Genomic DNA, 55,619 nt, shown 5'->3' on the forward strand with positions numbered 1-55,619 from the left:
CCGTGGCAATCTGGCCCGAAGCCGAAGAGACGGACTCCACGCCCGAGCGCACCTGGCCGACGACGGAGCGCAGGCGCTCGGCCATGGCGTTCAGGGACTTGAGCAGACGGCCCAGTTCGTCATGACGGTCATTGCGTACCGTTGCCGTCAAGTCGCCGGCAGCGATGGAGTCAGCCAGAGTTACCGCCTCATTCAACGGAGCGATGATCGAGCGCAGGATCAGAGCCGCCATCGCCAGCCCCAGCAAAACGATCAGGCCGCAGACCAGACCGATAGCCACATAGGCCTGAGACTGGCTTGCTTCGCCATCGGCAACCGCACGTTGGCTGCGTTGCTCCTGCAACTGCACAAACTTGCGCTGCGCATCCACGTAGACCTTGGCGTTGGGACGCAGCTGTTTTTCAACCAGATCGAAGGCCGCCGCAAAATCATTGTCCTTGCGCGCGGCCTGCACGGCTGCATTGCTCTCCAGCGTCGCGCGCCTGCGCTCGGCGACCTCGTCCAGCACCTTGCGCGATTCATCGTCAGTGACCAGTTCGTTGAGCTTTTTCTGCAGCTCGGTGATATGCGCAATCCCGTCACTCATCAGCTTGCGCTGCTGCTCCACCAGGTTTTCCTCGGAGGAAATGGCCGCGACGATGGAGCGATCCACACTTTGCTCGGTCAGATGACGCCACTCACTGGCAATGTTGGCTGCCATTCGGGTACGCGTGGCCTCCTTGGAGATGCTCACGTACACGCGGTCCAGATAGATCAGGCTGCCTGCAGACACCAGCAGCAAGCCCGCCAGCAAGCCAATCACCAAAGCCCACAGCTTTTGTGACACAGAGAACTGATTCAATTTCATTTTTTATCCATCTCAATAGATCAAGCAACACCGTGGCAGCCTTAACGAATTCAGAAACTCACAAGCGCTGTAGCCAATCCTTAATCGGCATACTTGCAGGAGATTTGAGCTTTGTTACAAGCTTCGACCGCAATAGCGCTCGTGCTATGACACAAATCATGATTGCGTACAGCCGCCTACAATCAAGCCGTGCCCAAAACCTATCTGAACGCCGATCTGCACTGCCACTCCGTCGTCTCCGACGGCACTTTGACGCCCGAGCAACTGGCTCTGCGTGCCGCCGAGCGAGGGGTGGAGCTCTGGGCGCTGACCGATCACGACGAGGTCGGCGGCCAGCACCGGGCAGCAGCCGCAGCCAGGTCAGCAGGGCTGGACTACCTGACAGGCACTGAAATTTCCGTCAGCTTCTCGGGCAGCGGCGTACATATCGTGGGCCTGGGCTTTGACGCCGATAACGCAGCTCTGACCCAAGGCCTGTACGACACTCGCAACGGTCGCGGCCCACGCGCCCGCGAAATGGCCAGGCAGCTGGAACTGGCCGGCATTCCCGGCGCCTATGAAGGAGCACTGCGCCATGCAGGCAACCCCGAGCTGATCTCGCGCACCCACTTCGCGCGCTTTCTCGTGGAGAGCGGAGTCTGCAGCGACACCTATGAGGTCTTCAAACGCTATCTGACCGAAGGCAAGCCCGGTTATGTCGCCCATGTCTGGGCGAATCTGGAGGACGCCGTGCGCTGGATCGTGGATGCCGGCGGCGTGGCCGTGATTGCCCACCCGGCACGTTACGACTTGAGCCATAACGAGGAATATGCGCTGTTTTCCAAGTTCAAGGAACTCGGCGGCCAGGGCGTGGAGGTCGTGACCGGCAGCCACCGTCCGCACGAATATGCGATCTATGCCGATCTGGCCCTGGAATTCGGCCTGGCCGCATCGCGCGGCAGCGACTTTCACAGCCCCGATGAATCGCAGATAGACCTGGGGCAACTGCCCTATCTGCCCAGCCAGCTCACTCCCGTCTGGGAGCTGCTGCAGGACCGCATACAGCGTGCATAAATCACAGAGAGAGATTGCATGACCACCGTTTTTGAAGTCTATCCAGAGAACCCGCAGCCTCGCATCATCAAGCAGGCTGCGGACATGCTGCGCAAGGGCGCCATTCTTGCCGTACCCACTGACTCCAGCTATGCCCTGGTCTGCCACCTGGACGACAAGAACGCCGTGGACCGCATGCGCCGCATCCGGCAGATCAACGACAAGCACCACCTCACGCTGCTGTGCCGCGACCTGTCCGAGTTGGCCAACTATGCCCGCGTGGACAACCGCCAGTACCGCTTGCTCAAGCTGGCAACGCCAGGCCCCTACACCTTTATTCTTGAAGCCAGCAAGGAAGTGCCCAAGCGCCTGAGCCACCCTTCGCGCAAGACCATCGGCCTGCGCGTGCCGGATCGCAAAGGTCTGCAACTGCTGCTGGAAGAACTGGGCGAGCCCTTGCTGGCCACCACCTTGATCGCGCCCGGCGAGACCGAGCCGCTCAATGATGCCGAGTCGATTCTGGAGCGCTTCCCCCATGAGCTGGACGCCGTGGTCGACTCAGGCGCCTGTCCGCAGCAACCCACCACGGTGCTGGACCTCACGCCCATGGCCTTGAACAATCCCCCCGTCGTGGTGCGCCAGGGCATGGGCGGCCTGAAAGACATAGGCCTTCAGCCCGAATAGGCGCGGCCTCATGCAGGAAAAGCAGCTGCCGCAAGACTTTGTTCAGCGCCACTGGCCCTGGCTCATCGTCTCTTTGTGCGCGTACTCGGTGATGGTGGCGGTGCTGTTCTGGCAGGCGTCTCAGGCATGGCTGATCTATGCCCTGGCCACCCTCTGGACGGCATGGACGATTCGGGCTTATGCCGGAGGCAAGTCATTCCATGTCTCGCCAGGGCTGTCGGCACAGGCCGATGACTCCATACTGCGCCGCAGAGTCCTGCTGGGAATGGCTATCTGCCTCCATTTCGGCTTTACCGTCGTAGCCATTTACGGCTATCTGCACGAAATTCACTGAATCAAAGTTCTTCATAGGCCAGCTCGCGGGCACGAGCCGGACGCGCCTGCGCGGCCACAGCTCCGCGCGGAGCCGGCATGGCAGAAGGAGCCAGAGCAGGTGACTCATCGTCATCGAGTTTGAAGGCCCCCACCGCCTGCTGCAGATCCTGCGTGCGCGCATTGAGCGCAGCAGCGGCTTGCGTGGCCTGCATGACCAGGGCGGCGTTTTCCTGATTGGTGCTGTCCATGTGAGCCACGGCCGTATTCACATGGGCGATGCCCTCGCTTTGCTGCTGCAGCGCACCGGAGATTTCGCTCAGCAGACCTGTGACCTGACCTACGGACTGCATGATTTCCTTCATGGTGCTGCCGGCCTGGCCCACCAGGCCAGAGCCGCTTTCCACCTGAGTCACGCTGGCCGTGATCAGCTCCTTGATCTGTTTGGCCGCTTCGGCACTGCGCTGCGCCAGCGAGCGCACCTCGCTGGCCACCACGGCAAAGCCACGCCCCTGCTCTCCGGCGCGAGCCGCTTCCACGGCCGCATTGAGTGCCAGGATATTGGTCTGGAAGGCGATACCTTCAATGACCTGAATGATGTCCACAATCTTGCGAGAGCTGCCGCTGATGGCATCCATGGTGTGAACGACCTGGTCCACCACATCACCGCCACGTCCGGCCGTGGCCGATGCAGTGACTGCCAGAGAGCTGGCCGAATGAGCGCGCTCTGCGTTCTGACGCACGGTGACGGTGAGCTGCTCCATGCTGGCTGCGGTTTCTGTCAGCGCGCTGACCTGCTGCTCGGTACGGCTGGAGAGGTTGATATTGCCCGCATCGATTTCATAGGCCGAAACAGCCAGCGAATCAGTGGACTGCTTGATACGGCCCACCAGCTCGGTCAGCGTGTCTTCCATGGTGCTCAGCGCAGTCAGAAGACGACCGAACTCGCCTTCGGCATTCGAAGAGAACTCCTTGCTCAAATCACCTGCCGCCACGGTCTCGGCAATCAGAATGGCTTCCTGCAAGGGCGCCACGATGCGGCGGCGCAGGCTGATCCAGGACCAAGTGCAGGAAATGCAGACCCAGGCGCCCAGTGCCAGCAGCCACCAGCGCGAACGCTCGACTTCCGCCATCAAGTTCTGCGACTGCTGCGCCGTGAGCGATCCCGCCTTCAACACCTCCAGCACATCAGACATCGCTGACCAGGCAATTCCCATCAAAGCCAGGACAAAAACACTGATGCTGACAAATGCAATCACCAGTCGCTTGCTTACCGTCATATTGATCCCCTTGCCCTGTCCTGCCGAACGCCGTGTTATGTAGTGATTTCGTCAACCCGCACAAAACCTGTTCCGCTGTGCAGGCAGCAACCACGGATTTGCGCGAGTTGCATTTTGCAACATCTGGTTTACCACACAACTATGTGCAACCCGTATTTCTGCAACGGCAAACGGCTTGTCCCGGTACAAGACAGCAGCTTGGCGCGGCGTCTGAGACAATCAGTGCGTGGAACTCACCGAACTCATACAAACCGTACTAATTTACGCACTGCCCGTGCTGTTCGCCATCACCATTCATGAGGCGGCGCACGGCTATGCTGCGCGTCACTTTGGCGACAACACCGCAGCCATGATGGGTCGCATCACGCTCAACCCCATCAAGCATATCGACCCCATCGGCACCATCTTGATGCCGCTGCTGCTGTATTTCGCTACCTCGGGCGCGTTTCTTTTCGGCTATGCCAAGCCCGTGCCCGTGCGCTTTGACCATCTGCGCCACCCCAAGCGCGACATGATCTGGGTAGCGCTGGCCGGCCCTGCCTCCAATTTCGTGCAGGCCGTGTTCTGGGGCCTGCTGCTGATCGTCTTGGTAGGCACAGGTCTGCACGAGCGCTTTTTCCTAGAGATGTGCCGCGCCGGCATTCTGGTCAACCTGGTGATGTGGGCTTTCAATCTCTTTCCGCTGCCGCCTCTGGACGGCGGCCGCATTCTGGTCGGTCTGCTGCCCTGGAAACAGGCGCAACTGGTGGCGCGTGTCGAGCCCTATGGCTTTTTCATCGTCATGGCACTGGTGATTGCCGGCGTGGTCGGCAGTTACTGGCTGCGCCCGTTGATGAGCCTGGGCTACTCGGCCATCGATCTGATCCTCTACCCCTTCATGGCCTTGCTGCGCTGAGCCCAGCGCCTGGTCTGCTACTGATATCTGTTGTTGATCCCTATGAGCACCACCCGTTTTCTGACCGGCATCACCCCCAGCGGTACCCCACACCTGGGCAACTACGCAGGCATGATGCGCCCCGCCATCGAAGCCAGTCGCGACAAGAATGTGGAGAACTTCTACTTTCTGGCCGACTACCACGCGCTCATCAAGTGCCAGGACCCCGAGCGCGTTCAGCGCTCGACCATCGAAATCGCCGCCAGTTGGCTGGCCGCTGGTCTCGACCCCGAGCATGTGACCTTCTACCGCCAGTCGGACATCCCCGAGATTCCGGAGCTGACGTGGTTCCTGACCTGCGTGACCGGCAAGGGCCTGCTCAACCGCGCCCACGCCTACAAGGCAGCGGTGGACAAGAACAATGCATCCGGCAGCGAACCTGACGACGGCGTGACCGCCGGTCTCTTCATGTATCCCGTGCTCATGGGTGCCGACATTCTGATCTTCAACGCCAACAAGGTTCCCGTGGGCCGCGATCAGGTGCAACACCTGGAGATGGCACGCGACATGGCGTCGAGCTTCAACCACATCTACGGCGGCGAGTACTTCACGCTGCCTGAGGCCGTGGTGGAAGAGTCCGTCGCCACCCTGCCCGGCCTCGACGGCCGCAAGATGAGCAAGAGCTACAACAATACGATTCCGCTGTTTGCGCCACGTGAACAACTCAGGAAGCTCATCAACAGCATCACCACCGACTCGCGCGCCCCCGGCGAGGCCAAGGAAGTCGAAGGCTCGGCCCTGTTCCAGATCTATCAAGGCTTTGCCAGCGAAGAGGAAAGTGCCGCCCTGCGCCAGCAATATGCCGAAGGCATTGCCTGGGGCGATGCCAAGCAGATCCTGTTCGAGCGCATCGACCGTGAAATCGCCCCCATGCGCGAGCGTTATGAATACCTGATTGCCCACCCGGCAGAGCTGGAAGAGATTCTTCAGGCCGGTGCCATCAAGGCACGCAAGCTGGCGACTCCTTTGCTGCAGCAACTGCGCGGCGCCGTGGGCATCCGCAACCTGGCGCAAGCCAGCAAGGCCAAGACCAAGGCTGCCAAGACTGCACTGCCCCAGTTCAAGCAGTATCGCGAATCCGATGGCCAGTTCTACTTCAAGCTGGTGGCCGCCGACGGTCAGCTGCTGCTGCAAAGCCTGGGCTTTGCCGCCCCCAAGGAAGCGGGGCAGAACATCGCCCGGTTGCAGCGCGAAGGCGCGACGGCTCTGGCCGCCATCAAGCCGTGCCTGCAGACACTGGACGGTGTCAGCGATGACCTGGTGATCCAGGCTCTGGAACAACTGCGTGAGGCGGCCGAGCAATAGCTCCTCGCTGCCCGATGGACGCTGCCTCCGCATTCAAAGGACAGCGTGGATGTAATCCTTCGCACTAAAGGAACTACCGATGCGTATTGCTGCTCTGGATGACGATCCGCTACAACTGGAACTGTTGCAACAAGTCGCGACGGAAGCCGGGCATAGCTGTCACTCTTACCTCAAGGGGGCCGCCCTGCAGCAAGCCCTGCGCCGCGAAAGCTTCGATTTGCTGCTGATTGACTGGGAGCTGCCCGATAGCAGCGGGCCGGATATCGTGCGCTGGGTGCGCGAGCAGATCAGCAAGGAAGTGCCGGTCATCTTCGTGACCCACCGCAGCGAAGAGGCCGACATTGTCGAAGGCCTGGCCAGCGGCGCCGATGACTTCATGATCAAGCCCATCCGCGCGGGCGAGCTGCGTGCTCGCATCGCTGCCCTGCTGCGCCGTGCCTATCCGCTGACGGCACAAAGCGTGCTGGACTTCGGCCCCTACCGCTTTCTCACCACCACCAATGGCATAGAGATGGACGGCCAGCCCGTGGAGGTTACGCACCGTGAATACACTCTGGCATTGACGCTGTTCCAGAACCAAGGCCGTTTGCTCTCGCGCGATCATCTGCGCGAAGTCGTCTGGGGCCACAACGCCGAGGTGCAGTCGCGCTCGCTGGACACCCATGTCTCGCGCCTGCGCAATCTGCTGAACCTGCGCGCTGGTCAGCCCTATGCCATTTCAGCCGTTTATGGCTATGGTTACCGCCTGGATGCCCCCGAAGCTGCGCAGCCCGCAGCCCCAGCTGCCTGAGTTCGGCAGCCCCCATAACCTAGCTTTAAAAATGCCTGATTTACGTCAAAACCTCTTTTCCGTCCACTCCCCGATGCCCATTCTGGGCGCAGGCATGCTGTGGGTGGCGTTTGGAGGGATGACGGCAACAGGTCTGGCCCATGCCCAGATCACTCCTCGCGGCAACGATGCCATTGCCCACCGCGTGGTGACTGGAGATACGCTGGAGATGCTGGCAGAACGCTATCTGGGCGACCACAAGCGCTGGACAGCGCTGCAAAGTCACAACAAGGTGGAAAACCCCCTGCGCCTGCGCCCCGGTTCGGTGCTGGAAATTCCCACACGCCTGTTGCGCGCCGCGATGGCTTCGGTGGTGTTTGTGCAAGGCGATGTGCAAAGCACACGCTCTGCGAGCCATCTCGCAGACTCCGTCAACGCGCCGCCTCAGCCCGTGCAAAAAGGCCAGCTGCTGCAGGAAGGCGATTCGCTCCAGGTTCCGGCCAACGCCTTTGTCTCCGTGCGCCTCGCAGATGGCTCACTGGTGCGCGTGCAGTCCGAATCCGATGTCGAGCTGCGCCAGATGCGCCGCAAAGGCCGAGCCGGCAGTCTGCAGTCCGTCATCGATCTGCGCGAGGGCGCAATTGAAGCAAAAGTGTCCAGGCAAGCCAATGGCGAGCGCCGCTTCGAGGTGCGCACCCCGGCGGCCTCGACCAGCGTGCGCGGCACCCAGTTTCTGGTGATGAGTGATGACGAGGGCCGCACGGCTGCTGCCGTCGACGAAGGCTCGGTCGCCGTGCAGACGGGCCAGCCCTCAGCCTTGCTCAGGCCAGGTCAAGGTCTGTCCGTCTCCGCAAACGGCCAGATCGGCAAGCCCACAGCCATGCTGGGGGCTCCCGATATTGCGGCCTGGCCCGCTCTTGTCGAAGACGCCAACTGGGTCAGCCTGCCCCTGCCAGCCATGGCTGGTGCCGTGCGCTACCAAGTGCTGCTCGCTCAGGACAAGGAGCTGACCCAGATCGTGCGCGGCGGCATGTTCACAAGGTCGCCTGCACGCCTGACAGGTGTCGAAGACGGCAGCTACATTGCGGCCATTCGCGCCATTGACGCCAACGGCATTCCTGGCAAACGCAGCGTGCAAGTGTTGCGCGTCAAAGCTCATCCTGTGCCGCCGCTCTATGAGTCTCCAGCACCTGAAGCCACCATCGGACAGGGCCAGCACGGCCTGCAATGCACCCAGGTGGCGGAAGCCTCGGCCTACCGCATCCAGGTAGCCACAGCCGACGGCAGCTTTGCCCAGCCGCTCATCGACGCCAACGACCTCAAGGACTGTGCCCTGTCTGCCAGTACGCTGGCCAAGCTGCCTGTCGGCGAATATATGTGGCGCGTAGGCAGCATCCGTAAGCTCGGCAACGGCCAGCCGGATGCGGGTCCTTTCGCCGCCCCGCAAAAGATGAAACTGGCCCTGGCACCCAAATCGCCCGAACTGCAGATCGGCGGCGCGCCCGGCGAAGGCAGCAGCCATATTCACTGGGCAGGTGAAGAGGGTCAACGCTACCGTATCGTGGTGGCCAGCGACGCCGGTTTCACTGCGCCCCTGATCGACACCTGGATAACCCAGCCTCAGTGGAGCACGCAGGATCTGCCTCCTGGCACCTACTATCTGCAGATGCAGGTCGAGGATGCCAACGGCCTGCGCAGCAATCTCTCTGTCGCGCGCCAATTCCAGACCGGCAACTGGGTGACCTCATCCGAGGGGCAGGCGCTGACTTCCGGCGACGGTTCACGCTTGATGCGCCAGTAAAAACCATAGCTGCCAGCGCTTGAATTCCATGAAGCTTCATAGGATTCATATCTTGATCGCTTATATGACAAGCGCTGGAAGCTATTGTTTTATGAGCTTCTCACCGAGTCACCCACATGGTTGAAGCGCCCAACCTGCGTAAAAACCGCTTGCAGGACCTGCGCCTGAGCTGGCTGTTGCTTAGCGCTTTCCTGCTCGGCATGACCTGGTGGCTCAGCGGCCCGGGGCAGCTGGCACGTTTCAACGGCATTATTCAGGACACCTCGGCCTGGCTTCATCAGCGTCCAGCCTCGCCCGAGGTTGTCATCGTGGCCATCGACGATGACAGTATCGACAGCATAGGCCGCTGGCCCTGGCGCCGCGCGCTGCACGCCGCCGTGCTGGAGCGCATCACTCAAGGGCAGCCCCGCGCCATCGGCATGGATGTGGTCTTCAGCGAGGAAGACTGGGACTACCCCGGCGACGATCTGCTGCTGCAACGAGCACTGCAAAAAAGCGGCAACGTAGTGCTGCCCGTCACGCGCGCCGCGCAAAGCGCTGCCACCACCCCTTTACAGAGCCTTGCCAGCGAGGCTGCTGCTCTGGGGCACACCCAGATGCCTGTGGATGCCGACGGTGTGGTGCGACGCTTTTATGCGCAGGAAGGCAAGGCCGGCCAGCTCTGGTGGCATATGGCGCTGAGCCTGCACTGCGTGGGCCAGACCACCCAACCCTGCCAACCATCTGCCCCACCTCCAGCAGACTCGGTTGCAGCCAACTCCTGGCAAAAGCTGCAGCCCCAGTTCATCGCTTTTGCCCGGGCTTCGCGGGACCGCCAGAACAGCCTGGGCTCGCCGTTCACCACCTACTCCTATATCGACATCCTGCGCGGCAATATCCCAGCGGTCGCTTTTCGCGGCAAATACGTGCTGATTGGAGCCACTGCCGCAGGTCTTGGCGAAAAATTCACAGCCCCCATCGGCTTTGATGCGCGCCTGATCTCGAATGTGGAGATGCTGGGCCATGTGCTCAACGGCATCCTTGAGGGCACACATCTGGAGCCAGCCACTGCCACGCTCAACCGCAGCCTCAATGTGCTGCCCGTACTGCTGGGCCTGCTGGCTCTGGCCTGGCTCGGCCCTTCTGGCGGGCTGATTTCCAGCATCCTGCTGGCCTTGCTCAGTCTGTCGATAGCCGGTTTGGCGCCACGTTGGGGTCATGTGCAGACAGCCCCCGCTGCGGCACTGCTGAGCCTGTCGCTTGCCTACCCGCTCTGGAGCTGGCTGCGCCTGCGCGCCGCCACACGCTTTCTGGCGCTGGAGCTGCGCGATCTGCAGGGCCAGGGCCTGCCCGCGCCCTCGCTCAAGAGCGATGCCCTCGATCAGCGGATCGACGCTGTGGAGCAAGCCTCGCGCCAGCTGCGCGCATTGCATCACTTCGTCAGCGAAAGCCTGCGCCAACTGCCCTCGGCCACTTTTGTCTGCGACCGCGAAGGGCTGCTGCTGCTTGCCAACACGGCCGCGCACCGCTATATCGAAAGCCTGGAGCACAAACTCCAGCAAGGTGACGATCTGGTCGCCCTGCTCCACGGCCTGAACAGCGCCAGCAGCGACGGTGGCCGCACTGCCTGCAGCACGCCACTGCTCACGCACAGTGCATTGCAGCAAGCCACTCTGTCACGCCAGAGTGAAGGGCGCGACACCCAGGGCCGCCATCTGATGCTGCTGAGCCAGAGCTTCGAGGCACCGCCCACCTCAGGCTGGCTCATCACCCTGGTCGATATCAGCGACCTGCGCAGTGCACAGGCCCAGCGCGACCAGGCCATGCAGTTCATCTCCCACGATATCCGAGCCCCGATAGGCTCCATCATCACCTTGCTGGAGATGCAGCGCACAGGCAAGCGCATCGAGTCGCAAGATGCACTGTTTGACCGCATTGAGGGCTATGCCCAGTCGTCTCTTCAGCTGGCAGACGATTTTGTGCATCTGGCCAGAGCCCAGCAGCAGCAATACCGCAGCGAAGTCGTGGATCTTGGTCTGCTGGCGGATCAGGCCGTCTCGGATTGCTGGACCCTTGCCCAGCAGCAGAACATGCGACTGGTGTTCGAGCTGCCGGATGCCGAAGCCTGCGTGCATGGCGACCCCGGCCTGCTGCACCGCGCCGTCATCAACCTGCTGAGCAATGCCATCAAATACGGCAAGCCACCGACTGGGGATGGCGGCGCCCAAGTGGAAGTCGCCGTTGTCGAGCAAGACAGCCAATGGGGCATCGCCGTGCGCGATCATGGCTCCGGCATGGACGAGGCATCGCTGGCCAGACTCAGCCAGCCGTTCGAGCGCCTGCAGCAACACCAGCGCATGGATGGCGTGGGCCTGGGCCTGGCCTTCACGCGCACCGTGGCACAGCGTCATGGCGGCAGCCTGCAGATAAGCAGCCAGCTGGGCCAAGGCAGCAGCTTCACCCTGCTGATACCCAAAGCCTGACCCCAGAAACGAAAAAGCCTCAGAACTTTTCAGTTCTGAGGCTTGACGTTTTGTGGTGCGGCTGGCAGGAATCGAACCCACGACCCCTTGGTTCGTAGCCAAGTACTCTATCCAGCTGAGCTACAGCCGCAACAGGGTTGTATTCTAGCAGTGCAAAAACGGCTCTCGGACCAAATCGACAACTTTTTCGCGTTCATGCAAAGAAAAAGCCTGCCATCGATGAAGACGGCAGGCTTTCATGCAGCTTGGTAGGGCGTGGCGGACTTGAACCGACGACCAAAGGATTATGAGTCCTCTGCTCTAACCAACTGAGCTAACGCCCCAACACTGACAACAGCCGTGGCTGCCACCAGAAAAACTTCGCCATTGTAGGGCCTAACGCTTGTGACTCAGAGCATTGCTCACCAGTTTGGATGTGATATCGACAATCTGAATCATCTTGTCGTAGTGCATGCGCGTGGGGCCGATCACCCCCAAGGTGCCAACCACCTTGCCGTCGAGCTCATAGGGAGCACTCACTACAGACAAATCTTCAAACGGCACGGTCTGGCTCTCGCCGCCGATGTAAATGCGTACGCCATCAGCCTGATTGGAGAAATCCAGCAACCTAAGGATTTGCGTTTTCTGCTCGAACAGGTCGAAAGCGCGGCGCAGATTGCCCATATCGCTGGAAAAATCGCTCACGGACAGCAGATTGCGCTCGCCGGCGATCACCACATCCTCGCGATCATGGTTGCTCATGACCTCAGTGCCTACATTCACCGCTGCCTGCATGAGGCTGGCAACCTGGCCCCGCAATTGCTCCACCTCGGTCTGCAGCCGCGTGCGCACCTCCTCCATTGTCAAACCGGCGTAATGGTGATTGAGGAAATTCGAGGCTTCTATCAGTTGCGAGGACTCGTAATCCACATCCGTGAAGATCACGCGGTTTTGCACATCGCCTTCGGGCGAGACGATGATGACCAGAAAGCGCCGCTCCGACAGGCGCACGAACTCGATATGCTTGAAGACGGAGCTGCGACGCGGCACCATGACCACACCCACGAACTGGGAGAGGTTGGACAGCAGATTGGCCGCATTGGCAATCACCTTCTGCGGCTGTTCAGGCATCAGGCCGGGCGTTACAAGATCGCAGCGGTCCACAGTCAGCATGGTGTCGACAAACAGGCGGTATCCCCTGGCTGTCGGCACGCGGCCTGCCGATGTGTGAGGGCTGATGATCAGGCCCATCTCTTCCAGGTCGGCCATCACGTTGCGTATGGTGGCAGGCGACAATTCAAGCCCGGATGCACGTGAAAGAGTGCGCGAGCCGACTGGTTGACCGTCAGCGATGTAACGCTCGATCAGCGCTTTGAGCAATAACTTGGCACGTTCGTCGAGCATGATTTCATTTTACTTACGTAAGTTCACTTCCAGCCAGCGCCCTCGCTTTTCGGCACGATAGATGTGATCTCTTAAGCAAGCAACTGACACATCAAGCATCTCAGCAAGGTCTTTTTGCTTGTACCAGCCAGAGCGCCATGCAGACACAGCTGCTGCAACATCCTCATCGCTCAAAGCCCGCTTCCTCCCCCAAGTCTTTCCAGCAGCACGCGCAGCCCGCTGACCTGCAAGACAACGTTCCCGAATCAACTCGCGCTCAAACTCAGCGAACGCACTCAGCAGATGCAGAAACATCCGGCCATGGGGCGTCGTGGTCTCAATAGCCTCAGTGAGTGAACGAAAGTCAATCTTGCGCGCCTGGAGGTCTTCAAAAACCTTGATGAAGTGCGAAACACTGCGCGCTAATCGATCCAGCTTGTAGACGACCAGGACGTCGCCCTTCTTGAGTTTTCTCAGCAGCTGCTCAAGTGCTGGACGAGTTTTAACAGCCGATTTTTTCTCTTGAACGATGTTCTTTTTCTCAATGCCAGATTTCAGCAATGCAGCCATCTGAGTCGCTGTCGTCTGGTCTTGTGTTGAGACGCGCGCATAACCGTAAACAGTCACTAATCCCACCCCTCTTGTACATCCAAAGAATGAGCACTCTTCGGTGCTCTATGTGCTCGCCGCACGGCGTCAGCTGCCCGTGATACGTCGCGCCCAGCACCATTCCCCGGAGTTTTCGCCTCTTCGGCCACGCTAAATCAGGAGCGGCCTTCGGCCTTGTCCTTTCTCCGGGGGTATTCATAAAGCTCCGCTTTACAAAGCTTCCCCACTCCGAAACGCCATCCTGATACCGCTAAAGGCACGGCGAAGAACTCAGGGGAACGGTGCAAGCAAGGGACAGTTAAACGGGCAGCAGACAGTTGACGACCCGGCTCCGAATCTAGGGGCCCGGTACACCAGAAAGGCGGCAAATCATGGCAATCGCAGCAAATTTCAGGAAGTATGCAGAGGCAATGGCGCTGCAACTGGTGCTGCCTTTCGGCAGGCCGATCTGGAACACATCGCGCCCCACTACGCGCCTCGGCCGCGAGATCCGCAGCTTCATCACCAAGGCCATGAAGGCGCGCGGCCTGGTTGAATATCCGGCAGTCCCCGCAATCCCCCAGTGGTGGAAAGATGCTCAGACTCGCGCGCGAGCCTTCATGAAGTTTGCGAAAGATGGCCAACTCAAGCTTGCACTGAGCAAGCCCATCCCCACAGTAAGCCGCAACGAGTACGAGAGCGCAAATAGCTACCGCAAGATGGTGCTGCGATCGCAAGCAGAACGCGGCGCAATCGTGATCGCATAACGCTAGTTATCCATCAGGATAGAGCGCACCTGCGAATTGCGCTTCGCCAGGGCCTCAAGGTAGCTGCTTGTCTGTTGCTGCTGTTCATGGCGCACCTGGGCCACTTCCTGGGGCATTGGCGCGTTGCTATAGCGGGTGTTGCGGCCATCGCTGCGGGCACCAGTCGCGGAATCAATGACAAGTGGCCTGTCCTGGCCGCCGGTGTTGAGGTATGGCGCGTCGCAGGTGACGGGCCGAACTACGCCTTCAAACTTCACCGTGACCATGCATGTAGCCAAGCGCTTGACGCTGTAGCCCGCATCCTGCAAATCATCACTGGTGACCTCAAACATGCGGCGGGTGCCGTCGCTGACGATGAAGAGCATGACGCTCTTGCCCTTCTTCGACAGATCACCTGCGACGTGCAACTGCTTGCCGAACAGCGGGTCTTTCACCTGAGGTGCTGCCTCGGCCGCGGTGGCCGGTTGAGGCTCCAGGAGCTTAGGCTCGGCCGGCGTGGGAGTGGGTGAAGCAACAACTGGCGTCACAGCAGCTCCAGGTGCTGGCCCGAGGACGCGCGGCTTGACGGGTGGCGAAGGCACGACCCTGCGGCCCCATACATCGCGCTCACCATCAGGCCAGAAGGCCCACACCACACAGAGCAGCGAGAGAGCCATCCAAGCCCATTTGAAGCGGTTGAATTTGACGATCATGGGGTTGACGTCAGTCACCCCGGATTCAGCAGATCCGCTACTTTGCGTGTTGCTGCGGTACAGCCCGAAATACTGCTTCTTGTATTCGCGCTCATCTGTCTGGATAAGCGCTCCACGATAGCCCGCATGCACCTTGCGGATGTACTTATCGCTCTTGCCCAGAATATCGGCCTTGCGGCACTTAATCAGTGTGGCAAGCAGGCTAGCGATGGGCTGATTAATGTCTCGGAAACTTTGCGTCAGTAGCAAGACGTCGGCATTGAAATGTCGGTGAATTTTGAACCACTGAACCACGCTGTCAGGTGTGCCGAGCTTCGGGAATGCCACATGGCATTCATCCACGACATATAACGGCCCTTGGCCTTTTGGACTACGCCAAGTGCTGTAGTAATCCCAAACAGTTCCGAACGTAAAAACGTTTTCAGGCTGAGGCTCAGGCTCACGATCTGTCCAGAGCTGAAACGCATCCTCTTCTGCAATATTTGCCGCGTTCCAATTGCCAAGGCGTGGCGCTGGCTTGGTGCGGACTTCGATCAAGTCGCGATACGCCGGATCGATAGCGGCAAAGGCTTCGACATTGAGAGGCAGGTTCGTGATGACCATGCGGCCGGCTTTAAGCGCAAGCAGCACATGAAAGGCCACTGCCTCATAGCTCTTGCCGGAGCCGTTAATGCCCTCTAGTCCGTTGATCATGAGCCGAGCCTTGTGAACGGGATGAGCTGGAGCGTGAGCCGTATGCCAATAGCCACGACGACGATGGCCATGGCCGTACCAATGCCCGATAGCTGCATCACATTGACAATCTCGGGCGGCAGGTTGATGTTGTCAGCGATGCCTTTGAGGGGCGAAACATCGACCAGATCGAGCGCAGCTTTGATGATCTCGAAGAGCTTCTCAATCAGCCAGGACACGGCATCCGTGAACATGTCCCAGGCGGCCTTAAAGATGGCCTTGATGAGATCTGCAGCCCACTTGTACCAAGCATCAACAACATCCTTGGCCCACTTGAAATACTCAGTCAGAGACTCCGTGAGCCACGAGAAAAATGCATCAATACGACGCTTGAGCCAGTCGAGCATGCTCAGCCTCCGAAGATCAGGCGACGCGCGGTAACGAGCGCGGTCAGGATGGTGATGGACATAAGAGCCGCCCAGAGCCAGAGCGGCGGAGATATGTCATGCGTGCCCATATCGCCCAGGGGCCAGAAGTTGAAATCGACAATCCAGACTGGTGCAGATCCGCCGTCTCCGATCTTTGGCATCAAGGCCATTGCGAGAGAGCCAAGACCGGAGTTCTTGATGCCTGCACTGCTTTGCTTCCAGACCTCTACAGGCCCCTGCGGATACTTGGGTTCATAGAGATTGCCGAACTCACCAGCTCCAGTACCAGGAAGACCCGCCTTACCAGGGCCACCGCCTGTGTCGCTGCCGCAATCTTTGATGGTGCAGCCGTCGCCATCGCCGTTCCCGTTACCGCTTCCAGTACCTGAGCCTGTGCCGCTCTGGCTGTCCTTGCCCGGGACAGGATTTGCATTGACCGCAGCGCAAAGCATGCCGTCCTTGTTTTTGGCTTTTGCACAGTACTGGTCCTGACTAACCTTGTCTGTCGAGGTCGTAGTGCCTGTAACGTTGCCGCTAGCGTCCTTGGTGGTCTTAGTAGTGGTGGACTCACAGACGCCGTTAGAACATGTTGTGGTGGTCTTGCCTTCGGTGCTGGTGCCGTCGCTGTTCTTTGTGGTACCTGTCCAGTCCACGCCTGTGGCACTCGCAGCAGGTATGCAAACCGTGTCGCCGTTTACCGTTCCGGTTTGCCCGGCGCAACGCTTGTCTATTGGTTCGGCTTTTTCCGCAGGAGGCGGTGCATCAGGCGCAGAAGGCTCACTAGGCGTGCCATAACTGCACTTGCCGCCTGTAAGGGTGCCCATGCCCTTGTAGAGGGTTTTGCCGGTGCTATCGGTTACGCCTGTGCTTGGGCCGGCATTCGCCATGCAACCTTGGCTGCAGCCAGGAAACTTAGGTTCGTGCCAAAACAGGTCATCAGGAGGCTGATAGCAGGATGTAGCTGCATCACCATCGTAGGTGGCATATGAATGCTGAGAGCCTTTGGCGGCAGCGCAAAAGGCGGCAAGCGCAGAGCACTTATCTTGCGTGCACTGTCCCTTAGCCTTGTCAAAATACTGCCCCGCAGGGCAAACAGGACAAGGGGCAATGGAGAAATCCACATAGGCCATGACCGCCTCAACAGTGGATCCATCGCCCTGCTTTGAAGAGCCATAGCAGACAATTTTAGATCCAGAGATTTGCGCTCTAGTCGCACTCCATTTGGGGTTATAGCGCGCGCCGCTCGCGTTGCAAATGGCCATTTCGCCGTAGTAATACTGACCGCCGATTTGAGAGAATGGTGTCTCGCATTGCTCGGCAGAGAACGCAGTACTGCAGAAGGAGAGAACAAAGAGGAAAAGGACCTGGATGATGTTGCGCATGCCTAGATCCTTGCGAGCATGAAAAAGCAAATCGCCCCGATTGCACCGATCAGCGCAAACGCAGCGTGCACGGCGACAACCAGGGCGACGATCAGCATGGCGACGCCTTAGATCTTGGCGATGATGCGCTTGACGATGGCAGGGCCCTTCATCACGAGGGCGATGCCAACGATCACCACGGCCAGGGCGGTGACCTTGGTGGCAATGCCGGACAGATCCACCTCGGCAAACAGATCGTCCAGGCCAGCAGCGTGAGCGCCAGAAGCAGCAACCATGGCAGCAACTGCCAGAGCAGCTTGAACAGAACGAGCGCGCAGAGCGGGCAGAGCGTTGAACTTTTTCATAGGATTTCCTTTCATCAAACAAGGTGCGAACTTGCACCGGAGAACAGGCGAAATGCCAGCTCTCAGCTGCAATCTCACAGGTGACGACGAATCATCTGGAGCACCACACCCAGGCCGAAACCGAGCATGGCCAGGAAGAACACCATTCCGAAGCCCAGAGCGACGGAAGTGCCAATGCTTGCGGGCGTGATGCCCAGCGCGGCAAAGTCTTGAACGGTGATTTCCGTTATCGCGACCTGGTTGCCGGGCTGGCATGGCGCTTCGATCTGGGTGCAGACGAAGAGGGTCATTAGTCGCCCTGGTCGGTGTTGTCGACCTCATGGCAGACGTCCTCATAAGCAGCGATGTCATATGCACCGCACTCAGGGCAGGTTTCGCACTCTTCAAGCGTGAAACCGATGTTGATTGCGCCGCACTGATAGCAGCAGCAGGTGTCGTCCTGGATATCCATATCAGCCCCCGATCTCTCTCAAGTAGTCGTCAAAGTCATCGCTGTATTCCTGATAGGTCATCAGGTCATGCGACCCACATGAAGGGCATCCGCACTGGACGAGCTCGTCCAGGTAGAAGCCCACGTTGATCGCGCCGCATTCCTTGCAGCAAGCCGTGTCGGCGTCGATTTCGTCTTGTCCGTCAGTCATCGAATGACCTCAGTAGTCGTTTGCAGTGCCCAGGCGGTCGAGGTCGATCACCTGCGGAAAATCATCTGGCTCGCAGTAGTCGGCCATGAGCTGGGCAATGCGCTCATGGTCATCCGTCACACCACCGCCAGCCTGCTGGAGCAGAGAGACCCACAGAGGCTCACCGCCCTCAGGGTCTGCCGTTAGAAAGCGGCCTGTAGTGGCCGACTGGATGACGTAACGGGGCATGGTCAGGCTTGAGCTGGTGCGCCCTTGGCGCTGGCCGTGCTGGCGGTCTTGATGGCCAACAGGGTCAGCTTCACGCCGTCAGCACTGGCGACCACATCGAAATCGCATTCGACGGGCACACCACGGCCACGGCCCATGAGGTCGGCAAGGTGTTCCCACTTCTGAAATTCGGTGCTGTCACCGAACTTGAATGGGCGTGTAACGATGCCCAGGCTCTTGCCGTTGCTCTTCTGGGCCATGTCCACCGACAGGTGGAACTTGGTCGAGTCGTATTTGGTGTTTTCGAATTCGCCTTTGCTGCACTCGATACCGAACAGCACTGCTTGGCTTGTCATCTTCATGGGAGCCGCTCCTTTAGTGGGCTAGTCCGATAGAACGGACCTTGGGTTGAAAAACTTGGGCATGCAGCGACGCACAGGCGGCGCTGATTTCTAAGTTGGAGAACTTGGCAAGCCGTCCCGGCTTTTTGCGGCCAGTGACGATTTCTAGAAATTCGTCATGGCCGAGGAATTCAAAGGCCAGCGCTACGCTTGCACCAGCGGTATTCGTCAGCCAACGCACAGCACGCGTGACTTCGGCCTTGACGGTCTGAACAGCCTGTTTTGAGCGCACCTTGACGCCCTCGCCTTCGGCGTATTTGCCGTGCTCTGCAAGCATCTTTTGATGCCAGTCCGAGGCACCTGCGAAGAAGTCATCAGCGCGGCGGAGCATGTCCACCGGCAAGTCGCGGAGCTTGTTTCCGTAGCGCAGTTCCACACGCTCCCACTGCGTTGCATCCAGTTCGCCAAAGAGCTGCACGCCCTTTTCGTAGACATTGGTTTGCTTGCCCGCTTCCTTGCTACCGAAGTAGAAGGAGCGACCGCGACCGCCATCGACCCATGGGCCGACGGTGTTGGCTTTGGGCCTGCGCCCATTCACATCCATCAGGCCGGCATGCCAGTCATCACGGATACGCTCCAGGCCACCCCGAATGCCATCAAAGAAGTCCAGGGCGTAGTCAATACGGGTGATTTTTCCGTTCACCTCTTCAATGAGATTTGCCATGCGATGACGCCAGTCACCACGGGCAAAGGTGCATGCGGAGCCGTAGACGTTGGCGTGAATGGTCTTGGCTTGTGCTTGCTGGCGTGGGCTCTCGCCCGAGGCCAGGAAGCCCACCCATGCGCATTCAGCGTCATTGCGAACAATCGACCACCGGAAGCGGTAGAAGTCATGGCCTTTTTTCACTTCGGGTTCAATGCTGAAATCAGGGCCGAGAGCCTTGCAGACCTTTTGCGCCAGGGCATGCGCTTGGGCACTGGCTGCGAAGTCCTGATCTGGCATGTCACGCAGGACGCGCAACAACTTCATGCGTCGGTACTGCTCTATATCCAGCTCAGCGAGACTGCGCGGATTCAGGAGCGAGTCCTGCACAGGCGTGGGGAACAGCACTTCCAGCGTGGGGATAGGTGCGTGCTTGAGGTCAGTGGTGAAGCGCAGCCAGTCGATATGCACAGCGCCAGATGACTTTGTGCGCTCGGCCTGCAGGCGCAGCTTGACCTCATTGCCATCAAGAACCAGAGAGGGACGAGTCATTGAAAGCCCCCAAACACCGTTGTGCAGCTCACGACAACGCACACGATGAACAAGACGACGAATTCGCGGGTGCTCATGCGCTCACTCCCTTGGCAACGATCTCCCCGTGATTACCAACGGGGAGGGTTCGGGCTTCGCCCGCTACGGACGTGTCCCCGCAAGCGGGGCCCCTCGCCGCAGCGGCCTGCGCGCGGGCCTTCAGCACTTGGCGCAGGTTCTGACGAGTCAGGAAGTCAGCAATGGATTGCCACTGAGCGCTGTTGCGACAGGCGAGAGCAAATGGAGGATCTTTAAGATCGGCAGCTTCTAAAGAGGGAGAAGCCACCATGGGATTTATTGGGCTAGGACTGCTATTGCCATTCATCGCAGCAACCATAGGAATGCTGCTCACGTACTGGGTGCTGTACTCGGCGATCAAAGCAGGCGTCAGAGATGGAATCTCAGAAGCCCGGTTCAAACTGCCTGCTGCTCCATCACCCCAAGCGCCACCGGCACCGCCTGGGTTCCGCTGGACGCTCATGCCAGACAAGTCATCAACGAACAACGCACGGCTAGATGATTTGCGAATCGACTGATTGAGGGTGCCCCCAGCGCCGACACAACCGGGAGCGGCCAGGCTATCGGCAGTGCCATGCTTGGCGATGGGGACGTTATCCGGGGAAGAGTTTTGAGACATTGGCCGCTCCTGTTTCATTACTCACATTGAGTAACGAAACGGAGACTAGCGTTACTCACATTGAATAACAATAGGAGCGTATGATTTATTCATCATGTGTAACCGTTATACAACATGAGTAAGGAGCCTATATGCAATCGACAATGAACCTGCTAGCAGACGCCGAAAAGGTCAGAGACTTGAGCGCATGGGCTGACCTACTTGGCCTAGCGAAGCGAAGCCTTTACACGGCCAAATACCGGGGTTCACTGAGCCCAGCGATTGCTGGCGCACTGGCAGAAGAGCTAGGCCAGAATGTGAAAGACTGGATCGTCATCGCCGCCATAGAAGGCGAGCGTGACAGTGCCGTGAAGACAAAGATGCTTTCGAAAATCAAAAAACTTACATCTCTTTAATGATGTAATTTCCCAGATGACATCCACGTTCCACCATATTGCCCTGATCGGCAAGTACCACACACCCGCAGCAGGCGTTCCGTCCGATGCAGCCAGCGAAGCGCTGCAACGGATTGCCGGTTACGTGCGCAGCCTGGGTTGTGAGGTGATTCTGGATACCCAGTCCGCCATCTATGCGGGCCTGCCCGATTACCCGAGCATGGACGTTGACGGTCTGGGCAGGCATTGCGACCTCGGCCTGGTGGTGGGCGGCGACGGCACCATGCTGGGCGTGTGCCGCCATCTGGCGCGCTATGGCACGCCGCTGGTCGGCATCAACCAGGGCCGCCTGGGGTTTGTCACCGATATCGCCCTGGACGAATTCGAAGCCTCCATCACGCCCATACTGCAGGGCGAGTACGAGGAAGACGAACGCACCCTGATGAATGCTCGCGTCATGCGCGACGGCCAGTGCGTGTTTGAAGCCCAGGCCATGAATGATGTAGTGGTCAACCGTGGCTCGACCTCGGGCATGGTGGAGCTGCGCATCGAGGTCGGCGGCAGCTTTGTCTCCAACCAGCGCGCGGACGGCTTGATCGTGGCCACTCCCACAGGCTCCACCGCCTATGCGCTCTCGGCCGGCGGCCCCATGCTGCACCCTTCGATTCCGGCCTGGGTGATGGTGCCCATCGCGCCGCACAACCTCTCCAACCGCCCCATCGTGCTCTCCGACGCTCAGGAAGTGACTATCGAGGTGGTGGGCGGCCGAGGCGACGCCAGCGCGAACTTTGACATGCAGTCACTGAAATCGCTGCAGCATGGTGACCGCATCCTGGTGACGCGCGCCGATCACAGCGTGCACTTTCTGCACCCCAAGGGCTGGAATTACTTCGACACCCTGCGCAAAAAACTGGGCTGGAACGAGGGAGGCGTCTGACCATGGCCTTGAAGCGCATCGTCCTGCGGGACTTTGTGATTGTCCAGTCACTCGATCTGGACTGGCAGACCGGCTTCACGGTGCTTACCGGCGAAACCGGGGCCGGCAAATCCATCATGCTCGACGCTCTGCAACTGGTGCTGGGCGCACGAGCCGATGCACAGGTGGTGCGCGAAGGCTGCCCTCAGGCAGATATTTGCGCAGAGTTCGATTGCCCGCCCCATCTTCATGAATGGCTGGAAGAGTCGGGTTTTGCGCAGGAGCAGGATTTGCTGCTGCGCCGCGTCATCGACAGTCTGGGCCGCAGCCGCGCCTGGATCAACGGCTCTCCCGCCACAGCCACGCAGCTGCGCCATCTGGGCGATCAACTGATCGACATTCACGGCCAGCATGCCTGGCAAAGCCTGACCCGCCCGGATGCAGCACGCGCCATGCTGGATACCTACGGTGGCATTGAAACGGCCCAGCTCAAATCGCTTTGGCTGGACTGGCGCCAGAACCATCAGGCACTGGAGCAGGCGCTATCGGCCCAGGACAATCTGCAACGCGAACGGGAACGCCTGCAATGGCAGATTTCCGAGCTGGACAAGCTGTCGCCGCGCGCCGAAGAGTGGGATGAGCTCAATGCCCAGCACACACGTCTGTCACACGCGCAGACCTTGATGGACTCGGCCCAGTCCTGCCTGCAACTGCTGGAGGATGACGATTCGGGAGCAGCCACCCCATTGGGCAGGGCCCACCACCTGCTGCAGGACCAGGAGCATCTTGAGCCTGAGTTTCAGAGCATTGCCGACGTACTGGGCTCCTGTGTGGCCCAGTTGCACGATGCCCGTCACTCGCTGCAAGCCTATCTGCGCCGCGCCGATCTGGATCCCGAGCTGCTGGCCGATCTCGATGAACGCCTGTCGCTGTGGATGCAACTGGCGCGCCGCTACAAGCGCACACCCGAGGACTTGCCCGCCCTGCTCGAAGGCTGGAAACAGGAGCTGCACCAGCTGGATGCTGCCGTCGACGTGGAGGGGCTGCGCGCCAAAGAGCAAGCCGCCCATCTCAGGTATCAGGCCGAGGCGCGCAAAATCTCGCAGCAGCGCACCCTTGCTGCACCACGCCTGTCACGCGCCATCACCCAGTCCATGCAAAGCCTGGGCATGAAGGGCGGCCGTTTCGAAGTGCAGCTCGAGCATGCCGATGCCGCCAGTCCCGCGGGCACGGACAGCATCACTTTTCTGGTTGCAGGCCATACCGGCGCCACGCCCAAACCCGTTGCCAAGGTGGCATCGGGCGGCGAGTTGTCGCGCATCTCGCTGGCCATCGCCGTGACCACCAGCGAACTGGGCCAGGCCGGGACCCTGATCTTTGACGAGGTGGACTCCGGCGTGGGCGGAGCCGTGGCCGAAACCGTGGGCCGCCTCATGCACTCGCTCGGCGATTCACGCCAGGTGCTGGCCGTCACTCACCTGCCCCAGGTCGCTGCCTACGCAGACCAGCACTACCGGGTGACCAAGCGCCCCAAGTCCAACACCACCATCAGCAGCGTGGATCCGCTGACTGGCGAGGAGCGCGAGATGGAAATGGCCCGCATGCTGGGCGGCGAGCACCTGTCCGAAGCAACCATGGCCCATGCCAGAGAAATGCTGGCCATGGCAAGATTGCCTGCAAAGCAGGCCGCAAACAGCGCCCAGCGTCCATCGGCCACCCAGGCCCGAAGTGCCAAGGCCAGCACTACAGCACGCAAAAGCGGCAAAGTCAGAGGAGTTTGAAATCATGTCCATGGAGATTGTTCTGATCAGCGGCATGTCCGGATCGGGCAAATCCGTTGCGCTGCATGCGCTGGAGGATGCTGGCTACTACTGCGTCGACAACCTGCCCCCGGAACTGCTGCAGTCCTTTGTGGAGCTCAAGCTCAACCATCAGGACGAGAAAGTGGCCATTGCCATGGATGCACGCAGCGCCAAGGGCCTACCTCAGCTGCCTGAGCAGCTGCATCGCCTCAAAAAGCAGGGGCTGATGCCGCGCATGATTTTTCTCGATGCCGACAGCAGCACCCTGATCAGGCGCTTTTCGGAAACCCGCAGGCGCCACCCTCTGTCCCCCGGCTCCCTGACGAACGAGCGCCAGGCACTGGAGCTCGATATCGAAAAGGAACGCGAGCTGCTGGGCCTGCTGCGCGACCGCTCCATCGTCATCGACACCGGCGACCTCAAGTCGGCGCAGCTGCAAAGCTATATCAAGCAGATCATCGAAGCACCCACAGGGCAGATGACGCTGATGTTCCAGTCCTTTGGGTTCAAGCACAGCATGCCTACAGACTCTGACTATGTGTTTGATGTGCGCATGCTGCCCAATCCCTTCTACGACAAGGAACTGCGTGCCTTGACGGGCCTGGACAAGCCGGTTGCCGACTATCTGGGCGCCCTGCCCGAGGTGCAGCAGATGCAGCTGGATATACAGCAGTTCCTCGAACGCTGGCTGCCGCTGCTGGCCAGAGACCACCGCAGCTATGTCACCGTGGGCATAGGTTGCACGGGCGGGCAGCACCGCTCGGTCTTTCTCGTCGAAGCTCTCGCCAGGCACTTCGAGAAGCAGTGGCCCACCGTCCGCCGCCACCGCTCACTGGATTTTCGCGACAAATTCATCCAGGTCTCTCAGCAGTTTCTGGCCCCGGACGCCATCCACCCGATCAGCTGACCCGCATGCTCAGCCCTCAGACGTCAGCCATGCAGGTGCTGCTGCTCGAAGACGACCCGGCCATTGCAAGAACGATTTGCTACGCTCTGGAACGCGAGGGCATTGCCGTCACCCACAGTCTGCTGATCGCCGATGCGCGTCAGCAATGGAGCAGGACAGCGTTTGATGTGCTGCTCATGGACATAGGCCTGCCCGATGGCAACGGCCTGGACTGGTGCCGCGAGCTGCGCTCTGCCGGCTCGATTGTTCCGGTGCTGGTGCTCAGCGCCAGAGGCGAGGAGATGGACAAGGTTCTGGGCCTGGAGCTGGGCGCAGACGACTATCTGACCAAGCCCTTCAGCCCCCGCGAACTGCTGGCGCGCACCCGCGCCCTGCTGCGCCGATCCAGGCAATTTCAGCCTGCAGCACCCGCCCAGCTTGCGAGAGCACTTCAAATAGATGAGCAAGGGCAGCGTGCCCTGATCCACAGCAAGGCGCTGGATCTAACCAGGCGCGAATATCAGCTGCTGCAGAGTCTGGTCAATGCGGCAGGCCGCATCCTGAGCCGCGACGCCTTGCTGGAGCAAATCTGGGGGCTGGACAGCGAGAGCACGGACCGCACGGTGGATACCCATATCAAGACCCTGCGCGCCAAACTGCGCGAGCGTTTGCCCGATCAGGAGCTCATCGTCACCCACCGCGGTCTGGGCTATAGCCTGAACCAGCCCGGATAGCCGGTATGCGTCTGGGCCTGCGTCTCTTCTTCGCCTTCTTCCTGATCAACGGTCTGGCCGCCTTTTTCGTACTGCGCGTCTTCATGGTGGAGATCAAGCCCAGCGTGCGCAAGGTGACCGAGGACACGCTGGTGGAGACCGCCTATGCGCTTGCCACGCTGGCCAGTGCCGACATGGAGAAAGGCAGGCTGCAAGCCGGAGCGGACAGCACGTTTGCCGCTCAGCTGCAGGGCTACACGCAAAAGCCGATACAGGCCTGGATCTGGGACACGCGCAAGACCACGCTGGATCTGCGCATCACCGTCACCGACGCCCGGGGCATGGTGCTATTCGACTCCCAGGGCAGGGACCAGGGAGCCGACTACTCGCGCTGGCGCGATGTCTATCTGACGCTGCGCGGTGAATATGGCGCACGCACCACGCGAGCCGTCAAGGAGGACGAATCCAGCAGCGTCATGTATGTCTCCGCGCCCATCATGGTGGACGGCCAGATTGCCGGGGTGCTGACCACCTCCAAGCCTTCCAGCTCGGTACAGAAAATCGTCGACGGCGCGGAGCAGAAGATTCTGCGCGGCGGCCTGCTGTTTGTGCTGCTGTCCGCCGCCGTGGGCTGTGCGGTGACCTGGTGGTTTGTGCTTCACGTGCGCCGGCTGCGCAACTATGCACAACAGGTGCAGGCCCCCACGCTCAACGAGTCTGCCCACCCCGCACAGGCCTCGGCTCCTGCGGCCATACCCGACATGCCCGGCGAGCTGGGCGAGCTGGCCCAGGCCATGGACAATATGCGCAAGCGCCTGGAAGGGCGCGACTATATCGAGGGCTATGTACGCGCCCTGACCCATGAACTCAAAAGCCCGGTAGCCGCCATACGCGGCGCGGGCGAGTTGCTGCAGGAAGAGCTGCCACCCCAGGACCGGGCCATGTTTGCCGGACAGGTGGTGGACCAGAGCCTGCGCCTGCAAAACCTGATCGACCAGCTGCTCCAGCTCAGCCGCCTCGAGCAGCGCCAGCAACTGGACACCAGCCATGGCTGCAGCCTGATGGAATGTGCCCGGCAGGCCATAGACTCCCTGCAAAGCCATGCCGAGCAACGCGGCATGGCCATGCGCCTGAGCGGTGTGGACAGCAGCGGCCCCTGGGAGGCCGGCCTGGTCACTCTGGCGATCAGCAATCTGCTGCAGAACGCCCTGGATTTCTCTGCAGAGAACAGCGTGATCGAGCTTGAGCTGGCCCCGCACCGCATCACCGTCAGCGATCAGGGCCCGGGCGTGGCCGAGCCCTTGCTGGCCCGCCTGGGCGAGCGCTTCTTCACGACACCCAGACCCAACGGAGAGCGCAGCGGCACCGGGCTGGGCCTGTCCATCGTCACCCGCATCATGCATCTTCATGGCGGCAACATGCATGTCCGCAATCGTCACCCCGGCCTTGCCGTGACACTGGATTTCGCTCCCCAAAGCTGAGCAGCCAAGGCTTTCGAGCAGGACTTCACGCCCACTTCACAGACTTCATTGCATCCACACAGTCGCTGCTGACACTGCGTCCTGAAACCCCTCATTCAGGAGCACGCATGAAAAACCGACTGCTGTTCAAGACAGTCTCACTGCTGATCGTTCTGGCCTTGCTCATGGCCGGCCTGTCCATGATTCAGGATGTGGTGAAAGACCGCATACGCAACCGCGACTACGCCGTGCAAAGCGTGGTCTCCAGCCTGGCCGGCACGCAGACGCTGATCGGCCCGGCCCTGGTGCAGAACTGCACCGAAACCACCAGCACGACCAATGGCAAGAAAATCGAGTACAGCACCCGCGAATTCCAGCGCATGCTGCTGCCCGACACGCTCAACCACGATGCCAACGCCAAAATGGAAGAGCGCTCACGCGGCCTGCACCACATCAACACCTATGTGCTGCACGACCAGATATCGGCCGGTTTTGCCAATGCCGCGCAGTATGCGGAGCTGCCCAAACCCAGCGAGCCCAACGCCGTGGTGCGCTGCAAGAAAGTCTTTGCGGCATTCGCGCTCAGCGACCCCCGCGGCATCCGCAGCGCGACGCTGCAGGCCAACGGCCAGGACCTGGCGGTCGAATCCGGCACTCCGCTGGAGCGCTACGGCAAGGGCATCCAGGCGGAGATTGACGCCAGCCTGCTGAAAAAAGGCCAAGCCCTGAATCTGGACCTCAAGCTGCAGTTGCTGGGCACGGAGCAGCTCGCCTTCAGCCCCATCGCCACGGAAAGCAAGGTCACGCTGACGGCCGACTGGCCTCATCCCTCGTTTGGCGGCAGCTTTCTACCCAGCCGACGCGAAGTGACGGACAGCGGCTTTACCGCCAGCTGGGAGCTGTCCTCGCTGGCCACCTCTGCCAGCACGGCCTTCACCCGCCAGCAACGTCTTTGCAGCCCTGGCTACTGGGGCAGCTCGGAAACCTATGCCGCCTCCGCAGCCCGCGGCCATGACGACAGCGGCCCCTGCCTCGAAACCATGGACACGGAGTTCGTCAACCCCGTCAATGTCTATTCGCTGAGCGAGCGCGCCACCAAATACGGCATTCTTTTTGTGATCCTGACCTTTGTCGCGGTCGGCCTGTTCGAAGTCATGAAAAAGCTGCGCGTTCACCCCGTGCAGTACCTGCTGGTCGGCTCGGCCTTGTGCAGCTTCTTCCTGTTGCTGATCAGCCTGTCCGAGCATCTGGGCTTTGCCACGGCCTATGCGATTGCGGCCAGCTCCTGCGTGGCTCTGCTGGCCTTTTATGCCAGCCACATTCTGGGCAGCATCAGACGCGGCCTGCCGTTCGCGATTGCCATCTCGGCCCTGTACGGCCTGCTGTATGTGCTGCTGCAGCTGGAGCAGACCGCTCTGGTCGTCGGCTCCATCGCCCTGTTCGGCGTGCTGGCCCTGGTCATGATCTGTACCCGTCATGTGGACTGGTACGCCTTTGGACGCAGCGAGAGCGAAGCGCCAGGCAAGTCTTCGAAACAAGAGGAGGCCGCATGAACCAGTCACGACACACTCCGCAGGCTCAGGCCTTGTTGAACACCTCGTCGCGCCATCTGTTTGGCGAGCCTTGCCAGCTCAGCGTGCAGCAGTACCAGCAACTCTGGCTGAGCGCACAAAGCCAAGGCGACCGCAAGGCGCAGCAAGTCCTGCGCCAGCAGGTGGTGGCCGCCGGCCGGCAATTGCAGACACAGCGCGGCAACCCTCAGGCCAGGGCCCTGTGGCTGGCCTTGATGGGGCTGCGCTGCTCCATGCTGATGCCCAGATTGCGCTTCTGAAATCTTCAGCCATCAAGAAAGGTGACGCCGGCCGTCACCTTTTTTCATTCATGCGGCAGGCATTCAGGCCAGCTCGGCATCGAGCAGCTTGCGGATCGGGGCCGGCAGACCCAGCTCCGCCCAGGCCGCGGCATCCGCCCAGCAGGACTCATCGGCCTCCGAGACCAGGGCGGCGTGCGCCTGATCGACGGGCACCAGAACCGGATGCAGGTGCAGATCCTTGTGGGTCAGCACATGCAGAAAGCCGGGAAGATCCTGCCAGCTCCGGGTCCCGTCCTGAGGCCATGCGGCCTGCGCATGGCTTTGCAGTGCCGCATAGTCTTCAAAGACCGGCGGGCTGTAAAGCCCGGCCCAGATACCGGCTTGCGGACGCTTTTGCAGCCATACGCGGCGCTGCACGTCCACCGCCAGCAGCAGCCACCAGGACTCGGCGCTGCGCTTGATCTTGCGCGTGCGCACAGGATAGTTCTCCGGGTTGCCGGCGCGGGCCGCCCGGCATTCGGAGTGCAGAGGACACACCAGGCAGGTGGGCTTGCGCGATGTGCAGACGCTGGCGCCCAGGTCCATCATGCCCTGGGTGTAGCGCGGCATGGCTTCGTGCAGATTCTCGGTGGGGCACAGTTGCTGGGCGTGTTCCCACAGCTGCTTTTCATTTCTGGACTGAGCCAGATCCGCATCGAACGCCAGCACCCTTGTGAGAACACGTCGCACATTGGCATCCAGGATCGGCACCCGCTCGGAAAAGCAGAACGATGAAATGGCGCCGGCCGTGGAACGACCAATGCCTGGCAAGGTCGCCAATTCTTCGGCCGTTTGCGGAAAAGCCCCGCCCCATTGCTCCATCACGGTCTGCGCGCATTTATGCAGATTGCGCGCGCGGCTGTAGTAGCCCAGGCCGCTCCACAGCGCCAGCACGGCATCCTGCGGTGCAGCCGCCAGGCTGGCCACATCCGGAAAAGCGTCCAGGAAACGCTGGTAGTAGCCCAGCACGGTGCTGACCTGGGTCTGCTGCAGCATGATTTCAGACAGCCAGACGCGGTAAGGGTCACGGGTTTGCTGCCAGGGCAGATGATTGCGGCCATGGCTGGCCTGCCACTGCACTACGGCTGCGGCAATCGAAGGGAGAGTCAAGATTTCAAGCTACCAGGTTGATGTCCAACGGCATGGACGCGGCCTGCGGCCGCTCGGCCGCAATCGGATCCAGCAATTGTGCCGATGCGCTGATCAGCTGCGTCTGCAGCATGCCCAGGCGGGCTTGTGCATTTTCCATGTCTGCAATGCGCTCCTCCAGCTCAGTGGCTGCACCGCTGATCCGGTCCACGGCCTCCAGGCGGCGCGTGTAACTGCGTTTACGTTCGCGCAATTGTGCATCGACTGGTGCAGTCAGTGATTTGCTCCACATATCCACGTCGTTCGATGCCGCTTCAAACACCGTGCGCAGACGCAGCGCCAGAGCTTTGATCAGGCGCTGCGAAAAGTCGGCACTGCCGAGCCTGATGACACTGCCAAGCCCCAGATACTGGGTGTAACTGCCTTCGATGCTGCGCAAGTCATCCTTGAGCTCGGACAGCACCAGCTGCGGCGGTGTCTGCAGGGAGAAGCCAAACTCCGCATTGAGCTCCTTGAACGAGGAACTCATCATTGCCTGGATCTCATCGGCCTGGTCCTGCGCCTTTGCAGCCACGGCATGCAGACGCTCGAAAGTCTGCTCATAGACCTTGCGCAGGCCAAGTTTGAGCCCACGCTGATCCAGCGCTTCTTTCAGCTCGGCCAGTTCGGCCTTCAAAGTGCTCGAGCTCAAAAGCAGGAAAAGTTCCTTGAGCATGCGCATATGGATGTTGCGCATGGCCTGGATGCGGCTGGCACTCTGGTCGAATTCCTTGTGCTCGGCCTCGATACGGGCACGCATGCCGGCAATCACCGTCGCATTCTTGCCGCGCAGGCCGCAGAGCTCGGCCAGTTGGTCGTCGAGATCGCCGCGGCGCATATTGATGACGCGCTCCACCTGCGACTGCAGTTGTTGCACATTGGTACGCACAGCGGCCTGCAGCACTTTCTGGCGCTGCCCCATGATGCCATTGGCCAGAAGGTCTTCAAAAGCGGGCAGGCCGCTGGCCTGAAGCAGGCTGTCGTTACGCCCCACCTTGGCGACCAGCCCCTTCTGGGCGGAGATGGGCAGCACGCGCTCCAGCGCCACCCCCAGCAACTGGGCCGAGTCCTGCTGCTGACGGCGCAACTGGGCCTGCACCTGCGCGCCGGAACTCAGACTGTCCCACAGCGTATCCACCTTGTTGAGTACCACCAGACGCGATGCTGCCAGAGCGTCATCGCCCCCCGCCTTGCCGGCTCCTGCCGGCAGCACATGGTCACGCCAGATGGCAAGGTCGGACTTGGTCACGCCGGTATCGGCGCCCAGCACAAAGACCACGGCATGTGCCTGGGGTATCAGATTGACGGTCAGCTCCGGCTCGGCCCCCACGGCATTCAGACCAGGCGTATCGAGAATCACCAGTCCCTGCTTGAGCAGAGGATGGGGCATATTGATCAAGGCATGGCGCCACATCGGCACTTCGACCCAGCCGTCGGCATCGACCATGGGGTTGTCGGCAGCCTCGTCGTCATGCCAAAAGCCCCAGGCCCTGGCCTGATCGATGGAGACCTTGCGCACCTCCGCCACCTTGGCCAGCGTGTCGGATATCTGCTGCGCATCGGCGATATCCAGCGGCTGCTGCACCCAGGCGTCGGGACGCATGCGCCACTGGCCGAGGCTCTCCGGCGACTCTCTGGTATCGATGGGCAGCAGACGCAGACAAGGCGGCAGCTCCGGCTCCCAGCCCAGCTCCGCCGGACACATGGTGGTGCGGCCTGCACTGGCCGGCATCAACCGGCGGCCGTAATGGGCAAAGAAGACAGCGTTGATCAGCTCGGATTTGCCGCGCGAGAACTCGGCCACGAAGGCAACCATGACCTTGTCGGTGCGCATCTGCTCTTCCAGTCTCTGCAAGCGCTCCTGCACCGAGGCGTCCAGCAGATCCTGGGCCATCAACCATTCACGCAGCTCCTGCAGTTGGGTGGCAAAACCCCGTCGCCATGCGCCATACTGACCAAACTGCTCGTTGAATGAAGCTGACACATCTACCCCTCTTGTTTGTCTGAGTCGCCGGGTCAGCCAGGGCTGACCGCCTGATCAATATATAGCATTGCCCCTTGACAGCATCTACGGCTCTTCCAGAGGCTGGCCTGATATCTCCAGCCGCCAAGTATCTGCGCGCAACGGCGCAGAACAGCGCCAATGCCTGGGCACTGGCGACGCCTCTGAGGCATATCAAGCATCAAAATGAAATTGTGACGTCAAAACATGCCTGAACGCATACTCAAGCTGCGGTATTAGCTATCAAATTCAGAGAGTTTTCGCGGCCTTCTGGCAGCGGGCGCAGTAATAGGTGCTGCGCTGCCCCTGGCGCATGAGCTGGATGGCGGCACCGCAATGCGAGCAAGGCAGGCCATCGCGGCCATAAACCTGGGCCTCCAGCTGAAAGTGCCCTTCCATGCCGTTGGCCGCGGAAAAATCGCGCAAGGTCGTGCCGCCTTTCTCCACCGCCAAGGCCAGCACGGAGCGAATGGCCTCATACAAAACCTTGACCTTGCGCCTGCCCACATCGCGCGCCGGTGTTGCCGGGTGAATCCGCGAGAGAAACAACACCTCGGAAGCATAGATATTGCCGACACCGACCACCACGCTGCCGCTGAGCAACAACTGCTTGATGGGCGAGCGACTGGCAGCCAGCCCGGCTTGAAAGGCGTCCAGCGTGAATCCGTCGCTCAGCGGCTCCATACCCAGATGGTCAAGCAGCTTGCGCGCCAGGACATCGCCTTCATCCGGAACATAGATCACGGCTCCGAAGCGGCGCGGATCATGCAGACGCAGCAAGCCGCGCGATGTCTGCAGGTCGAAGTGATCATGCGCTCCGCCAGTACCCAGCGGCTCCTCGTCGCGGCCCGCAAAGCGCAGACTGCCAGACATGCCAAGGTGCATGAGCAGCAGACCCTCGCTCAGGTCCAGCAGCAGATACTTGCCGCGTCTGCGCACGCCCAGCACGACTCTGCCGACCAGTGCCTGCGGCAACAGCCCCAGAGGCCAGCGCAGGGGCTTTCCCAAGGTGGCTTTCTCAATCTGCGCACCCGCAATGCGGTCAGCAAAAGAGCGGCGCGTAACCTCGACTTCGGGCAACTCAGGCATGCAATCTCATCTTCGCCAAGTGTTCAACAAGCTTGGATTATTATGAGCCGATGGTTCATCCTCTACGTTTTCAGGGACTCGCCGTGGCCGCCGTTCTGGCCATGGGATCGGCAATCGCATCCGCCCAGACCGCTGACCCGCCATCCCAGCAGGACAAGATCGAGCAAAGCACTGATCTCGAACAGGCCGCGGAGCGTGAGAATGAGCAAGCAGCCCTCTCTGCCGAGCTGTTCTACGAAATCCTGGTGGGAGAGATGGCCGCTCAGGAAGGCGCCCTGACGGACGCCCAGGCCCTGATGATGGAGGCCGCGCGCAGCAGCAACAACGAAAAGCTCTATCGCCGCGCCACCGAACTTGCCATTCAGTCCCGCTCGGGCGACCGCGCACTGCGCAATGCCCGCGCCTGGCTGGAGGCCTACCCCGAATCACGCGATGCCAACCGCGCAGTGCTGCGCATTCTGGTGGTGATGAACCGCATTGCAGACTCGGCCAGCTATCTGCGTCGAGAGGTCGAGCTGACCCCTCAAGCCAATCGCAGCGCCACTTTTCTGGCCATCACCCAGCTCTACAACAATGCCTCGGACAAGCCCCTGGCCGCCGATGTGGTCGAGCAAGCGCTGGAAATCGATTTAAAGGACCCGAAGAACGGCCCCATGGCCTGGGCCGCCATAGGCCATATGCGCCTGATCGCCGGTCAAAAGCCTGCCGCCCTGCAGGCGCTGCAGAACGGCGCCAAGCTGGGTCCTGAATCGGGTGCCGTCGCCTTGCTGGCCATGGAACTGCTGGAATCGGGTTCCGCCGAAGTGGAGCCGCTGGTCAAGCGCTATCTTGAAAAGAATCATTCGCCACAACTGCGCCTGACCTATGCCCGCGTGCTGCTGGGACAAAAACGCAACGCCGATGCCAAGACCCAGTTGCAGCTCATAACGCGCGAGGCGCCCGAATTTCCGGAAGCCTGGGTCATGCTCGCCAATTTGCAATTGCAGGATGGCGAGCTGGATGCTGCCGACGTTTCCCTGACACAGTTCAGCGCTCTGCTGCCCAAGCTGCCTGAGGGTGTGGGTCGCGCTGCTGGCGAATCCCAGCTCTATCTGCTCAGGGCCGATCTGGCCGAGAAGCGTCAGCGCTACGACGAAGCCGACATCTATCTGCAGCGCATTCCCGATGCCGCCAACCTGCTCAGCGTGCAGGCTCGGCGCGCTGATCTGCTGGCTCGCCAGGGCAAGGTGAAGGAAGCTCGCGCCCTGATCCAGGCCATTCCTGCAAACGGTCCCAACCAGAAGCGCCTCAAGCAGATTGCCGAGGTGCAGCTACTGCGCGACGCAGGCCTGAACAAGGAAGCCTATGCGCTGCAAGCTCAGCTGCTGAGCCAGGCACCCGATGATGTGGAGCTGGCCTACGACACCGCCTTGCTCGCGGAAAGAGCCGGAAACTTCAGCGAGATGGAGCGCCTGCTGCGCGACATCATCAAGCGCAAACCCGATTTCAAGCATGCGTACAACGCACTGGGGTACTCCTACGCTGATCGCGGCATCAAGCTGGAAGAAGCGCAGACCTTGATCCAGACCGCTCTGGACATGCAGCCCGGCGATCCATTCATCACCGACAGTCTGGCCTGGGTGCATTTCCGCCGCGGCAATCTGGACGAAGCCGAAAAACTGCTGGAGCAGGCCTATGCCACGCGTCAGGACGCGGAAATTGCCGCCCACCTGGGGGAAGTTCTCTGGGCCCAAGGCAAGCAAGACCGCGCCCAACTCATCTGGCGCCAGGGCATGAAGGCAGACAGCAGCAATGACACTCTGCTGGAAACCCTCAAACGCTACAAAGTGACGCCATGAAGCGCAGGCCGACTTTCTTGAAAATTCTGCCAGCCCTCGGGCTGGCTCTGGGAGTGGCCATGCTCGGCGGCTGCGCCCAACCGGCACGGCAGCTGCAGCTCGATGTGACGGCCAGTCACCACTGGTCCGGCCGCATGGCGCTGCAGGTCCAGGATGCCCGGCAGCAATCCTTCAGCGCCGGTTTTGAGCTGCAAGGCCAGCCCGAGAGCGGAACACTGCTGGTCTTCAACCCGCTGGGATCCATCATGGCCCGCCTGCAATGGACGCGTGCCGGAGCCACCTTGCAGCAGGGCGATCAGATCACCCAGTCAGACTCCCTGCCTGAGCTCATCACCCGCATGACAGGCAGCGAGATTCCCGTCACCGCGCTGTTCGACTGGCTGCAAGGCAAGAACACGGCTGTGACCGGCTGGCAGACAGATCTTTCGCGCATCAACGATGGCCGCCTGCGTGCCGACCGTATAAGCCCCCCACCCGAGGCTTCCTTGCGCATCGTTCTCGATCAGGACGCTCGCTGACTGGCCGGCAACCCGGTGCTATCGTTGCACCGTTTTTCTCTTACTGACACATACACGCCATGCACTCGCTCTATGACGTGCCGGCCCCGGCCAAGCTCAACCTTTTTTTTGCATATTACCGGCCGCAGGCCTGACGGCTATCACCTGCTGGAATCCGTCTTCATGCTCATCGACTGGCATGATGTGCTGCATCTCGAGCGCACGGTCAGCAGCCAGATCAGCCGTGAAGACCTCAACGGCGTTGCCCTGCCTGCCGATGATCTGATCACACGCGCGGCCCGTGCCCTGCAGCAAGCCACAGGCTGCACGCAAGGCGTGCGCATAGGGATTGAAAAGCACCTGCCCGCCCAAGCCGGCATGGGGGGCGGCTCATCCGATGCAGCCAGCACGCTGATGGCATTGAACCGCCTCTGGAATCTGAAGCTCTCACGCCAGGAACTGCAAGACATAGGCTTGAAGCTCGGCGCCGATGTCCCCTTTTTCCTCTGCGGTCACTCGGCCTGGGTCAGCGGCATCGGCGAAATCATCACCCCGCTGACAGGCCGCAATGCCTTGCCGGAGCAGCAGTTCCTGGTGGTCAAGCCCGAACAGGGCCTGGAAACGGGCAAGATTTTTTCCAGCGAGCTCCTGAAACGCGACACAAAGCCTGCTATAGTTGCGGACTTCGCTGCGAATCACTTCGGCTTTGGCCGAAACGACCTGCAGCCGGTCGCTGAAGGCTTGCAGCCCGAGGTGATGAAAGCCAGAAGCTGGCTCGAATCACGCAAATTGCATGCTACAATGACGGGCTCTGGAAGTGCGGTATTTGCACCGATAACGCAAAGCATTGATTTGAGCTGTGCATCTAGCACATGGCAGATCAAGATTTGCAGAAATCTGGAAAAACACCCACTTAATAGCTGGATTCCAGAGAACAAGTTATAAGGCTTTTTGTTTTCGACAAAAGGCCTGTGTAGGGGAGTCGCCAAGTTGGTTAAGGCACCGGATTTTGATTCCGGCATGCGAAGGTTCGAATCCTTCTTCCCCTGCCAAACATCTTCTTGCGTCATAGCAACCCACAGCACTGGGACGCACAATGCATTCACATCACTCTGATTTCATGGTCTTCACAGGCAATGCCAATGCTGGCATGGCCGAAGAGATTGTTAAGCACCTCGGCACCTCTCTTGGTGCTGCTGACGTTGGCCGCTTCTCCGATGGAGAAGTCGCGGTCGAGATCAAGCAGAACGTTCGCGCCCGCGACGTTTTCGTGGTTCAGTCCACCTGCGCTCCGACCAACGACAACCTGATGGAGTTGCTGGTCATGGTCGATGCCCTCAAGCGCGCATCGGCCGAGCGCATCTGCGCCGTGATCCCCTACTTCGGCTATGCCCGCCAGGATCGCCGCCCCCGCTCCAGCCGCGTGCCCATCACTGCCAAGGTGGTGGCCAATATGCTGCAGGCAGTTGGCGTCGAGCGCGTCCTGACCATGGACCTGCACGCCGACCAGATCCAGGGCTTCTTCGACATTCCCGTGGACAACATCTACGCCACCCCTGTGCTGCTGGGTGATCTGCGTCAGAAGAACTACGAAGACCTGATCGTTGTCTCCCCTGACGTTGGCGGTGTGGTGCGTGCTCGCGCCCTGGCCAAGGAACTGGGTTGCGATCTGGCCATCATCGACAAGCGTCGCCCCAAGGCGAACGTGTCCGAAGTCATGCACGTGATCGGCGATATCGACGGCCGCAACTGCGTGATCATGGACGACATGATCGACACCGCCGGCACGCTGGTGAAGGCTGCCGAAGTGCTCAAGCAGCGCGGCGCCAAGAACGTGTACGCCTACTGCTCGCACCCCATCTTCTCGGGCCCGGCCCTGGAACGCATCGGCAACGGCAGCGCTCTGGACGAAGTGGTTGTGACCAACACCATTCCTCTGAGCCCCGCAGCCCAGCAGTGCGGCAAGATTCGCCAGCTGTCCGTAGCCGGCCTGTTTGCCGAGACAATTCACCGCATTTCCACAGGTGATTCGGTGAGCAGTCTGTTTACCGCTTAAAATCTCTGGTTTTTCGGCTTCGAGCCCAAGCAAACCTCCTTCGGGAGGTTTGACCGTTTCGAGGCCACCGCAAGAATCCACGGCCTTGCTGCAAGGTGCAGATTCTTTTATCAATCGGGCGAGACTGGTCGCGGTCCGCCCATCTAGGAGTTAGTTATGCAATTCGTCGCTACTGAGCGCGCCAAGCAAGGTACGGGTGCGAGCCGCCGTCTGCGTCTGTCGGGCAAGACCCCCGGTATCGTTTACGGTGCTGGTGAAGCCCAACTGATCGAAATCGATCACAACGCCCTGTGGCACGCTGTGCACAAGGAAGCTTTCCACTCCAGCATCCTGGACATGGAAATCAACGGTCAAGTGACCAAGGTCGTGCTGCGCGACGTGCAGTTCCACCCCTACAAGAAGCTGGTGCAACACATCGACTTCCAGCGCGTGGACGGCAACACCAAGCTGCACATGAACGTGCCCCTGCACTTCGAAGGCGCCGCTGAATCCCCCGCCGTGAAGGTCGAGAACTGCACCGTGACTCCTCTGATGCACGAACTGCAAGTGATCTGCGAACCCGCAAACCTGCCCGAGTTCATCAAGGTGGACCTGAGCGCCCTGACTTCCAAGTCCGTGCTGGGCCTGCAAGCTCTGAAGCTGCCCAACGGCGTGAAGGCTGTGGTGCGTGGCGCCAACAAGAACCCTTCGCTGATCTCCATCAAGCTGCCCGAAGTGGCTCCTGCCGAAGGCGCCGCACCTGCTCCCGCAGCTGCTCCCGCCAAGAAGGGCAAGAAGTAATTCTTGCGACTTCGGTACGGCGGCTGCCGCTGTACTCCAAGAAAAGGCCCACCTCGGTGGGCTTTTTCTTTGGTCCATGCACAACAGCCCTCGCCCGCCCAGCTTTGCTGGCAAGAAGATAATCGAGCAATGATCAAACTGTTTGTCGGCCTCGGCAATCCTGGCCCTGAATATGAAGACACCCGGCACAATGCCGGCTTCTGGTGGATCGATGCGCTGGCGCGCGAACTCAAGGTCAACCTGGTTCCAGAACGCAGCTACTGGGGATTGATGGCACGCACCAGCATCCACGGCCAGAGCATCTGGCTGCTGGAGCCGCAGACCTTCATGAATCTCTCGGGCAAGTCGGTCGGCACACTGGCCCGCTTCTTCAAGATTCAGCCCGAGGAAATCCTGGTCGTGCATGACGAGCTGGACTTCGAGCCCGGCGTGGTCAAGCTCAAGCTCGGCGGCAGCCATGGCGGCCACAACGGCTTGCGCGATATCCATGCCCAGCTGGGTTCGCCCAATTACTGGCGTCTGCGCGTGGGCATAGGCCACCCCGGCCACAAGGGCGAAGTCGCCAGCTGGGTGCTCAAAAAACCGGCCCCCGACCAACTCAAGCTGATCGAAGACGCCATCGCACATTCGCTCAAGGCCTGGCCCGATATGGTGGCCGGCCAGATGGACAAGGCGACTCTCGCGATCCACACCACCAAGGCACCACGCCCCAAGCCACCCCGCAAGCCTGCGCCCGAGGCCGCCCAGCCCGCAGCTGGCGAGGCCTGAACCCGAGGCAGAATGAAAAATAGCTCCTGAATCAGGAGCTATTTGCGCTTGATATACAAAGAATTCAGACTCAAAGAGCCTTAACTTTCTTTCTTGGCCTGCGTAAGCAGCTCATATTTCTTGAACAGCACCTCACGGCTTTCGATGTACTCGGGGTTCACCGGTATGCAGGCCACGGGGCAGATCTGCACGCACTGGGGCTCGTCAAAATGACCCACGCACTCGGTGCACTTGTGCGGATCGATTTCGTAGAACTCCTCACCCATATAGATGGCATCGTTGGGGCACTCGGGCTCGCACACATCGCAGTTGATGCATTCATCGGTAATCATCAATGCCATGTGCCAGCTCCTGTGAAGTTCTCGGTATCGACCCACATTATCCCAAGCTCCCCAAGACATGGCAGCGCCCGGGACAAAGCCACCCCCTCCCGGACGCGGCACAATTGCCGCTATGCTGCGCAGCACGCAAACACCGCGTCTGAGCCCACTTCACGATGAAACAACGCCCCACGCCATGAGCATCTTCTTGCTCAAACGCCTGCTTACGCTGGTCGCCACATTGATCGGTGCCTCCATCGTGGTTTTCGCCGTGCTGGAAGTCCTGCCCGGCGATGCCGCCCAGATGCTCATGGGCCCCGATGCCGAGCCCGAGGCCGTGACGGCCATGGTTCAGCAACTGGGCCTGGACCAGCCCGCGCTGACGCGCTACTGGCAGTGGATAACCGGCTTGCTGCACGGCGACATGGGCGACAGCTACGTCTATGGCTCGCCCGTGGCCGAACTGGTCTGGGAACGCCTTGCGGTCACCGTGCCGCTGGCCATCATGGCCATGTGCATCACCGCCGTGCTGGCCATTGCTGCGGGAGTGTTTGCAGCCGCCAACCATAAACGCTGGGGCGATGTAGGCCTCATGGGCCTGGCCCAGATCGGCATTGCCATCCCCAACTTCTGGTTTGCGATTCTTCTGATCCTGCTGTTCTCGGTGAAGCTGCAATGGTTCTCGGCCGGCGGCTTTCCGGGCTGGAGCGAGGAGGCCGGCGGCGGCTTCTGGCCTGCGCTGCAGGCACTGCTGCTGCCGGCCGTTGCGCTGGCCGTGGTGCAGGCAGCCATCCTGGCGCGCATCACCCGCTCTGCGGTGCTGGAGGTGCTGCGCGAGGACTTTGTGCGCACGGCCCGCGCCAAGGGGCTGTCACGCGGCGAGGCGCTCTGGCGTCATGTGCTGCGCAACGCCATGATTCCCGTCGTCACCGTCATGGGACTGCAGTTCGCCAACCTGCTGGCAGGCACCATCGTGGTGGAGAACGTGTTCTATCTGCCGGGCCTGGGCCGGCTGATCTTTCAATCCATTTCCAACCGAGATGTGATCGTGGTGCGCAACTGCGTGCTGCTGCTGGCCGCCATGGTGGTGGTGGTGAATTTTGTCGTCGACGTGCTTTATGCCGCCATCGACCCCCGCATCAAGGCCGGCGATATATGAGCAGGCAGACCGATACCCGCGCCAGTGTGAGCGACTACCCGACACGCGCCTTCACGCGCACACAGCCCCAAGGCTTTGGCCGGCGCGCCTTGCAGCACCGCAGCTTTGTGCTCGGCGCCCTGCTCACGACCTTGCTGATTGTCGCCGCTCTGCTGTCTTTTGCCTGGACCCCCGGCTCGGCCTATGAAGTGGATATGGACGCAGCCCTGCAGGCCAGCAGCAGCCGGCACTGGCTGGGCACCGATGCCTTCGGGCGCGATATTGCCTCGCAGATTCTGGTCGGCGCACGTGCGTCGATTGCCGTGGGCCTGATCGCCGTGGGCATAGGTCTGACGCTGGGTGTGGTGCTGGGCCTGGTCGCCGCTGCACGCCGTGGCTGGGTGGAGGAAATCATCATGCGGCTGGCGGACTTCACCTTTGCCTTTCCAGCCCTGCTCTCGGCCATCATGCTCACAGCCGTGTTTGGAGCCGGCATGGTCAATGCCATCATTGCCATCGGCATCTTCAACATCCCCACCTTTGTGCGCATCACCCGCGCCTCGGCCAATGCCATCTGGGCGCGCGACTACGTGCTGGCCGCGCGCGCCTGCGGCAAAAGCCGCAGTGCCATCACTTTGCAGCATGTGCTGCCCAATATTGCGGCCGTACTCGTCGTGCAGGCTACCATTCAGTTTGCACTGGCCATTCTGGCCGAGGCCGCCCTATCCTATCTGGGCCTGGGCACGCAGCCGCCCCAGCCATCCTGGGGGCGCATGCTCAGCGAAGCCCAGACCCTGATGTTCCAGGCGCCGCTGCTGGCCGTCTGGCCCGGCCTGGCAATCGCCTTGTCGGTGCTGGGCCTGAACCTGCTGGGCGACGGTCTGCGCGACCTGCTGGACCCCCGACTGACACGCGAGCGTTGAATCACCATGGCTTTGCTTGAAGTCTCCAACCTCACCATCAATCTGCAGACCCATCGCGGCCGGGCTCAGGCCGTGCGCGATGTGAGCTTTACGTTGGAGCGCGGTGCCACGCTGGGCCTGATCGGCGAATCGGGCTGCGGTAAATCGCTGACGGCATTGGCGCTGATGGGCCTGCTACCCGAACACGCACAGGTGGACGGCAGCATCCAGCTGGACGGCCAGGAACTACTGGGCCTGAGCGAGCGCCAGCTCTGCGCCCTGCGCGGCAACCGCATGGCCATGGTGTTTCAGGAACCCATGAGCTCCCTCAACCCCGTGCACAGCATCGGCCGCCAGGTGGCAGAGCCGCTGCGGCTTCATCTGGGAATGAGCCGCGCCCAGGCCCGCGCCCGCGCCACCGAGCTGCTGGAGAGAGTGGGCATTGCACAGGCTGCGCAGCGGCTCGATGAATATCCGCACCAGTTCTCCGGCGGCCAGCGCCAGCGCATCATGATTGCCATGGCTCTGGCCTGCGGTCCCGATCTGCTGGTGGCCGACGAGCCCACCACAGCCCTAGATGTGACGGTTCAGCAGCGCATTCTGGATCTGCTGCAGGAGCTGGTGGCCGAGCATTCCATGGCGCTGGTGCTCATCAGCCATGATCTGGGCGTGATTGCCCAGAATGCGGAGCAGTTGCTGGTCATGTATGGCGGCACCGTGGTCGAATCCGGCATGACGGAAGCGGTGTTCGCCAGGCGCGCCCACCCTTATACGCGCGGCCTGTTTGCTGCACGCCCGCAACTCCACGCCACAGAAGGTACAGCCCATCTGCCCACCATTGCCGGAGCCGTGCCTGAGCTCGTGGACCTGCCCGCAGGCTGCCCGTTTGCGGGCCGCTGCGCCCATACTCAGGACGAGTGCTATGTGCAGCGTCCCCAGCCTCGCACGCTGCACCAGCCCAGCATGGCGGCACCTGCCTCTCTCGCTTCCTGGCGCCAGCCCCATGTGGCACGCTGCCTGTATGAACAGGTGCTGACGGCAGGAGCAAGGACATGAACGAGCCAGCCGAAACCTCTGAAGCTGGAACCAGCAGCGCAATCTTGCTGAGGGTTAGCGGCCTGAAACGCGCATATTCACGCCCCCGTACATCGCTGTGGCACAAGCCCGAGCCGCTGCAGGCGCTGCGCGGCGTGAGCTTCGAGCTTCAGGGCGGACAAAGCCTGGGCGTGGTCGGCGAATCGGGCTCCGGCAAGTCCACGCTGGCACGTCTGGTCATGGCTCTGGACCGCCCCAGCGAAGGCAGGGTGGAACTGCTGGGCCGCAATCTGCACCGGCTGTCCGAACAGGAACTGCGCGCCGCGCGGCGCGACTTCCAGATGGTGTTTCAGGACCCCTATGGGTCGCTGGACCCGCGCATGACAGTGGAAGCCATCGTCAGCGAGCCTTTGGGAACGACTCATGAGAAGCTCAGTCGCCCTGCCAGGCGCCAGCAGGTGCTGAGCGTGCTTGACCAGGTCGGTCTGCGCGCGCAGGACGCCGACAAATATCCGCACGAGTTCTCCGGCGGCCAACGCCAGCGCATCGCCATTGCCCGCGCTCTGATAACCCGCCCCCGCCTGATCGTGGCCGACGAGCCGGTCAGCGCGCTCGATGTCTCGGTACAGGCCCAGGTGCTCAATCTCATGCAGGACCTGCAGCGCGAGCTGGGCCTGTCCTATCTGTTCATCAGCCATGACCTGGCCGTGGTCCAGCATGTCTGCGATCAGGTCATAGTGCTCCATCAGGGTGAAGTGGTGGAGCGCGGCACACCGCGCAAGCTGTTCTCCGCCCCCGAGCACCCCTATACCCAGGCCTTGGTCAAGGCCGCACCGCAAGTCATCTGAACCGGGCCGGCAAACAGTTGTTCACACTCGCAGCAGCGATATGCCTGCGACCACTGCGAAGACTGCTCCGACTGGTGTAAAAACGCATATGAAACAAGTCCGCTCCCCGCGATGACTTGCAGCGCTTTTGATGGCCCCATGCGGCCAGCCCCCCCCCATCGGAGACTTTGTTGATGCTCAATCGCCGCTCCTTGCTGGCCAGCTCGGCTGCCAGCTTGCCCTTGTTCGCCGCCTGGCCTGCCATGGCCCAGGCCAAGAAAGACAGTGTCACGCTGGCCATGACGCTGGAGCCGCCAGGACTGGACCCCACGGCCGGGGCGGCCTCCTCGATTGCCGAAGTCGTGCTCTACAACGTGTTTGAGACGCTGACCAAGATCAACTCCGACGGCAGCGTCTCGCCTCTGCTGGCCGAGAGCTGGGAAGTCTCGTCCGATCTCAAGACCTATACCTTTCGCCTGCGCAAGGATGTGAAGTTCCAGAACGGAGAGCCCTTCAACGCTGCCGCCGTCAAGTTCTCGTTCGACCGCGCGGCCGCCGACAAAAGCACCAACAAGGACAAGCGCACCTTTGCCAATCTGAGCACCAAGGTCGCCGACGAGCATACGGTGGTGCTGACCAACCAGGAGATCGATCCCGACTTTCTGTTCATGATGGGTCAGGCAACCTCCATCGTTGTCGAACCCAAGAGCGCCACCACCAACGCCAGCAAGCCCGTGGGCACCGGCCCCTACAAGCTGGCGGCCTGGGCCAAGGGTGCATCGGTCACGCTGACCGCCTGGCCCGGCTATCGCTCGGCACAGAGCATTCGCATCAAGCGCGCCGTGTTCCGCTTCATCCCCGATCCCGCAGCACAGGTTGCAGCCCTGCTGGCCGGCGATGTCGATGCCTTCCCGCGCGTCTCGCCGCGCAGCGTGCCCCAGTTCAAAGCCAACGCCCGCTTTCAGGTGGTGGTGAGCAACTCGCGCGCCAAGACCATTCTGGCCATCAACAATGCGCGAAAGCCGCTCAGCGATATCCGCGTGCGCCGTGCCATTGCCGCCGCCATCGATCGCAAGGCCGTGATTGCCGGTGCCGCCGATGGCTATGGCGTGCCCATCGGCAGCTACTATGTGCCCACGGCCTTTGGCTATGTGGACACCACAGGTGTCAACCCCTTTGACCTGGAAAAAGCCAAGGCTTTGATGGCTGAAGCTGGCGTCAAGACCCCGCTGACCCTGACCATGACGCTGCCGCCCGCGCCCTATGCGCGCCAAGGCGGCGAGCTGATTGCAGCCCAGCTGGCCAAGATCGGCATCCAGCTCAAGCTGCAGAATGTGGAATGGGCACAGTGGCTGTCGGGCACCTACACCAACAAGAACTACGACCTGACCATCATTTCGCATGTGGAGCCGTTTGATCTGGGCAACTTTGCCAAGCCCGATTACTACTGGGGCTACCAGTCCCAGGAATTCAACGAGCTTTTCGACAAGATCAAGCACACACCGCGCCCCGCCGACCGCGCACGCCTGCTTGGCGACGCCCAGCGCCTGCTGGCGCATGATTCGGTGCACGGCTTTCTCTACACCCCGCAGTGGGTGACCGTGGCGAACAAGAAGCTGCGCGGGCTGTGGAAGGACATGCCGGTGTTTGTCAATGACTTGTCTGCGCTATCCTGGGGATAAGAACGACAAGCTCCCCCTGAGGCGCTACGCGCCTTCCCCCTGCCGGGCGCCTCTCTCTACGTGCTTCGCACACTATGGGAGGGGACAGAGAGGGACTGAGGGGGACGAAAGCCTCGCTGCGGCGCGGCCGGCACAGGCCCTTGCTCGCTGCCCCTTTGCTGGGGCGCGCCAGTTTAAAGAGTGTTTGCCTCTAGCGTTGCACCATCACAAGGCGAAGTGCGAGCGCACCGAAAACGGTCGCAGCAATGCGGTTCAGCCAGCGCTGGGCGCGCACGGAGCGCTGCAGGATCTGGCCAAAGAGCCCCGAGAAACAGGCGATAGAGCCAAAGACCAGCCAAGCTGCTGCCATGAAGACGCTGCCCAGCACCATGATCTGCACTGGCACGCTGCCGCGAGCGGGGTCGGCGAACTGGGGCAAAAAGGCCAGAAAGAAGATCAGCACCTTGGGGTTGGTCAGGTTCATGACCACGCCTCTGCCCACCCAGCCCATGGCGGAGCGCAGAGTCAGCACATCGCGCTGCTCCTGCGCCCTGGCACTTTCTTCGACGCTGACCGGCGCATGCCATGCACCCCAGGCCAGATAGGCCAGATAGGCAGCGCCGCAGAGCTTGAGCACCGTGAACAGCATGGGCGATGTGGCCACCACGGCCGCCAGTCCCAGTGCCACGGCGGCCGTATGTCCGACAATGCCCAGACACAGGCCCAGCACCACGCACAGCCCTACGCGCCAGCCGCGCTGTGCCGATTGCGCCAGCACAAACAGGTTGTCGGGGCCGGGGCTCAGGCCCAGCAGCAAGGCCACGCCAAAGAATGTGATCAGGACTTCCCAGGTCGGCATTTTCAGATCTCTTCAAAAACAATAGCTATTTGCGATTCATCGGCAAGGGCTACAGGCCTTTTCGACAAACGACTCACTTCAACCCAGCCCCAGTGCCGTCACGCCCAGGGCAATCATCACGGCCCCGGCAATGCGCAGGGCCCGGTCGCCCTCGCCCAGCAACCTGCCGCCGATCAGCGCTGCGAACAACATGGACACCTCGCGCGCAGGCGCGACATGGGAGATGGGCGCGCTTTGCACGGCATAGAGCACCAGCACATAGGCAATGGGGCTGAAGAAAGCCACCACTGCCGCGTAACGCCACTGCAGACGCCACAGGCGCTTGGTCTCGGGCCAGTCCCTGGCGGCCAGCGGCGCCAGAATCACCAGGCGGATCAGGTTGCCCATATAGTCCACCAGAATCGGCGACATCAGCAGCATCTTGACGGCATAGCTGTCCACCACGGTGTAGCTGGCAATGAACAAGCCCGTCAGCAGGCCATAGTAGAGGCCCGCGAGCACACGCTGACGCGCCTCCAGGTCCTGTCCGTCGCGAATGGCCACGATCATGCGCGGACCGCCCGCGATCAGGAACACACCCAGCACAACGCCCGCAATGCCGGCAGCCCCCAGCGTTGAAATCTGTTCCCCCAAAAACATCACCGCCACCAGCGATGAGATCAGTGGCCCGCTGCCGCGCGCCAGCGGATAGACCACGGTGAGATCGGCCACGCGGTAGCCGCGCAGCAGCACCACGAAATAAGCCACATGCAGCACGGCGCTGGCGGTGACGAAGGCCCACTCCATCCAGCCCCAGCCCGGCACCACATCCTTGCCCAGCCACCAGCCCAGCGGCAACCAGATGACGGCATTGCAGATGGCGGTGTAGAGCGAAAAACGGGCATCTCCACCCGCCTTCTTGGCCACGATATTCCAGCCCGAATGGATCAGGCCGGCCAGAATGATGAGAGTGAACGCTTGCAGGGACATGAGAGCCGGAAATGCAAAAGGCCGCGCGATGCGCAGCCTTTTGAAAGGAAAAATTCAGTGCTTCATCTGGCCGAACATGGCCAGTGCGTGATGAAACTGGCGCAGCACATGTGAGAGACGCCAAGCAAGGGCCGCCCCGCAGCGAAGGCGTCGTCCCCCCTCGGGGGAAGGCGCGAAGCGCCACAGGGGGATCATTTATTTTCTAGCTGCTATGAGCGACAGGAATTCGCGGCGCAGTTCGGAGTTGGTGAGGAAAGCGCCGCGCATGACGGAGTTCAGCATCTTGGAATCCATCTCGCGCACGCCGCGCCAGGACATGCAGAAATGCGAGGCCTCCATGACCACGGCCAGCCCGTCGGGTCGGGTCTTGTCCATGATCAGGTCGGCCAGCTGAATGATGGCCTCTTCCTGGATCTGCGGGCGACCCATGATCCAGTCCACCAGACGCGCGTACTTGGACAGACCGATCACATTGGTGTTCTTGTTGGGCAGCACGCCGATCCAGATCTTGCCGATCACGGGACACAGGTGGTGACTGCAGGCGCTGCGCACGGTGATCGGGCCGACGATCATCAGCTCGTTCAGATGCTCGGCATTGGGGAATTCAGTGATGGCCGGCTGATGCACATAACGGCCGCGGAACACCTCATTCACATACATCTTGGCCACACGGCGGGCCGTGGCGCGCGTGTTGTGGTCATGCACGGTGTCGATGACCATGGAGTCGAGCACGCCCTGCATCTTCTCCTGCACCTCGTCCAGCAGCTTCTCCAGCTCGCCGGGCTCAATGAATTCGGCAATGTTGTCGTTGGCGTGGAAACGTTTCTTAGCTGCCTGCAGCCGCTCGCGGATCTTGACCGAAACGGGTGTTCCTTCGGCTGAGTTGTCTTTTTTCATGTCGGCGAGATCTCTGAACATTCAAGAATGGTACCAGTGAATCAACTTCCCGAAGCTACAAAGGATTTGCCGTCCAGATGCATGTTTACAAGGCGTTGGAAGCTATGGTTTCAGGAGCAATCTCAAAATAAGCATGCACCCGACCGGAGACAGCGAGCAAGCGCCGCCGCGCGGCGAGGCTGTCGCGCCCGCCCGAGCAGCAGGCGCGGGGCCGGGATCAGGGCCGCTACAGCTTGAACTCTGCGATCAGCGGCAGATGATCCGACATGCGCCACCAGATGCGCCCCTTGGGCACCTGCAGCCCCAGCGGGGTCAGGCCGCGCACATAGATATGGTCGAGCTGCGCAATCGGCAGCCGCGAAGGGTAGGTCAGAATGCCCTGCGTTTCCTCGTACTCGAACAGGCCGAAACCCGCCAGCATGCGCTTGATCTGGTTGCCCCAGTCATTGAAGTCGCCCGCCACCACCAGCGGCGCATTGGGCGGCACCTCGCGTTCGATGAAACGCTGCAGCAACGCAATCTGGCGAATGCGGCTGCCCGGAATCAGACCCAGGTGCACGACGATGGAGTGCACGCGCTTACCGTGGATGTCCAGCTCCACATGCAGCAGGCCGCGCTGCTCGAAGCGGTGGTCAGAGATGTCCTCATGCTGGTAGCCGATCACGGGCCAGCGACTGAGCAGCGCATTGCCGTGCTCGCCGTCCCGGGTGTAGGCATTGGTCAGATAGACGGACTCGTAGCCTTCGGGAGCCAGATACTCGGCCTGCGGCACATTGGGCCAGCGGTCGAAATACTGCTCCTCCTTGCGGTTCATCTTGCGAACCTCCTGAAGGCAGACGATGTCCGCATCGAGCTGTTCCACCGCGAGTCCCAGATTGTGAATCTCCAGCCTCCTGGCAGGGCCCAGGCCCTGCACACCCTTGTGAATGTTGTAGGTGGCCACGCGCAGGATCTGCGGCTCTGGCGGCGTAAACAACTGAACTTCAGACATAGGCACTGTTGGTTTCAAGGCTGCGGCCTGCAGCGGCGCTCGACCAGCGCCGGCTCGAAGCGCGGCAACAGCAAAATAGCTTCTGCGTTGGAAGAAGAAAAGCAGCGCTGGGCTGCCTCACGCCAATCATGCCAATCATGTCCGGTGTGCTCCCTGGGATTCAAGTGCACGGTCATGTGATGCGGCACACGGAGGCCGAAGACACGCTCCTGGTTATGGCTGACGCCCGGCGCGTAACGATGCAGCCATTGCGGATAGATGGCGTAGACGTTCTCGAGTTCCCAGTCGGTCAGGCAACAGTCCGGCGCCAGCGCATCGATGCCGGTTTCCTCGAGCACCTCGCGCACGGCGGTTTCATGCCAGTCCTCGTCCAGGCTGTCCTTGCTGCCCGTGACGGATTGCCAGAAAGGCTCTCCCTCGGGCGCGGCAATGCTTCGACGCAGCAGCAACACCTGCCCGTCTTCGCGGTAGATCACGACCAGCACGGACTGCGGAATCTTGTAGGGCCTGACTTCCATCGCAGCATATTAGCGCGGCCAGCATGACAGCAGGCTGAGTCGCCCTGCTGCTTGATAGCCATCAATATTCATAGCTTCAATCGCTCTCCATTCAGTGAATTCAGACTGAAAACCATCTGAATTTCAAGATTGACAGGCGCAAGCAGCTCCCGATTTCAAAGCAATAAAAAAAGCGCCAGCCGCTTTCGCGAACTGGCGCCCGGGTGTGAACAGCGACCGGCGCTGTTCACGGGGAGCTTGGGAATCAAGCCTCGGTGGTGACCACCATGGGGTTGCGCAGCTTGATGTGCAGCTCGCGCAACTGCTTCTCGTCCACGGGCGAGGGAGCCTGGGTCAGCAGATCCTGGGCGCGCTGTGTCTTGGGGAAGGCAATCACGTCGCGGATGGAGTCGGAGCCGGTCATCAGCGTGATCAGACGATCCAGGCCGAAGGCCAGACCGCCGTGGGGGGGGCGCACCGTACTGCAGCGCGTCCAGCAGATAGCCGAACTTGGCACGTTGCTGCTCGGGCGTGATGTTCAGGGCTTCAAACACCTTGGCCTGCACGTCGGCACGGTGGATACGCACCGAGCCACCGCCCAGTTCCCAGCCGTTCAGAACCATGTCGTAGGCCTTGGCAATGCACTTGCCGGGATCGGTGTCCATCAGGTCTTCGTGACCATCCTTGGGCGAGGTGAAGGGGTGGTGCACGGCCACCCAGCGGCCGGATTCCTCGTCATGCTCGAACATGGGGAAGTCCACCACCCACAGAGGCGCCCACTTGTCTTCGAACAGGCCGCTCTTCTTGCCGAATTCGCTGTGGCCGACCTTCAGACGCAGGGCGCCGATGGAGTCGTTGACGATCTTTTCCTTGTCGGCGCCGAAGAAGATGAGGTCGCCATCCTGCGCGCCGGTGCGCTTGAGGATTTCGGCAATCGCTGCATCGTGCAGGTTCTTGACGATGGGCGACTGCAGGCCTTCACGGCCCTTGGCCACTTCGTTGACCTTGATCCAGGCCAGGCCCTTGGCACCGTAGATCTTGACGAACTCGGTGTAGCCGTCGATCTCGCCACGCGAGATGGCTGCACCGCCGGGCACGCGCAAGGCCACGACACGACCGCCCTTGGTGGTGGCGGGGGTGGAGAAGACCTTGAAGTCCACATCGCCCATGATGTCGGTCAGCTCGGTGAACTCCAGCTTGACGCGCAGGTCGGGCTTGTCCGAACCGAAGCGGAAGGCCGCGTCCTGGTAAGTCATGATGGGGAACTCGCCCAGATCCACGTTCAGCTGGGTCTGGAACACTTCCTTGATCATGCGCTGGAAGATGGCGCGGATTTCCTCTTCGTTCAGGAAGGAGGTTTCGCAGTCGATCTGCGTGAATTCGGGCTGGCGGTCAGCGCGCAGGTCTTCGTCGCGGAAGCACTTGGTGATCTGGTAGTAGCGGTCGAAGCCCGAGACCATCAGCATCTGCTTGTACAGCTGGGGCGACTGGGGCAGAGCGAAGAATTCACCGTCATGCACACGCGAGGGCACCAGGTAGTCGCGGGCGCCTTCGGGCGTGGACTTGCCCAGCATGGGAGTCTCGATGTCGATGAAGCCTTCCTTGTCGAGGAAGTTGCGCACCTGGATGGCGGTCTTGTAACGCAGCATCATATTGCGCTGCATCACGGGACGGCGCAGATCCATCACGCGATTCGTGAGGCGCACGGTTTCCGACAGATTGTCATCGTCCAGCTGGAAAGGAGGCGTGACGGAAGCGTTGAGCACGTTCAGCTCATGGCACAGCACTTCGATCTGACCGCTCTTGAGCTTGTCGTTGGTAGTGCCGGCGGGACGCGCACGCACCACACCCTTGACCTGCACGCAGAACTCGTTGCGCACGTCTTCGGCCACCTTGAACATCTCGGCGCGGTCGGGGTCGCAAACCACCTGCACATAGCCTTCGCGGTCGCGCAGGTCGATGAAGATCACGCCACCATGGTCACGGCGGCGGTTCACCCAGCCGCACAGGGTCACGGTTTCGCCCATTTGGGCTTCGGTCACCAGACCGCAGTATTGAGAACGCATTGCCATGAAAATTCTTCCTGCACCTTAGGGGTGCGACAAGGTTGTTTGTTTGGATTCTTCGATCAGGGCGAGGTCTGGCGGAGCCACCACGCCCATCGAAACAATGTATTTGAGCGCCGCATCCACACTCATCTCCAGCTCGATGCACTCGCTCTTGCGCACCAGCACGAAGTAACCCCCGGTGGGGTTGGGCGTGGTGGGCACGAAGACGCTCACATATTCATCGCGCAGCAAAGCCGCCACTTCACCGCTGGGCTGGCCTGTGACGAAAGCCACGGTCCATACGCCCTCGCGCGGCCACTGCACCAGCACTGCCGTGCGAAAAGCGTTGCCGCTGTCGGAGAACACGGTGTCCGAGACCTGCTTGACACTGGAATAGATGGAGCGCACCACAGGAATGCGGCGCACCAGCGCATCACCCCAGCCCACCAGCTTGCGGCCGATGAAATTGCTGGCAATGCCGCCCACGAGCAGCAGAATCAGCAAGGTCAGAATAACGCCAAAGCCCGGAATATGCATGCCCAGCAATCTGTCGGGCTGCCAGGCTTCGGGAAGAATGGCCAGCGTCTGATCCAGCGTTCCGATGATCCAGTTGAGCACGCCCAGCGTGATCACCAGGGGAACGATGACCAGCAAACCGGCAATCAGCCACTTGCGCAATGCAGACATAGTGTGGGTAAGCCTCAGGAATTGGCGGGCGCAGGGGCAGGGGCTGCAGCAGCTGCGGGAGCAGGGGCTGCGGCACTGTCACTGGATGAAGAGGTGCTTGCAGCCGGCTTGCTGCCGCTGTTCTTGAAGTCCGTGGCATACCAGCCAGAACCCTTGAGCTGAAAGCCCGGAGCGGTGAGCTGCTTGGAAAAGGCCTCGGCCCCGCAAGCTGGGCACACGGTCAGCGGCGCGTCCGAGATTTTCTGCAGCACATCCTTGGCGTGACCGCAGGAGCCACACTTGTATGCATAGATAGGCATAGCGCTAAAAACGGGGGAAGTGCAAAAACCCTCAATTATAGGCGCCGCCCCTGGTTTTGCTGCGCTGCGCAAGCAAGCCCCGGTGCAGCCGGTTTGCACTCTCAAGCCTTGATCTCGACAAAGGACTCTATTTCACGGTGATGGTTGCTGATCCACTGCGGCAGCAGCGAGCCTGCCAGCATGCCGGCAACCGCAGCCAAAAGACCAGCCAGCTGCTGTGGAAAAGCCTGGTTGAGCGCAGGCGTGACCATGAATACCAGCCACACACCGATGCCCAGCGCCACGGCGCTGATGGCGCCCTGGGTGGTGGCCCTCTTCCAGTACAGGCCGAACACCAGCGGCACGAAGGCCCCCACCAGCGGCACCTGATAGGCGCTGGCGACCAGCTCATAGATGGGCGTGCCTTCCATGGCTATCGAATAGGCCAGCACGCAGGCCGCGAACACCAGCACGCTGATGCGCATGGTCCTGAGATTGTCCTTGTCCGTGGTGTAGGGACGGAACTGGCGCCAGATGTTCTCGGTAAAAGTCACGCTGGGAGCCAGCAAGGTGGCCGACGCGCAGGATTTGATGGCCGAGAGCAGCGCGCCGAAGAACAGCACCTGCATGGCAAACGGCATCTTGTCCATCACCAGGGTGGGCAGCACCTTCTGCGGATCATCGGCCAGCAGGGCCGTGGCTTCGGCGGGCATGATGATGAGCGCACTGGCCACCAGGAACATGGGCACGAAGGCAAAGATCACATAGCAGGCGCCACCGATGATGGTGCCGCGCACGGCCGATTTCTCGGTGTCTGCCGACATCACGCGCTGGAAGATGTCCTGCTGCGGAATCGAGCCCAGCATCATGGTCACGGCAGCACCGATGAAGAAGACGATTTCATGCAGCGAGGGCTCGGGCAGAAACTTGAAGAGATCGCGGCTGGTGGCCAGATCGACCACCTTGCCCGCGCCGCCCGCCATGTCACCGGCAAAGAAGGCCAGTATCAGCAGGCCGGCGACCAGAATGATCATCTGCACGAAATCCGTCACTGCCACGGACCACATGCCGCCGAACAGCGTGTAGACCAGCACGGAGAGCACGCCTATCGTCATGCCCATGGGAATGCTGACGACACCGCCCGAGAGCAGGTTGAACACCAGGCCCAGCGCCGTGACCTGGGCCGAAACCCAGCCCAGATAGCTGAGCATGATGATCAGCGAGCAGACCACCTCGATAGCTCGGCCATAGCGCGAGCGGTAGTAGTCGCTGATGGTCAGCAGATTCATGCGGTAGAGCTTGGCCGCAAAAAACACACCCACCAGAATCAGGCACATGCCCGCGCCAAACGGATCTTCCACCAGCGCATGCAGACCGCCTTCGATGAACTTGGCTGGCACGCCCAGCACCAGCTCGGACCCGAACCAGGTCGCAAAGGTGGTGGTGATGATCATGTAGAGCGGCAGATGACGGCCGGCAATGGCGAAGTCCGCCGTGTTCTTCACGCGTCTGGCGGCCCACAGACCAATGCCGATGGTCACTAACAGGTAGACGATCACCAATGAGAGCAGCACGCTGGCACTCCTCGAACTCTAAAGAAAGGGAAAGCTCAGAAGCGGATGCGCAGCAGAACCTGCAGCACCACCAGACCGATGACGAAACCGATGCCGCCGCAGAGGATGGCCTGCAGCAGACGGTTGGTCGTTTTCTGCTGCTGCAGCAGCTCCTTGAGCAGGGTCTCGCTGTCATTGCCGGCTCCGTGCCTGGACAGATACTGGTGCAGCACGCGCGGAATGTCGGGCAGAATTTTGGCGTAGCGCGGCGCCTGTGCCTGCAGCTCATGCCATAGGCGCTGCGGCCCCATCTGGTCCAGCATCCATTTCTCGAGAAACGGCTTGGCCGTGCTCCACAGATCGAGGTTGGGGTCGAGCTGACGCCCCAGGCCTTCAATATTGAGCAGCGTCTTTTGCAGCAGCACCAGTTGGGGCTGGATCTCGACCTGGAAACGGCGCGAGGTCTGGAACAGGCGCATCAGCACCATGCCCAGCGAGATTTCGGCCAGCGGCCGGTCGAAATAAGGTTCGCAGACGGCGCGGATGGCTGCTTCCAGCTCCTCGACGCGTGTCGTGGCAGGCACCCAGCCGCTTTCCACATGCAAGGCGGCAACGCGCTTGTAGTCGCGGCGGAAGAAGGCCAGGAAGTTCTGCGCCAGATATTCCTTGTCGAACTCGGTCAGCGTGCCGACGATGCCGAAGTCCAGCGAGATATAGCGTCCGAAGGTATCGGGCTCCAGGCTGACCATGATGTTGCCCGGGTGCATATCGGCATGAAAGAAGCCGTCGCGGAACACCTGGGTAAAGAAGATGGTCACGCCATCGCGCGCCAGCTTGGGGATGTCCACGCCGGCTTCGCGCAGGCGCTCGACCTGGCTGATGGGCACGCCCTTCATGCGCTCCATCACCATCACATCGGTGTGGCAGTAATCCCAGTGGATCTCAGGGATCAGCACCAGATCCAGCCCTTCCATATTGCGGCGCAGTTGCGCGGCATTGGAGGCTTCGCGGATCAGGTCCAGCTCGTCATGCAGATAGTTGTCGAACTCGGCAACCACTTCCTTGGGCTTGAGGCGCTTGCCATCATGGGAGAGCTTTTCCAGCCAGCTCGCCATCATGTGCATCAGTGCCAGATCCTTGTCGATCACGGACTTCATGCCCGGGCGCAGCACCTTGACGGCGACATCGTGCTCGACGCCAGCCTTGTCGCGAACCCTGGCAAAGTGCACCTGGGCGATGGACGCGCTGGCCACGGGCTCACGCTCGAAGCTGATGAAGATCTGCTCCAGCGGCTTGCGAAAGGAACGCTCGATGGTGTCCACCGCGATCTGGGAATCGAACGGCGGCACGCGATCCTGCAGCTTGGCCAGCTCCTCGGCCACATCGGGCGGCATCAGGTCGCTGCGGGTGGACAGAACCTGACCGAACTTCACGAAGATGGGGCCCAGCTCCTCCAGCGCTTCGCGCAGGCGCACGCCACGCGGCTTGTCCAGCTTGCGACCAAAGGTCAGCACACCGCGCAGGCTGCGCAGGCGCGGATGCGGAATCCCGGAGAGCACCAGCTCGTCGAGTCCATAACGAAACACCACCCAGAGGATGGCCCAGCCTCGCAGAAAGCGGCTCATGGCTGTGTGTAATCGGCCCCGGGCATGGCTGCCACGGGTGCCGTGCCGGCAGGATTGGCGACATCGGCAGCAGAGGCAGACTTGCTGCCCATGCGTGCGCCGACGAACTGACGCAGCCCCTGTGCGGCCGTGCGTGCCACCTTGCCAATGGTGTGGGCCGGCACATCGCCAATCAGGCGAGCCAGATCTTCCTCCACATCCCACTTGACGTTATCCACCAGCCAATTGATCTCGGCGGCAAACTGCACATCGCCTTCGATGCGAATGCTGGGCTTGTCGCCACGCAAGGCCGTCTGAGCCAGCGACAGAGGAGAGGTCTCGGTGACTTCCAGCATCAGATCGGGTGCGGCCTCCGCAGGAGCCACGTCGAACAGGCCAGCAGGAGTGACC

At 61.1% G+C, this 55,619-nt stretch carries 56 protein-coding genes, 3 tRNA genes and 2 pseudogenes (1 of these 61 running past the window's edge); 29 read left to right on the plus strand and 32 right to left on the minus strand.

Annotated elements, in window-relative coordinates:
• A partial coding sequence (locus tag V8Z78_RS04040; protein WP_349730973.1) for a HAMP domain-containing protein occupies positions 1-847 on the minus strand: 847 nt, incomplete at its 3' end.
• A gap of 189 nt (positions 848-1,036) precedes the next feature.
• Between V8Z78_RS04040 and V8Z78_RS04045 the strand changes: the two genes are divergently transcribed.
• The 3 genes from V8Z78_RS04045 to V8Z78_RS04055 are packed head-to-tail and all read left to right on the plus strand — an operon-like array spanning position 1,037 to position 2,897.
• Entirely contained in the window at positions 1,037-1,900 is an 864-nt protein-coding gene (locus V8Z78_RS04045; RefSeq protein WP_034357719.1) for a 3',5'-nucleoside bisphosphate phosphatase, read from the plus strand.
• 18 nt (positions 1,901-1,918) lie between these two features.
• Positions 1,919-2,563, plus strand: coding sequence for an L-threonylcarbamoyladenylate synthase (locus V8Z78_RS04050; protein ID WP_003066094.1), 645 nt, complete (start codon positions 1,919-1,921; stop codon positions 2,561-2,563).
• A gap of 10 nt (positions 2,564-2,573) precedes the next feature.
• Complete coding sequence (locus tag V8Z78_RS04055; protein WP_003066092.1) at positions 2,574-2,897, plus strand: hypothetical protein; 324 nt, start codon at positions 2,574-2,576, stop codon at positions 2,895-2,897.
• Position 2,898: 1 nt separating this feature from the next.
• Here the strand turns inward: V8Z78_RS04055 and V8Z78_RS04060 are convergent, their stop codons facing one another.
• Positions 2,899-4,155 (minus strand): methyl-accepting chemotaxis protein, encoded by a 1,257-nt coding sequence (locus tag V8Z78_RS04060; protein WP_003066090.1) that lies wholly within the window; start codon positions 4,153-4,155, stop codon positions 2,899-2,901.
• A 226-nt stretch (positions 4,156-4,381) separates the two neighbouring features.
• Between V8Z78_RS04060 and V8Z78_RS04065 the strand changes: the two genes are divergently transcribed.
• From V8Z78_RS04065 to V8Z78_RS04085, 5 genes are all read left to right on the plus strand, one after another.
• Positions 4,382-5,050, plus strand: a complete 669-nt coding sequence (locus V8Z78_RS04065) for a site-2 protease family protein (RefSeq protein WP_003066089.1) — start codon at positions 4,382-4,384, stop codon at positions 5,048-5,050.
• A gap of 42 nt (positions 5,051-5,092) precedes the next feature.
• Positions 5,093-6,394, plus strand: a complete 1,302-nt coding sequence (locus tag V8Z78_RS04070) for a tryptophan--tRNA ligase (protein ID WP_046461109.1) — start codon at positions 5,093-5,095, stop codon at positions 6,392-6,394.
• A 79-nt stretch (positions 6,395-6,473) separates the two neighbouring features.
• Complete coding sequence (locus tag V8Z78_RS04075) at positions 6,474-7,184, plus strand: response regulator transcription factor (protein ID WP_003066085.1); 711 nt, start codon at positions 6,474-6,476, stop codon at positions 7,182-7,184.
• 73 nt (positions 7,185-7,257) lie between these two features.
• Positions 7,258-8,964, plus strand: a complete 1,707-nt coding sequence (locus tag V8Z78_RS04080) for a FecR family protein (protein WP_046461108.1) — start codon at positions 7,258-7,260, stop codon at positions 8,962-8,964.
• Positions 8,965-9,080: 116 nt separating this feature from the next.
• Positions 9,081-11,426: a CHASE2 domain-containing protein gene (locus V8Z78_RS04085; RefSeq protein ID WP_046461107.1), complete on the plus strand. Its 2,346-nt coding sequence runs from the start codon at positions 9,081-9,083 to the stop codon at positions 11,424-11,426.
• Between the two features lie 53 nt (positions 11,427-11,479).
• On the opposite strand, the gene V8Z78_RS04090 is transcribed toward V8Z78_RS04085, so the two are convergent.
• The 4 genes from V8Z78_RS04090 to V8Z78_RS04105 form a co-directional block, all read right to left on the minus strand.
• A tRNA-Arg gene (locus tag V8Z78_RS04090) sits at positions 11,480-11,556 on the minus strand.
• Positions 11,557-11,672: 116 nt separating this feature from the next.
• Positions 11,673-11,749 (minus strand) — tRNA-Ile (locus tag V8Z78_RS04095).
• Positions 11,750-11,801: 52 nt separating this feature from the next.
• Positions 11,802-12,809, minus strand: coding sequence for a heat-inducible transcriptional repressor HrcA (gene hrcA, locus V8Z78_RS04100; RefSeq protein WP_003066063.1), 1,008 nt, complete (start codon positions 12,807-12,809; stop codon positions 11,802-11,804).
• 9 nt (positions 12,810-12,818) lie between these two features.
• On the minus strand, positions 12,819-13,424 hold the full coding sequence (locus V8Z78_RS04105) for a recombinase family protein (protein WP_349730974.1): 606 nt from the start codon (positions 13,422-13,424) through the stop codon (positions 12,819-12,821).
• Positions 13,425-13,768: 344 nt separating this feature from the next.
• On the opposite strand from V8Z78_RS04105, the gene V8Z78_RS04110 reads away from it, so the two are divergent.
• Positions 13,769-14,143, plus strand: coding sequence for a hypothetical protein (locus V8Z78_RS04110; protein ID WP_349730975.1), 375 nt, complete (start codon positions 13,769-13,771; stop codon positions 14,141-14,143).
• Between the two features lie 2 nt (positions 14,144-14,145).
• Here V8Z78_RS04110 and V8Z78_RS04115 read toward each other — a convergent pair whose 3' ends face one another.
• The 11 genes from V8Z78_RS04115 to V8Z78_RS04165 all read right to left on the minus strand — a co-directional run bounded on the left by V8Z78_RS04115 (position 14,146) and on the right by V8Z78_RS04165 (position 20,781).
• A complete protein-coding gene (locus V8Z78_RS04115; RefSeq protein WP_349730976.1) occupies positions 14,146-15,528 on the minus strand; it encodes a zonular occludens toxin domain-containing protein in 1,383 nt (460 codons plus the stop codon).
• Positions 15,525-15,914, minus strand: a complete 390-nt coding sequence (locus V8Z78_RS04120; RefSeq protein ID WP_349730977.1) for a DUF2523 family protein — start codon at positions 15,912-15,914, stop codon at positions 15,525-15,527. The genes V8Z78_RS04115 and V8Z78_RS04120 overlap by 4 nt, the downstream gene beginning before the upstream one ends.
• Before the next feature lie 2 nt (positions 15,915-15,916).
• Positions 15,917-17,317, minus strand: coding sequence for a hypothetical protein (locus V8Z78_RS04125; RefSeq protein ID WP_349730978.1), 1,401 nt, complete (start codon positions 17,315-17,317; stop codon positions 15,917-15,919).
• A gap of 107 nt (positions 17,318-17,424) precedes the next feature.
• Positions 17,425-17,661, minus strand: a complete 237-nt coding sequence (locus V8Z78_RS04130; RefSeq protein ID WP_349730979.1) for a hypothetical protein — start codon at positions 17,659-17,661, stop codon at positions 17,425-17,427.
• Between the two features lie 74 nt (positions 17,662-17,735).
• Positions 17,736-17,951: a hypothetical protein gene (locus V8Z78_RS04135; RefSeq protein ID WP_349730980.1), complete on the minus strand. Its 216-nt coding sequence runs from the start codon at positions 17,949-17,951 to the stop codon at positions 17,736-17,738.
• Positions 17,951-18,112 carry a hypothetical protein gene (locus V8Z78_RS04140; RefSeq protein ID WP_349730981.1) on the minus strand — a complete coding sequence of 54 codons (162 nt, stop codon included), beginning with the start codon at positions 18,110-18,112 and terminating at the stop codon, positions 17,951-17,953. Before V8Z78_RS04140 ends, V8Z78_RS04135 begins: the two co-directional genes overlap by 1 nt.
• 1 nt (position 18,113) lies before the next feature.
• Positions 18,114-18,302 (minus strand): hypothetical protein, encoded by a 189-nt coding sequence (locus tag V8Z78_RS04145; protein ID WP_349730982.1) that lies wholly within the window; start codon positions 18,300-18,302, stop codon positions 18,114-18,116.
• A 9-nt stretch (positions 18,303-18,311) separates the two neighbouring features.
• Positions 18,312-18,530 carry a hypothetical protein gene (locus V8Z78_RS04150; RefSeq protein WP_349730983.1) on the minus strand — a complete coding sequence of 73 codons (219 nt, stop codon included), beginning with the start codon at positions 18,528-18,530 and terminating at the stop codon, positions 18,312-18,314.
• A gap of 2 nt (positions 18,531-18,532) precedes the next feature.
• Positions 18,533-18,871, minus strand: coding sequence for a hypothetical protein (locus tag V8Z78_RS04155; protein ID WP_349730984.1), 339 nt, complete (start codon positions 18,869-18,871; stop codon positions 18,533-18,535).
• A 13-nt stretch (positions 18,872-18,884) separates the two neighbouring features.
• Positions 18,885-19,880, minus strand: a complete 996-nt coding sequence (locus V8Z78_RS04160) for a replication initiation factor domain-containing protein (protein WP_349730985.1) — start codon at positions 19,878-19,880, stop codon at positions 18,885-18,887.
• A gap of 298 nt (positions 19,881-20,178) precedes the next feature.
• Positions 20,179-20,781 (minus strand): hypothetical protein, encoded by a 603-nt coding sequence (locus V8Z78_RS04165; protein WP_349730986.1) that lies wholly within the window; start codon positions 20,779-20,781, stop codon positions 20,179-20,181.
• A 131-nt stretch (positions 20,782-20,912) separates the two neighbouring features.
• Here V8Z78_RS04165 and V8Z78_RS04170 point away from each other — a divergent pair, with 131 nt between their 5' ends.
• The 8 genes from V8Z78_RS04170 (at position 20,913) to V8Z78_RS04205 (ending at position 28,763) form a co-directional block, all read left to right on the plus strand.
• Positions 20,913-21,176: a hypothetical protein gene (locus V8Z78_RS04170; RefSeq protein WP_349730987.1), complete on the plus strand. Its 264-nt coding sequence runs from the start codon at positions 20,913-20,915 to the stop codon at positions 21,174-21,176.
• Positions 21,177-21,192: 16 nt separating this feature from the next.
• Entirely contained in the window at positions 21,193-22,092 is a 900-nt protein-coding gene (locus tag V8Z78_RS04175; protein WP_003066061.1) for an NAD kinase, read from the plus strand.
• A 2-nt stretch (positions 22,093-22,094) separates the two neighbouring features.
• On the plus strand, positions 22,095-23,852 hold the full coding sequence (gene recN, locus V8Z78_RS04180; RefSeq protein ID WP_046461106.1) for a DNA repair protein RecN: 1,758 nt from the start codon (positions 22,095-22,097) through the stop codon (positions 23,850-23,852).
• A gap of 4 nt (positions 23,853-23,856) precedes the next feature.
• The gene (gene rapZ / locus V8Z78_RS04185; RefSeq protein WP_003066057.1) at positions 23,857-24,780 is read left to right on the plus strand and encodes an RNase adapter RapZ; all 924 of its coding nucleotides are present in this window, start codon (positions 23,857-23,859) and stop codon (positions 24,778-24,780) included.
• A gap of 29 nt (positions 24,781-24,809) precedes the next feature.
• Positions 24,810-25,493: a winged helix-turn-helix domain-containing protein gene (locus V8Z78_RS04190; RefSeq protein ID WP_012837146.1), complete on the plus strand. Its 684-nt coding sequence runs from the start codon at positions 24,810-24,812 to the stop codon at positions 25,491-25,493.
• 5 nt (positions 25,494-25,498) lie between these two features.
• Positions 25,499-26,953 (plus strand): two-component system sensor histidine kinase CreC, encoded by a 1,455-nt coding sequence (gene creC, locus V8Z78_RS04195; RefSeq protein ID WP_046461105.1) that lies wholly within the window; start codon positions 25,499-25,501, stop codon positions 26,951-26,953.
• Positions 26,954-27,060: 107 nt separating this feature from the next.
• Positions 27,061-28,485: a cell envelope integrity protein CreD gene (gene creD, locus V8Z78_RS04200; protein WP_003066052.1), complete on the plus strand. Its 1,425-nt coding sequence runs from the start codon at positions 27,061-27,063 to the stop codon at positions 28,483-28,485.
• A complete protein-coding gene (locus tag V8Z78_RS04205) occupies positions 28,482-28,763 on the plus strand; it encodes a hypothetical protein (RefSeq protein WP_003066050.1) in 282 nt (93 codons plus the stop codon). Before creD ends, V8Z78_RS04205 begins: the two co-directional genes overlap by 4 nt.
• Before the next feature lie 63 nt (positions 28,764-28,826).
• On the opposite strand, the gene mutY is transcribed toward V8Z78_RS04205, so the two are convergent.
• The 3 genes from mutY to mutM form a co-directional block, all read right to left on the minus strand.
• Positions 28,827-29,894: an A/G-specific adenine glycosylase gene (gene mutY, locus V8Z78_RS04210; RefSeq protein WP_003066048.1), complete on the minus strand. Its 1,068-nt coding sequence runs from the start codon at positions 29,892-29,894 to the stop codon at positions 28,827-28,829.
• Between the two features lie 4 nt (positions 29,895-29,898).
• Entirely contained in the window at positions 29,899-31,896 is a 1,998-nt protein-coding gene (locus V8Z78_RS04215; RefSeq protein WP_003066046.1) for a dynamin family protein, read from the minus strand.
• A gap of 267 nt (positions 31,897-32,163) precedes the next feature.
• A complete protein-coding gene (gene mutM / locus V8Z78_RS04220) occupies positions 32,164-33,003 on the minus strand; it encodes a bifunctional DNA-formamidopyrimidine glycosylase/DNA-(apurinic or apyrimidinic site) lyase (protein ID WP_046461104.1) in 840 nt (279 codons plus the stop codon).
• Positions 33,004-33,053: 50 nt separating this feature from the next.
• Here mutM and V8Z78_RS04225 point away from each other — a divergent pair, with 50 nt between their 5' ends.
• From V8Z78_RS04225 to pth, 7 genes and pseudogenes are all read left to right on the plus strand, one after another.
• Positions 33,054-34,841, plus strand: coding sequence for a tetratricopeptide repeat protein (locus V8Z78_RS04225; RefSeq protein ID WP_046461103.1), 1,788 nt, complete (start codon positions 33,054-33,056; stop codon positions 34,839-34,841).
• A complete protein-coding gene (locus tag V8Z78_RS04230; RefSeq protein WP_046461102.1) occupies positions 34,838-35,359 on the plus strand; it encodes a lipoprotein insertase outer membrane protein LolB in 522 nt (173 codons plus the stop codon). Before V8Z78_RS04225 ends, V8Z78_RS04230 begins: the two co-directional genes overlap by 4 nt.
• Before the next feature lie 59 nt (positions 35,360-35,418).
• Positions 35,419-36,283 (plus strand): annotated as a pseudogene (gene ispE / locus V8Z78_RS04235) (4-(cytidine 5'-diphospho)-2-C-methyl-D-erythritol kinase).
• Positions 36,284-36,313: 30 nt separating this feature from the next.
• Positions 36,314-36,390 (plus strand) — tRNA-Gln (locus tag V8Z78_RS04240).
• A gap of 44 nt (positions 36,391-36,434) precedes the next feature.
• Positions 36,435-37,394, plus strand: a complete 960-nt coding sequence (locus tag V8Z78_RS04245; RefSeq protein WP_003066035.1) for a ribose-phosphate pyrophosphokinase — start codon at positions 36,435-36,437, stop codon at positions 37,392-37,394.
• 156 nt (positions 37,395-37,550) lie between these two features.
• The gene (locus V8Z78_RS04250) at positions 37,551-38,174 is read left to right on the plus strand and encodes a 50S ribosomal protein L25/general stress protein Ctc (RefSeq protein ID WP_003066033.1); all 624 of its coding nucleotides are present in this window, start codon (positions 37,551-37,553) and stop codon (positions 38,172-38,174) included.
• Between the two features lie 129 nt (positions 38,175-38,303).
• A complete protein-coding gene (gene pth / locus V8Z78_RS04255) occupies positions 38,304-38,942 on the plus strand; it encodes an aminoacyl-tRNA hydrolase (protein WP_003066030.1) in 639 nt (212 codons plus the stop codon).
• Between the two features lie 80 nt (positions 38,943-39,022).
• Here pth and V8Z78_RS04260 read toward each other — a convergent pair whose 3' ends face one another.
• The gene (locus tag V8Z78_RS04260) at positions 39,023-39,283 is read right to left on the minus strand and encodes a YfhL family 4Fe-4S dicluster ferredoxin (protein WP_003066028.1); all 261 of its coding nucleotides are present in this window, start codon (positions 39,281-39,283) and stop codon (positions 39,023-39,025) included.
• Between the two features lie 175 nt (positions 39,284-39,458).
• Here V8Z78_RS04260 and V8Z78_RS04265 point away from each other — a divergent pair, with 175 nt between their 5' ends.
• The 5 genes from V8Z78_RS04265 to V8Z78_RS04285 all read left to right on the plus strand — a co-directional run bounded on the left by V8Z78_RS04265 (position 39,459) and on the right by V8Z78_RS04285 (position 44,846).
• Positions 39,459-40,421, plus strand: a complete 963-nt coding sequence (locus V8Z78_RS04265; protein WP_003066026.1) for an ABC transporter permease — start codon at positions 39,459-39,461, stop codon at positions 40,419-40,421.
• Positions 40,418-41,323, plus strand: coding sequence for an ABC transporter permease (locus V8Z78_RS04270; RefSeq protein ID WP_349730988.1), 906 nt, complete (start codon positions 40,418-40,420; stop codon positions 41,321-41,323). Before V8Z78_RS04265 ends, V8Z78_RS04270 begins: the two co-directional genes overlap by 4 nt.
• 6 nt (positions 41,324-41,329) lie before the next feature.
• On the plus strand, positions 41,330-42,358 hold the full coding sequence (locus V8Z78_RS04275) for an ABC transporter ATP-binding protein (RefSeq protein WP_349730989.1): 1,029 nt from the start codon (positions 41,330-41,332) through the stop codon (positions 42,356-42,358).
• Positions 42,355-43,185, plus strand: a complete 831-nt coding sequence (locus V8Z78_RS04280; RefSeq protein WP_179625558.1) for an ATP-binding cassette domain-containing protein — start codon at positions 42,355-42,357, stop codon at positions 43,183-43,185. The genes V8Z78_RS04275 and V8Z78_RS04280 overlap by 4 nt, the downstream gene beginning before the upstream one ends.
• A gap of 173 nt (positions 43,186-43,358) precedes the next feature.
• Positions 43,359-44,846: an ABC transporter substrate-binding protein gene (locus V8Z78_RS04285; RefSeq protein ID WP_003066019.1), complete on the plus strand. Its 1,488-nt coding sequence runs from the start codon at positions 43,359-43,361 to the stop codon at positions 44,844-44,846.
• A 190-nt stretch (positions 44,847-45,036) separates the two neighbouring features.
• Here V8Z78_RS04285 and V8Z78_RS04290 read toward each other — a convergent pair whose 3' ends face one another.
• The 11 genes and pseudogenes from V8Z78_RS04290 to V8Z78_RS04340 all read right to left on the minus strand — a co-directional run.
• Positions 45,037-45,684, minus strand: a complete 648-nt coding sequence (locus V8Z78_RS04290) for a LysE family translocator (protein ID WP_349730990.1) — start codon at positions 45,682-45,684, stop codon at positions 45,037-45,039.
• Between the two features lie 78 nt (positions 45,685-45,762).
• Positions 45,763-46,653, minus strand: a complete 891-nt coding sequence (locus V8Z78_RS04295) for an EamA family transporter (protein WP_003066016.1) — start codon at positions 46,651-46,653, stop codon at positions 45,763-45,765.
• Positions 46,654-46,848: 195 nt separating this feature from the next.
• Entirely contained in the window at positions 46,849-47,571 is a 723-nt protein-coding gene (folE, locus tag V8Z78_RS04300) for a GTP cyclohydrolase I (protein ID WP_003073932.1), read from the minus strand.
• Positions 47,572-47,776: 205 nt separating this feature from the next.
• Positions 47,777-48,541, minus strand: coding sequence for an endonuclease/exonuclease/phosphatase family protein (locus V8Z78_RS04305; RefSeq protein WP_003066010.1), 765 nt, complete (start codon positions 48,539-48,541; stop codon positions 47,777-47,779).
• Positions 48,542-48,555: 14 nt separating this feature from the next.
• On the minus strand, positions 48,556-49,059 hold the full coding sequence (nudB, locus tag V8Z78_RS04310; protein WP_349730991.1) for a dihydroneopterin triphosphate diphosphatase: 504 nt from the start codon (positions 49,057-49,059) through the stop codon (positions 48,556-48,558).
• A gap of 244 nt (positions 49,060-49,303) precedes the next feature.
• A pseudogene (gene aspS, locus V8Z78_RS04315) lies at positions 49,304-51,110 on the minus strand (aspartate--tRNA ligase).
• 18 nt (positions 51,111-51,128) lie between these two features.
• Positions 51,129-51,773: a DUF502 domain-containing protein gene (locus V8Z78_RS04320; RefSeq protein WP_003058473.1), complete on the minus strand. Its 645-nt coding sequence runs from the start codon at positions 51,771-51,773 to the stop codon at positions 51,129-51,131.
• Between the two features lie 14 nt (positions 51,774-51,787).
• Positions 51,788-52,072, minus strand: a complete 285-nt coding sequence (locus V8Z78_RS04325) for an FmdB family zinc ribbon protein (protein WP_003066005.1) — start codon at positions 52,070-52,072, stop codon at positions 51,788-51,790.
• Positions 52,073-52,173: 101 nt separating this feature from the next.
• A complete protein-coding gene (locus V8Z78_RS04330; RefSeq protein WP_349730992.1) occupies positions 52,174-53,625 on the minus strand; it encodes a high affinity choline transporter 1 in 1,452 nt (483 codons plus the stop codon).
• 35 nt (positions 53,626-53,660) lie between these two features.
• On the minus strand, positions 53,661-55,229 hold the full coding sequence (ubiB, locus tag V8Z78_RS04335; RefSeq protein ID WP_003066001.1) for a ubiquinone biosynthesis regulatory protein kinase UbiB: 1,569 nt from the start codon (positions 55,227-55,229) through the stop codon (positions 53,661-53,663).
• Positions 55,226-55,619, minus strand: partial view of a hypothetical protein gene (locus V8Z78_RS04340; RefSeq protein WP_003065999.1) — the 3' portion only. It continues 218 nt past the right edge of the window; only the last 394 of its 612 coding nucleotides appear in the window; its start codon lies off the right edge, out of view; its stop codon occupies positions 55,226-55,228. Before V8Z78_RS04340 ends, ubiB begins: the two co-directional genes overlap by 4 nt.

Source organism: Comamonas sp. wu1-DMT, assembly GCF_040187805.1.
In the GTDB taxonomy this organism is placed as follows: domain Bacteria; phylum Pseudomonadota; class Gammaproteobacteria; order Burkholderiales; family Burkholderiaceae_C; genus Comamonas; species Comamonas thiooxydans.

What these genes read in the sequence shown, in the direction of transcription:
- V8Z78_RS04050 (WP_003066094.1), top strand. Translation starts at nt 1,919, where the DNA reads ATGACCACCGTTTTTGAAGTCTATCCAGAGAACCCGCAGCCTCGCATC.
- V8Z78_RS04055 (WP_003066092.1), top strand. Translation starts at nt 2,574, where the DNA reads ATGCAGGAAAAGCAGCTGCCGCAAGACTTTGTTCAGCGCCACTGGCCC.
- V8Z78_RS04060 (WP_003066090.1), bottom strand. Translation starts at nt 4,155, where the DNA reads ATGACGGTAAGCAAGCGACTGGTGATTGCATTTGTCAGCATCAGTGTT.
- V8Z78_RS04070 (WP_046461109.1), top strand. Translation starts at nt 5,093, where the DNA reads ATGAGCACCACCCGTTTTCTGACCGGCATCACCCCCAGCGGTACCCCA.
- V8Z78_RS04075 (WP_003066085.1), top strand. Translation starts at nt 6,474, where the DNA reads ATGCGTATTGCTGCTCTGGATGACGATCCGCTACAACTGGAACTGTTG.
- V8Z78_RS04080 (WP_046461108.1), top strand. Translation starts at nt 7,258, where the DNA reads ATGCCCATTCTGGGCGCAGGCATGCTGTGGGTGGCGTTTGGAGGGATG.
- V8Z78_RS04085 (WP_046461107.1), top strand. Translation starts at nt 9,081, where the DNA reads ATGGTTGAAGCGCCCAACCTGCGTAAAAACCGCTTGCAGGACCTGCGC.
- hrcA (WP_003066063.1), bottom strand. Translation starts at nt 12,809, where the DNA reads ATGCTCGACGAACGTGCCAAGTTATTGCTCAAAGCGCTGATCGAGCGT.
- V8Z78_RS04110 (WP_349730975.1), top strand. Translation starts at nt 13,769, where the DNA reads ATGGCAATCGCAGCAAATTTCAGGAAGTATGCAGAGGCAATGGCGCTG.
- V8Z78_RS04115 (WP_349730976.1), bottom strand. Translation starts at nt 15,528, where the DNA reads ATGATCAACGGACTAGAGGGCATTAACGGCTCCGGCAAGAGCTATGAG.
- V8Z78_RS04120 (WP_349730977.1), bottom strand. Translation starts at nt 15,914, where the DNA reads ATGCTCGACTGGCTCAAGCGTCGTATTGATGCATTTTTCTCGTGGCTC.
- V8Z78_RS04125 (WP_349730978.1), bottom strand. Translation starts at nt 17,317, where the DNA reads ATGCGCAACATCATCCAGGTCCTTTTCCTCTTTGTTCTCTCCTTCTGC.
- V8Z78_RS04130 (WP_349730979.1), bottom strand. Translation starts at nt 17,661, where the DNA reads ATGAAAAAGTTCAACGCTCTGCCCGCTCTGCGCGCTCGTTCTGTTCAA.
- V8Z78_RS04135 (WP_349730980.1), bottom strand. Translation starts at nt 17,951, where the DNA reads ATGACCCTCTTCGTCTGCACCCAGATCGAAGCGCCATGCCAGCCCGGC.
- V8Z78_RS04140 (WP_349730981.1), bottom strand. Translation starts at nt 18,112, where the DNA reads ATGGATATCCAGGACGACACCTGCTGCTGCTATCAGTGCGGCGCAATC.
- V8Z78_RS04145 (WP_349730982.1), bottom strand. Translation starts at nt 18,302, where the DNA reads ATGACTGACGGACAAGACGAAATCGACGCCGACACGGCTTGCTGCAAG.
- V8Z78_RS04150 (WP_349730983.1), bottom strand. Translation starts at nt 18,530, where the DNA reads ATGCCCCGTTACGTCATCCAGTCGGCCACTACAGGCCGCTTTCTAACG.
- V8Z78_RS04155 (WP_349730984.1), bottom strand. Translation starts at nt 18,871, where the DNA reads ATGAAGATGACAAGCCAAGCAGTGCTGTTCGGTATCGAGTGCAGCAAA.
- V8Z78_RS04160 (WP_349730985.1), bottom strand. Translation starts at nt 19,880, where the DNA reads ATGAAGTTGTTGCGCGTCCTGCGTGACATGCCAGATCAGGACTTCGCA.
- V8Z78_RS04165 (WP_349730986.1), bottom strand. Translation starts at nt 20,781, where the DNA reads ATGTCTCAAAACTCTTCCCCGGATAACGTCCCCATCGCCAAGCATGGC.
- V8Z78_RS04170 (WP_349730987.1), top strand. Translation starts at nt 20,913, where the DNA reads ATGCAATCGACAATGAACCTGCTAGCAGACGCCGAAAAGGTCAGAGAC.
- V8Z78_RS04175 (WP_003066061.1), top strand. Translation starts at nt 21,193, where the DNA reads ATGACATCCACGTTCCACCATATTGCCCTGATCGGCAAGTACCACACA.
- recN (WP_046461106.1), top strand. Translation starts at nt 22,095, where the DNA reads ATGGCCTTGAAGCGCATCGTCCTGCGGGACTTTGTGATTGTCCAGTCA.
- rapZ (WP_003066057.1), top strand. Translation starts at nt 23,857, where the DNA reads ATGTCCATGGAGATTGTTCTGATCAGCGGCATGTCCGGATCGGGCAAA.
- V8Z78_RS04190 (WP_012837146.1), top strand. Translation starts at nt 24,810, where the DNA reads ATGCAGGTGCTGCTGCTCGAAGACGACCCGGCCATTGCAAGAACGATT.
- creC (WP_046461105.1), top strand. Translation starts at nt 25,499, where the DNA reads ATGCGTCTGGGCCTGCGTCTCTTCTTCGCCTTCTTCCTGATCAACGGT.
- creD (WP_003066052.1), top strand. Translation starts at nt 27,061, where the DNA reads ATGAAAAACCGACTGCTGTTCAAGACAGTCTCACTGCTGATCGTTCTG.
- V8Z78_RS04205 (WP_003066050.1), top strand. Translation starts at nt 28,482, where the DNA reads ATGAACCAGTCACGACACACTCCGCAGGCTCAGGCCTTGTTGAACACC.
- mutM (WP_046461104.1), bottom strand. Translation starts at nt 33,003, where the DNA reads ATGCCTGAGTTGCCCGAAGTCGAGGTTACGCGCCGCTCTTTTGCTGAC.
- V8Z78_RS04225 (WP_046461103.1), top strand. Translation starts at nt 33,054, where the DNA reads ATGGTTCATCCTCTACGTTTTCAGGGACTCGCCGTGGCCGCCGTTCTG.
- V8Z78_RS04230 (WP_046461102.1), top strand. Translation starts at nt 34,838, where the DNA reads ATGAAGCGCAGGCCGACTTTCTTGAAAATTCTGCCAGCCCTCGGGCTG.
- V8Z78_RS04245 (WP_003066035.1), top strand. Translation starts at nt 36,435, where the DNA reads ATGCATTCACATCACTCTGATTTCATGGTCTTCACAGGCAATGCCAAT.
- V8Z78_RS04250 (WP_003066033.1), top strand. Translation starts at nt 37,551, where the DNA reads ATGCAATTCGTCGCTACTGAGCGCGCCAAGCAAGGTACGGGTGCGAGC.
- pth (WP_003066030.1), top strand. Translation starts at nt 38,304, where the DNA reads ATGATCAAACTGTTTGTCGGCCTCGGCAATCCTGGCCCTGAATATGAA.
- V8Z78_RS04260 (WP_003066028.1), bottom strand. Translation starts at nt 39,283, where the DNA reads ATGGCATTGATGATTACCGATGAATGCATCAACTGCGATGTGTGCGAG.
- V8Z78_RS04265 (WP_003066026.1), top strand. Translation starts at nt 39,459, where the DNA reads ATGAGCATCTTCTTGCTCAAACGCCTGCTTACGCTGGTCGCCACATTG.
- V8Z78_RS04270 (WP_349730988.1), top strand. Translation starts at nt 40,418, where the DNA reads ATGAGCAGGCAGACCGATACCCGCGCCAGTGTGAGCGACTACCCGACA.
- V8Z78_RS04275 (WP_349730989.1), top strand. Translation starts at nt 41,330, where the DNA reads ATGGCTTTGCTTGAAGTCTCCAACCTCACCATCAATCTGCAGACCCAT.
- V8Z78_RS04280 (WP_179625558.1), top strand. Translation starts at nt 42,355, where the DNA reads ATGAACGAGCCAGCCGAAACCTCTGAAGCTGGAACCAGCAGCGCAATC.
- V8Z78_RS04285 (WP_003066019.1), top strand. Translation starts at nt 43,359, where the DNA reads ATGCTCAATCGCCGCTCCTTGCTGGCCAGCTCGGCTGCCAGCTTGCCC.
- V8Z78_RS04290 (WP_349730990.1), bottom strand. Translation starts at nt 45,684, where the DNA reads ATGCCGACCTGGGAAGTCCTGATCACATTCTTTGGCGTGGCCTTGCTG.
- V8Z78_RS04295 (WP_003066016.1), bottom strand. Translation starts at nt 46,653, where the DNA reads ATGTCCCTGCAAGCGTTCACTCTCATCATTCTGGCCGGCCTGATCCAT.
- folE (WP_003073932.1), bottom strand. Translation starts at nt 47,571, where the DNA reads ATGTTCAGAGATCTCGCCGACATGAAAAAAGACAACTCAGCCGAAGGA.
- V8Z78_RS04305 (WP_003066010.1), bottom strand. Translation starts at nt 48,541, where the DNA reads ATGTCTGAAGTTCAGTTGTTTACGCCGCCAGAGCCGCAGATCCTGCGC.
- nudB (WP_349730991.1), bottom strand. Translation starts at nt 49,059, where the DNA reads ATGGAAGTCAGGCCCTACAAGATTCCGCAGTCCGTGCTGGTCGTGATC.
- V8Z78_RS04320 (WP_003058473.1), bottom strand. Translation starts at nt 51,773, where the DNA reads ATGTCTGCATTGCGCAAGTGGCTGATTGCCGGTTTGCTGGTCATCGTT.
- V8Z78_RS04325 (WP_003066005.1), bottom strand. Translation starts at nt 52,072, where the DNA reads ATGCCTATCTATGCATACAAGTGTGGCTCCTGCGGTCACGCCAAGGAT.
- ubiB (WP_003066001.1), bottom strand. Translation starts at nt 55,229, where the DNA reads ATGAGCCGCTTTCTGCGAGGCTGGGCCATCCTCTGGGTGGTGTTTCGT.